The organism is Thermogemmatispora tikiterensis, from assembly GCF_003268475.1.
Classification (GTDB): domain Bacteria; phylum Chloroflexota; class Ktedonobacteria; order Ktedonobacterales; family Ktedonobacteraceae; genus Thermogemmatispora; species Thermogemmatispora tikiterensis.
Genome location: NZ_MCIF01000002.1, coordinates 4,033,744 through 4,090,741, shown reverse-complemented (window position 1 = coordinate 4,090,741; position 56,998 = coordinate 4,033,744). Strand labels below are relative to the sequence as shown.

General features: G+C 61.1%; 47 protein-coding genes, 1 tRNA gene and 1 riboswitch (1 of these 49 cut by a window edge). Of the genes, 29 read left to right on the top strand and 19 right to left on the bottom strand.

Features of this window, described 5'->3' with window-relative positions:
- Positions 1–281 carry the 5' portion of a PP2C family protein-serine/threonine phosphatase gene (locus A4R35_RS16375; RefSeq protein WP_112431212.1) on the bottom strand. 1,261 nt of this gene lie to the left of the window's left edge, so 281 of the gene's 1,542 nt are visible here — the first part of the coding sequence; the start codon lies at positions 279–281; its stop codon lies beyond the left edge, outside the window.
- Between the two features lie 332 nt (positions 282–613).
- On the opposite strand from A4R35_RS16375, the gene A4R35_RS16370 reads away from it, so the two are divergent.
- From A4R35_RS16370 to tatC, 13 genes are all read left to right on the top strand, one after another.
- Positions 614–704, top strand: a tRNA-Ser gene (locus A4R35_RS16370).
- A gap of 1,123 nt (positions 705–1,827) precedes the next feature.
- Complete coding sequence (gene coaD / locus A4R35_RS16365; protein WP_112431210.1) at positions 1,828–2,343, top strand: pantetheine-phosphate adenylyltransferase; 516 nt, start codon at positions 1,828–1,830, stop codon at positions 2,341–2,343.
- 348 nt (positions 2,344–2,691) lie between these two features.
- Positions 2,692–3,369 (top strand): ATP synthase subunit B family protein, encoded by a 678-nt coding sequence (locus A4R35_RS16360; RefSeq protein ID WP_112431208.1) that lies wholly within the window; start codon positions 2,692–2,694, stop codon positions 3,367–3,369.
- Between the two features lie 161 nt (positions 3,370–3,530).
- Positions 3,531–4,070 carry a YceD family protein gene (locus A4R35_RS16355; protein ID WP_112431206.1) on the top strand — a complete coding sequence of 180 codons (540 nt, stop codon included), beginning with the start codon at positions 3,531–3,533 and terminating at the stop codon, positions 4,068–4,070.
- Between the two features lie 80 nt (positions 4,071–4,150).
- Complete coding sequence (gene rpmF, locus A4R35_RS16350) at positions 4,151–4,342, top strand: 50S ribosomal protein L32 (RefSeq protein WP_112431204.1); 192 nt, start codon at positions 4,151–4,153, stop codon at positions 4,340–4,342.
- A gap of 209 nt (positions 4,343–4,551) precedes the next feature.
- The gene (fabD, locus tag A4R35_RS16345; protein WP_112431202.1) at positions 4,552–5,589 is read left to right on the top strand and encodes an ACP S-malonyltransferase; all 1,038 of its coding nucleotides are present in this window, start codon (positions 4,552–4,554) and stop codon (positions 5,587–5,589) included.
- A 105-nt stretch (positions 5,590–5,694) separates the two neighbouring features.
- Positions 5,695–6,027 (top strand): Asp23/Gls24 family envelope stress response protein, encoded by a 333-nt coding sequence (locus A4R35_RS16340; RefSeq protein WP_052890847.1) that lies wholly within the window; start codon positions 5,695–5,697, stop codon positions 6,025–6,027.
- A 218-nt stretch (positions 6,028–6,245) separates the two neighbouring features.
- Entirely contained in the window at positions 6,246–6,698 is a 453-nt protein-coding gene (gene nusB, locus A4R35_RS16335) for a transcription antitermination factor NusB (RefSeq protein ID WP_112431198.1), read from the top strand.
- On the top strand, positions 6,698–6,958 hold the full coding sequence (gene acpP / locus A4R35_RS16330; protein ID WP_069802715.1) for an acyl carrier protein: 261 nt from the start codon (positions 6,698–6,700) through the stop codon (positions 6,956–6,958). Before nusB ends, acpP begins: the two co-directional genes overlap by 1 nt.
- A 555-nt stretch (positions 6,959–7,513) precedes the next feature.
- On the top strand, positions 7,514–8,335 hold the full coding sequence (locus tag A4R35_RS16325) for an RNA polymerase sigma factor (RefSeq protein ID WP_112431196.1): 822 nt from the start codon (positions 7,514–7,516) through the stop codon (positions 8,333–8,335).
- Positions 8,313–8,615: a hypothetical protein gene (locus A4R35_RS16320; RefSeq protein ID WP_112431194.1), complete on the top strand. Its 303-nt coding sequence runs from the start codon at positions 8,313–8,315 to the stop codon at positions 8,613–8,615. The genes A4R35_RS16325 and A4R35_RS16320 overlap by 23 nt, the downstream gene beginning before the upstream one ends.
- Before the next feature lie 184 nt (positions 8,616–8,799).
- Positions 8,800–9,177, top strand: coding sequence for a twin-arginine translocase TatA/TatE family subunit (gene tatA / locus A4R35_RS25345; RefSeq protein WP_112431192.1), 378 nt, complete (start codon positions 8,800–8,802; stop codon positions 9,175–9,177).
- Positions 9,178–9,295: 118 nt separating this feature from the next.
- On the top strand, positions 9,296–10,132 hold the full coding sequence (gene tatC, locus A4R35_RS16310) for a twin-arginine translocase subunit TatC (protein ID WP_112431190.1): 837 nt from the start codon (positions 9,296–9,298) through the stop codon (positions 10,130–10,132).
- 212 nt (positions 10,133–10,344) lie between these two features.
- Here tatC and A4R35_RS16305 read toward each other — a convergent pair whose 3' ends face one another.
- Genes A4R35_RS16305 through A4R35_RS16290 form a run of 4 tightly spaced genes read right to left on the bottom strand, consistent with a single transcriptional unit; the run spans position 10,345 to position 12,895 of the window.
- Positions 10,345–11,247: an MFS transporter gene (locus A4R35_RS16305; RefSeq protein ID WP_112431188.1), complete on the bottom strand. Its 903-nt coding sequence runs from the start codon at positions 11,245–11,247 to the stop codon at positions 10,345–10,347.
- Positions 11,219–11,767, bottom strand: coding sequence for an MFS transporter (locus A4R35_RS16300; RefSeq protein WP_112431186.1), 549 nt, complete (start codon positions 11,765–11,767; stop codon positions 11,219–11,221). The genes A4R35_RS16305 and A4R35_RS16300 overlap by 29 nt, the downstream gene beginning before the upstream one ends.
- The gene (locus A4R35_RS16295; protein WP_112431184.1) at positions 11,751–12,410 is read right to left on the bottom strand and encodes a hypothetical protein; all 660 of its coding nucleotides are present in this window, start codon (positions 12,408–12,410) and stop codon (positions 11,751–11,753) included. The genes A4R35_RS16300 and A4R35_RS16295 overlap by 17 nt, the downstream gene beginning before the upstream one ends.
- A 2-nt stretch (positions 12,411–12,412) precedes the next feature.
- Positions 12,413–12,895 (bottom strand): hypothetical protein, encoded by a 483-nt coding sequence (locus A4R35_RS16290; RefSeq protein ID WP_112431182.1) that lies wholly within the window; start codon positions 12,893–12,895, stop codon positions 12,413–12,415.
- Positions 12,896–13,251: 356 nt separating this feature from the next.
- Here A4R35_RS16290 and A4R35_RS16285 point away from each other — a divergent pair, with 356 nt between their 5' ends.
- From A4R35_RS16285 to A4R35_RS16270, 3 genes are all read left to right on the top strand, one after another.
- Positions 13,252–13,635 carry a GlsB/YeaQ/YmgE family stress response membrane protein gene (locus A4R35_RS16285; protein ID WP_223258367.1) on the top strand — a complete coding sequence of 128 codons (384 nt, stop codon included), beginning with the start codon at positions 13,252–13,254 and terminating at the stop codon, positions 13,633–13,635.
- A gap of 196 nt (positions 13,636–13,831) precedes the next feature.
- Positions 13,832–14,467 carry a MarC family protein gene (locus tag A4R35_RS16280; RefSeq protein WP_112431180.1) on the top strand — a complete coding sequence of 212 codons (636 nt, stop codon included), beginning with the start codon at positions 13,832–13,834 and terminating at the stop codon, positions 14,465–14,467.
- Between the two features lie 692 nt (positions 14,468–15,159).
- On the top strand, positions 15,160–16,356 hold the full coding sequence (locus A4R35_RS16270) for a rhomboid family protein (RefSeq protein WP_112431176.1): 1,197 nt from the start codon (positions 15,160–15,162) through the stop codon (positions 16,354–16,356).
- 534 nt (positions 16,357–16,890) lie between these two features.
- Here the strand turns inward: A4R35_RS16270 and A4R35_RS16265 are convergent.
- The gene (locus tag A4R35_RS16265) at positions 16,891–18,309 is read right to left on the bottom strand and encodes a hypothetical protein (RefSeq protein WP_112431175.1); all 1,419 of its coding nucleotides are present in this window, start codon (positions 18,307–18,309) and stop codon (positions 16,891–16,893) included.
- A gap of 109 nt (positions 18,310–18,418) precedes the next feature.
- Positions 18,419–19,432 carry an alpha/beta hydrolase gene (locus A4R35_RS16260; RefSeq protein ID WP_112431173.1) on the bottom strand — a complete coding sequence of 338 codons (1,014 nt, stop codon included), beginning with the start codon at positions 19,430–19,432 and terminating at the stop codon, positions 18,419–18,421.
- A 322-nt stretch (positions 19,433–19,754) separates the two neighbouring features.
- Here A4R35_RS16260 and A4R35_RS16255 point away from each other — a divergent pair, with 322 nt between their 5' ends.
- The 7 genes from A4R35_RS16255 to A4R35_RS16225 all read left to right on the top strand — a co-directional run bounded on the left by A4R35_RS16255 (position 19,755) and on the right by A4R35_RS16225 (position 29,423).
- A complete protein-coding gene (locus tag A4R35_RS16255; RefSeq protein WP_399357707.1) occupies positions 19,755–20,894 on the top strand; it encodes a cystathionine gamma-synthase in 1,140 nt (379 codons plus the stop codon).
- Between the two features lie 447 nt (positions 20,895–21,341).
- Positions 21,342–22,856 carry a L,D-transpeptidase family protein gene (locus A4R35_RS16250; protein WP_189361926.1) on the top strand — a complete coding sequence of 505 codons (1,515 nt, stop codon included), beginning with the start codon at positions 21,342–21,344 and terminating at the stop codon, positions 22,854–22,856.
- A 719-nt stretch (positions 22,857–23,575) separates the two neighbouring features.
- A complete protein-coding gene (gene rpsT / locus A4R35_RS16245; RefSeq protein WP_112431167.1) occupies positions 23,576–23,869 on the top strand; it encodes a 30S ribosomal protein S20 in 294 nt (97 codons plus the stop codon).
- 390 nt (positions 23,870–24,259) lie between these two features.
- Positions 24,260–24,724, top strand: a complete 465-nt coding sequence (gene rplS, locus A4R35_RS16240; protein WP_112431165.1) for a 50S ribosomal protein L19 — start codon at positions 24,260–24,262, stop codon at positions 24,722–24,724.
- Between the two features lie 152 nt (positions 24,725–24,876).
- Positions 24,877–25,701, top strand: coding sequence for a ribonuclease HII (locus A4R35_RS16235; protein WP_223258366.1), 825 nt, complete (start codon positions 24,877–24,879; stop codon positions 25,699–25,701).
- A gap of 176 nt (positions 25,702–25,877) precedes the next feature.
- A complete protein-coding gene (gene rlmB, locus A4R35_RS16230; RefSeq protein WP_112431161.1) occupies positions 25,878–26,633 on the top strand; it encodes a 23S rRNA (guanosine(2251)-2'-O)-methyltransferase RlmB in 756 nt (251 codons plus the stop codon).
- 216 nt (positions 26,634–26,849) lie between these two features.
- A complete protein-coding gene (locus A4R35_RS16225) occupies positions 26,850–29,423 on the top strand; it encodes an ArnT family glycosyltransferase (protein ID WP_112431159.1) in 2,574 nt (857 codons plus the stop codon).
- Between the two features lie 12 nt (positions 29,424–29,435).
- Here the strand turns inward: A4R35_RS16225 and A4R35_RS16220 are convergent, their stop codons facing one another.
- Together A4R35_RS16220 and A4R35_RS16215 are read right to left on the bottom strand one after the other, a co-directional pair.
- The gene (locus tag A4R35_RS16220; RefSeq protein ID WP_112434255.1) at positions 29,436–30,173 is read right to left on the bottom strand and encodes an SDR family oxidoreductase; all 738 of its coding nucleotides are present in this window, start codon (positions 30,171–30,173) and stop codon (positions 29,436–29,438) included.
- Positions 30,174–30,181: 8 nt separating this feature from the next.
- Positions 30,182–31,543 carry an FAD-binding oxidoreductase gene (locus A4R35_RS16215; protein WP_112431157.1) on the bottom strand — a complete coding sequence of 454 codons (1,362 nt, stop codon included), beginning with the start codon at positions 31,541–31,543 and terminating at the stop codon, positions 30,182–30,184.
- A 387-nt stretch (positions 31,544–31,930) separates the two neighbouring features.
- Here A4R35_RS16215 and A4R35_RS16210 point away from each other — a divergent pair, with 387 nt between their 5' ends.
- A complete protein-coding gene (locus tag A4R35_RS16210) occupies positions 31,931–32,578 on the top strand; it encodes a thiamine diphosphokinase (RefSeq protein ID WP_189361924.1) in 648 nt (215 codons plus the stop codon).
- A gap of 67 nt (positions 32,579–32,645) precedes the next feature.
- Here A4R35_RS16210 and A4R35_RS16205 read toward each other — a convergent pair whose 3' ends face one another.
- From A4R35_RS16205 to A4R35_RS16190, 4 genes are all read right to left on the bottom strand, one after another.
- Positions 32,646–34,886 carry a WD40 repeat domain-containing serine/threonine protein kinase gene (locus A4R35_RS16205; RefSeq protein WP_112431154.1) on the bottom strand — a complete coding sequence of 747 codons (2,241 nt, stop codon included), beginning with the start codon at positions 34,884–34,886 and terminating at the stop codon, positions 32,646–32,648.
- 260 nt (positions 34,887–35,146) lie between these two features.
- Positions 35,147–36,214 (bottom strand): ABC transporter substrate-binding protein, encoded by a 1,068-nt coding sequence (locus A4R35_RS16200; protein WP_112431152.1) that lies wholly within the window; start codon positions 36,212–36,214, stop codon positions 35,147–35,149.
- A gap of 48 nt (positions 36,215–36,262) precedes the next feature.
- A complete protein-coding gene (locus A4R35_RS16195) occupies positions 36,263–37,054 on the bottom strand; it encodes an ABC transporter permease (protein ID WP_112431150.1) in 792 nt (263 codons plus the stop codon).
- On the bottom strand, positions 37,051–37,821 hold the full coding sequence (locus A4R35_RS16190; RefSeq protein WP_112431148.1) for an ABC transporter ATP-binding protein: 771 nt from the start codon (positions 37,819–37,821) through the stop codon (positions 37,051–37,053). Before A4R35_RS16190 ends, A4R35_RS16195 begins: the two co-directional genes overlap by 4 nt.
- 413 nt (positions 37,822–38,234) lie before the next feature.
- Positions 38,235–38,349, bottom strand: a riboswitch (TPP riboswitch).
- A 420-nt stretch (positions 38,350–38,769) separates the two neighbouring features.
- On the opposite strand from A4R35_RS16190, the gene A4R35_RS16185 reads away from it, so the two are divergent.
- The gene (locus A4R35_RS16185; protein WP_112431146.1) at positions 38,770–40,116 is read left to right on the top strand and encodes a hemolysin family protein; all 1,347 of its coding nucleotides are present in this window, start codon (positions 38,770–38,772) and stop codon (positions 40,114–40,116) included.
- A 144-nt stretch (positions 40,117–40,260) separates the two neighbouring features.
- On the opposite strand, the gene A4R35_RS16180 is transcribed toward A4R35_RS16185, so the two are convergent.
- A complete protein-coding gene (locus A4R35_RS16180; protein ID WP_112431144.1) occupies positions 40,261–41,238 on the bottom strand; it encodes an NAD(P)H-quinone oxidoreductase in 978 nt (325 codons plus the stop codon).
- 294 nt (positions 41,239–41,532) lie between these two features.
- Between A4R35_RS16180 and A4R35_RS16175 the strand changes: the two genes are divergently transcribed.
- The 3 genes from A4R35_RS16175 (at position 41,533) to A4R35_RS16165 (ending at position 45,384) form a co-directional block, all read left to right on the top strand.
- Entirely contained in the window at positions 41,533–43,002 is a 1,470-nt protein-coding gene (locus A4R35_RS16175; protein ID WP_112431142.1) for a UDP-N-acetylmuramoyl-tripeptide--D-alanyl-D-alanine ligase, read from the top strand.
- A 29-nt stretch (positions 43,003–43,031) separates the two neighbouring features.
- Positions 43,032–44,180 (top strand): D-alanine--D-alanine ligase family protein, encoded by a 1,149-nt coding sequence (locus A4R35_RS16170; RefSeq protein WP_112431140.1) that lies wholly within the window; start codon positions 43,032–43,034, stop codon positions 44,178–44,180.
- Positions 44,181–44,283: 103 nt separating this feature from the next.
- The gene (locus A4R35_RS16165; RefSeq protein WP_112431138.1) at positions 44,284–45,384 is read left to right on the top strand and encodes a dipeptide epimerase; all 1,101 of its coding nucleotides are present in this window, start codon (positions 44,284–44,286) and stop codon (positions 45,382–45,384) included.
- A 101-nt stretch (positions 45,385–45,485) separates the two neighbouring features.
- On the opposite strand, the gene A4R35_RS16160 is transcribed toward A4R35_RS16165, so the two are convergent.
- The 3 genes from A4R35_RS16160 to A4R35_RS16150 all read right to left on the bottom strand — a co-directional run bounded on the left by A4R35_RS16160 (position 45,486) and on the right by A4R35_RS16150 (position 50,464).
- Positions 45,486–47,387, bottom strand: coding sequence for an ABC transporter ATP-binding protein (locus A4R35_RS16160; protein WP_189361922.1), 1,902 nt, complete (start codon positions 47,385–47,387; stop codon positions 45,486–45,488).
- 7 nt (positions 47,388–47,394) lie between these two features.
- Complete coding sequence (locus A4R35_RS16155) at positions 47,395–49,455, bottom strand: GMC family oxidoreductase (RefSeq protein ID WP_112431134.1); 2,061 nt, start codon at positions 49,453–49,455, stop codon at positions 47,395–47,397.
- A 436-nt stretch (positions 49,456–49,891) separates the two neighbouring features.
- The gene (locus A4R35_RS16150; RefSeq protein WP_170293397.1) at positions 49,892–50,464 is read right to left on the bottom strand and encodes a DUF402 domain-containing protein; all 573 of its coding nucleotides are present in this window, start codon (positions 50,462–50,464) and stop codon (positions 49,892–49,894) included.
- Positions 50,465–50,764: 300 nt separating this feature from the next.
- On the opposite strand from A4R35_RS16150, the gene A4R35_RS16145 reads away from it, so the two are divergent.
- Positions 50,765–54,805 carry an adenylate/guanylate cyclase domain-containing protein gene (locus A4R35_RS16145; protein ID WP_112431130.1) on the top strand — a complete coding sequence of 1,347 codons (4,041 nt, stop codon included), beginning with the start codon at positions 50,765–50,767 and terminating at the stop codon, positions 54,803–54,805.
- 65 nt (positions 54,806–54,870) lie between these two features.
- Here the strand turns inward: A4R35_RS16145 and A4R35_RS16140 are convergent, their stop codons facing one another.
- Positions 54,871–55,761 (bottom strand): MBL fold metallo-hydrolase, encoded by an 891-nt coding sequence (locus A4R35_RS16140; protein ID WP_112431128.1) that lies wholly within the window; start codon positions 55,759–55,761, stop codon positions 54,871–54,873.
- A 107-nt stretch (positions 55,762–55,868) separates the two neighbouring features.
- Positions 55,869–56,726, bottom strand: a complete 858-nt coding sequence (locus tag A4R35_RS16135) for an amidohydrolase family protein (RefSeq protein ID WP_189361920.1) — start codon at positions 56,724–56,726, stop codon at positions 55,869–55,871.
- Positions 56,727–56,998 lie beyond the last annotated feature (272 nt).

Below are 56,998 nucleotides of genomic sequence, written 5' to 3'. Positions count from 1 at the left end.
GTCCGTAAGAGGCGCCAGCCAGCGAGCAACAGCCCTATCCAGGCCGCGGCCAGGAGCAGGGCCAGGATGACCAGTCCCAATACAGGGAGCAGAAGAGCGGGGCCGCGGGCCGCCCACAGCGCTGGAAGCTGTTGGAGCGACTGCCAGAGCAGCAGCCAGGCATGGGGAGGGAAGCCGCCCGAAACCCAGATCAGCACAGCCAGGGCACAGAACCATCCCAGCGCCCGCGCGGGCAGCGGAATCTGGCGGACCCCGTAGCCGATGTTGAATTGCCCCAGCATCGCTTCGCTATCCTCTCTTTACCAGTTCGCGCTGGGCACTCACAATCAGCTCAGCATCGTGCGTTTCTTGCAATTCTTGCCGACAATATTAAGTATACTCACCACTTCGTACAGTGTGCAGCATGACCATCCAAAATTCCTGGTACTTACGCCCGCAAACGCCAGAGAGCGGACGCCAGGGCCCCCTTGCCACCAACCCCAACGGGCGACTTGATTCTGGGCACGAGAGACGGGCAGGACAGCCCGCCTGGAGAGCCGAAGAGGGACTTGACAAGTCACAAGAAGTGGAGTATCCTTGTGATGACAATCGCAAAGGAGCCATGAACCAACAAGGAGAGGTCGCATAGAGGCCTAGTGCGGCGGTTTGCTAAACCGCTAGGGATCAAAAGTCCCTCGTGGGTTCGAATCCCACCCTCTCCGCCAGGCCACAGTTCTGTGGCCTGTGTACAGGGGTGTAGCTCAATCGGTAGAGCAGCGGTCTCCAAAGTGCGCCCCTGTGGTGCTTCTGTTCCTGTTGCGGTAGCGCAACATCACTGAAGCGGGTGTGATTAAAGCACGACCTCACCTGGCTCCCGAAAGGGGGCAGGGACAACAGCATGGTCGAAAAGTCCGGCGGTCCACTCCCCAGCTAGCGGATGGCTACACGCCGGGCAGCTAGGCCGGGCATGGTGAAGGCTGGATTGCTTGAACCTCAGTTGCCCGCTTCGCTGGATTGTCAGTCGTAATTTGGAGGGCTGGCAACCGCTTCTCCAGCGAGGCTCTCGCCAAGGGTACGGACAGCGCCCAGGCGAGCGCGGCGACGAACGAGGCACCTAAACCCGGAGCGGAGCAGAAGTGCAACTGGGGGATCGCCTAAACACCGTAAGGTGCATGGCGACGGAGCATCCATAGTACTCAAAGGCTCAGGGTAATGCCTGAGACACGGGGAAGGGATGCAGGAGGTCTGCCTCACGCGCGAGGCCAACTGGCGTCTAGCGCTTGGACTGGCTCCAGACCTCTGGAGAGCCGGATGCATCGAAAGGTGCACGTCCGGTTCGGGGAGACATCGCCAGCAGCCCGCTGCACACGGGTTGCGGTGGAGCAGCTCCACACCGCAGGTTGCGGGTTCAAGTCCTGCCGCCCCTGCTTGCAGACTACAGCGTCTGGGGTCGGTGCTCGTCACGAGCACCGACCTTTTTTATAGCCTCCGCTCGTTCCCTCAACCGCGCCCCGCTCCCTTACCTCAGCTCAGCCGGCCCTATCACCTGTCGCCCGCCTGCTTTACCTGTCAGTCACAGCCTCACGCATTGCCCCATCTCCAGCAGATATGGTATCATAGGCGACAGAGCAACATGCCAGACGGCAAGGAAGGGCAGCAGACAAGGCCGGCGTGCAAGCCAGGCCAGGCCAGAGCAGGCAGAGCCGCGCCGAACCGAACGCCGGTCCTGATTGGCTATCTGACTGCCTGCAGAGAGCGCTCCTGGTTCCGCTGGCAGGTACAGCAGCGGTCGGTCACTCAACAGAGAGATAGACAAGGGCCGCTTCAGCATCGTGAAGGGATGTTCGTGTGAGCAACGCAGAGAAACGTCAACGGATTGCCGTTTATCCGGGCAGCTTTGACCCGCTCACGCACGGCCACCTGGATATCGCGCGGCGCGGCGCCCGCCTTTTCGATATGCTGATCGTGGCAGTCTACGCTGTTCCCGATAAGAATCTGCTCTTCTCTGTCGACGAGCGGGTGCAGCTCTGGGAAGAGGTCATTGCCGCCGAGGGCCTTACCAATGTCCGCGTAGAAAAATTCTACGGCCTCGTCGTTGAGTTTGTGCGCTCAGTAGGAGGCTCAGTCATCATCAAGGGCCTGCGCTCCCCTAACGACTTCGAGGCCGAGTTTCAACAAGGGCTGATGAATCGCAAATTGGCCCCGGAAATCGAGACCGTCTGTCTGCTGACGAATTTACAGCATCTCTTTGTCAGCTCCTCCCTGCTCAAGGAAGTAGCCCGACTGGGAGGGAATGTCAGCGACATGTTGCCGCCAGTAGTCATTAAAGCCCTGCAGCGCAAATTTGGCCACAGCGCATCCTGAGCGCAACAGTTGAGCTGCCGGGCGCGAGGTCACAGGCAGAGCAAGCAAGCAAGCAAGAAAGGGCGCCGGTCACAGTTCATGGCCGGCATCCTGACCGAAGGCCAGAGGCCGGTCGGTGCAGGCAGGTAGGCAGATAGATAGGTAGGTAGGTAGATAGCGGCGGGCTGATCTGCACGCTGCGAGCAACAAGGCGGAGGACGCCAGGCAGGCGCTCTCTCCAACCACGGCCAGTTGGGACCGACCAGTTCAGCAGCGCAAGCGCATCGTGCACGCGCTTGCTCGCTCACTTGTTCGCCAGTTGTACAGTCAGCCAGCCGCAAGAGAGCACGAGGAAGAGGAAGGGTCAGTGTGGATATACTCTATCTGGTAGATCGCCTGGAAAACCTGATCGCCAGCAGCCGCAGGATGCCTCTCGTCAATCAGATCATGGTCAGGGAAGCTGAGATTCTGGCGATCCTTGATCAAATGCGCGCCGCGGTTCCTGAAGAGGTCAAGCAGGCCAGACGCCTCCTGCAGGAGAAGGAGCGTATCCTGGCTCAGGCCCAGGCAGAGGCGGCCAGCATCCTGGCAAAGGCCCGCGAGGAGTCCGAGCGTGTTATGGACCGTGAGGGGCTGCTGCGCCAGGCTGAGGAGCGCTCAGAGGAGTTAGTACGCCTGGCAGAGGAACAGGCCCAGCAGCTCAAGAGCGAGGCCAACGCCTACGTGGCGGAAACCTTGCGGTCCTTGCATGAGCACCTGACCGCCATCGAGACGGAGATCAGTCGCACCATTCTCAGTATCGAGAAGGGCCTGGAAAGCCTGGAGGCCTCCTCACCTTACGTCGAAGAAGAGAGCGAGGACCAGGCCGCCGAGGAGCTGCCGCTGCCAGAGGAGGACTATGCCCTCTACGCCGACGAGGAGGAGGCGGAGGACGCTCTCCCCCCCCATCCTTCCCCCCGCCGCTCTTCCCTGGCCGCCGATACCATGGGTGGCCCCATGCTGGGACGCCCAGGCGAGCCACCACGCCGCCCCGAGCCAAGGGCTTGACACACCTTCTCAGGGTCACCTATAATGAACCAGCGTACGTGAGAAGCTGAGTATCTTCCAGACTTGCGCCATCGACAGACAGCCTGACCTGTTCAGCTCTATTTGTAGCCCTTCTCCCGTTTAGTCGTCTACTCTGGGGCAAAAGTGAGGTTCCATTTCTTATGCAGTACAACGTGGCGCAACTCCTGAAGGCCTCCATCGGGACCGCCTTCCAGGCAGATATTCATGAAGAAGATGTTCAGCTAGATAGCGATCTTAAGATACTCGGCGCTATCAACGGCCACGTCCGCATGCGACGCACCGACTACGGGTTGCTGGTCGATGGCTGGGTGGATCTGACCCTCCCGATGGTCTGCGACCGCTGCTTGAAGCCCTTTGAGCAGCCCATGCATATCACCTTCGAGGAGCTGTTCTATCCTACCATCGATGTCACCAGCGGCGTGCCCGTTCCCCCACCCCTGGGTGAGGATGAGGGCTTTCCAATTGATGAGCATCATCAGCTCGACCTGAGCGAAGCCGTACGCCAGCACCTGCTGCTGGAGCTGCCGATGCGCGCGCTCTGCCGCGAGGATTGCCCAGGTCTCTGCCCGCAGTGCGGCCACGACCTGAGTCTGGGCCCCTGCCAGTGTCAACCAGAGATCGATCCGCGCTGGGGCGCGCTGGCCGAGCTGTTGCAACAGCGCTTGCCGTCGCAAGCTTAACGTGCTCGCTGGCCTCGCTGGCCATCCAGTCCGTTCCCGCCAGCCAGCCCGATTAGGAGATAGAGGAGGAGCTTTGTTCTATGGGCGCATTACCAAAACAGCGAGTTTCCCATGCGCGTAAGGGCGAGAGGCGCGCGCATTTCCACTTGAAGCTGCCTCAGCTGGTGCTCTGCCCCCAGTGCCGCTCGCCGCGGCTCGCCCACCATGCCTGCCCTAAGTGCGGCACCTACCGCGGTCGCCAGGTCTTCTGGCCCAAGGAGCGCAAGCGCTAGTGGCCTCCACCCCCACACCGCAGTGCGCTCTACCGCGCACGCACACCCCCACTGACTGGGACAGGCAACCGAGACTATGACGAGAAGAGGAGAGAGCGCGAGGCCACACCCGCGGTCGGGCGAGGCAGGACCAGGCCAGGTGCGATTAGCCAGCAGGCATCGCTTGTCTCGCTCGCGCCGCGTCTGCCCCTCGCGCGCAGTGTAACTCTATGGCAGCAAAAGGAATAGCTTTCCTCTTTCCTGGACAGGGCAGTCAGACAGTGGGCATGGGGGCCGATATTTATGAGCAGTCCCCCGCGGCCCGCCAGGTTTTCGAGCGGGCCGACCAGGCTCTGGGAATGGCTCTGAGCACCCTCTGCTTCCAGGGACCAGAAGAGCAACTTCGTGAGACGATTAATGCCCAACCCGCGATTGTCACCGTTAGCCTCGCCCTGTTGGCCGCTCTGCAGGAGCGGCTTGCTTCTCACTTTAGCTGGTCGTCCCCTTTGACCCCCACCTTCACCGCTGGTCACAGCGTTGGAGAATATGCGGCCCTCGTCGCTGCCGGCGCGCTCGATCTGGAGGACGCCGTGCGCCTGGTACGGGAGCGGGGACGTCTGATGCACCACGAAGGAAGCGTCTGCCCGGGCGGGATGGCGGCAGTCATCGGTCTGGATGAGGCAACGCTGCAGGAGATCTGCCAGGAAGCCAGCCAGGAGGCCACGCGGGAAGGAGCAGCAGCCCAGTCTCACCCAGATCATCCCGGCTGGGGCAAGGTGAGCGTGGCAAACTTGAATGCTCCAGGCCAGATCGTCATCTCCGGTGAGCAGCGCGCCCTCGCCTTGGCCATGGAGCGAGCTAAGGCGCGCGGCGCCAAGCGGGTTATCCCCTTAGCGGTCAGCGGCGCTTTCCATTCGCCGGTCATGGAGCCTGCTGCCGCGGGTTTAGCCCAGGCGCTGGCCACAACTCCACTGCGCCATGCGGCCATTCCCATCATTAGCAATATCGAGGCCCGCCCGCTGACCGAGGCGGAGGCCCTCCGCCAGGAGCTGGCGCGCCAGATCGTCGCCCCCGTGCAGTGGGTTCGCAGCGTCGAGTACCTGGCCACTGCTGGGGTCAGCGTCTACCTGGAGATCGGACCCGGCTCGGTGCTGACCGGCCTGGTCAAGCGCATCGCCCGCGATGCCACTACCTTGACAATCAGCAACGCGAACGAACTGGACAAAGCGGTGACCGCCTTGCGCGAGCAAGGTCTGCTCCAGCTCTGATGCGGTATAATAATCAAGGGTTCCTGCCCACCAGACCGGGGAAAGAGCGCAGAGAGCAACCGGCGTCCCGTCAGTATGCTGCACAGTAGAAGGGAAGCAAGACAGATGACCAATGAGCCTCCAGGCGTGGTGCGCGTCGCCCGCCAGGTTCTGACTACCATCGTCTCGAATGCCGCGCTAGGGGTGGCCGGCGTTGTCCGCCTGGCCCGTGGTAGCGAGCGCTGGCCAGCTTTCGCCGGTCGCGAGATCCCTCGCCAGGGTGTGGCTCTGACAGTCAAGGACAATACCGTGAGCGTCGACCTTTACCTGGTCGTGGCCTCCGGCGTCAATGTCGTCGAGGTCGCTACCGCTGTCCAGGAAGAGGTGGCCGCCGCCCTCGAGCATATGGTCGGGATGCAGGTGCGCGAAATCAATGTCTACATCCAGGATGTGGCTTAGCGCCTTGAGCAGAGGCAGGCAGGCAGGCAGGAAAGAAGGCGAGAGGCAAGGTCAGCCAGTAGGTCGTAGTAGGATAGGTAGGATAGGTAGGTAGTAGAGAGAGGAGATGTGGCATCCACGATGAGGCGTGTTCGAGAGAGACTAGCTTCCTGCTCGCGCGCAAGCGCACGCGGTCGGGCAAAGTCAGCAAGCTAGACCAGCGATTGGGTGAAGACGCTATGCCGGTAGGGATACGCAGACAGGCCCGAATGGTCGCGCTGCAGGCGCTCTACGAGTTTGATACGGTGCGGCACCCTCCAGTCGAGGTGGTGCGGCGCCATGCCCAGGAGCGCAATCTGCACCCCCGGGTGGTGGATTATGCCCTTGAGCTGGTTGAGGGCACCTGCGCCCACCTGGAGACGATCGATGCGCAGATCCAGAGCGCCGCACGCGAATGGCCGCTTTCACAAATGGCCCGCATCGATAAAAATATCCTCAGACTTGCAATCTATGAGATTCTGTTTAATAATACGGTACCAGCAAAGGCAGCCATTAATGAGGCGGTCGAACTGGCCAAGTTGTTTGGCAGCGACTCGTCGAGTCGCTTCGTCAATGGCGTCCTTGGCACAATATTTGCGCGGGCACAGCAACAGCAGCCCACTCCAACTGCGGAAAGTGAGGTGACATCCTAATGGCTTCTGGCTCTGGCTCCGGCTCCGGCTCCGTCGCCGAGCGCTTGAAGCGGATCATCGTCGAGCAGCTCGGCGTCGATGAGAGCGAGGTGGTCCCCAGCGCCTCTTTCGTCGAGGATCTAAACGCGGACTCCCTGGATCTGGTGGAGCTGATCATGTCCCTGGAGGAGGAGTTTAAGCTCCAGATCTCGGATGAGGACGCTGAGAAGATCACGACGGTGGGTGAGGCCCAGGAATATATCGAGGAACATCTGCGCTAAGTTCCTTTGCGCTGCTCTGATCTGATCCGACTTTATTCACTGACCTGACTCGATCTTCTTCTGCGGATACGAGAAGCAGGCGGGAGACAGGAGGCGGCGCGGTGGCCGCAGTTCTACGGTTCTATTTGTTCCCCCATCCACCTGTCTGGGGACCTCGGAACCAGGTTGGATCGCGCCGTAGATGCGCTCGTCGCGTCGGTTTGTCTGATACCAGACAGCCGGTCAAACCGCCTCTCTGCTTGTCCCCGCTACGTCTGCCTCTCCGCCTACCGCTCCAGTCGAGCAAGCGATCAGGTTGGTGGGTGGGCAAACGGTCGGTCAGGCGGTGCTGAGGACGACGCACTTCTTCAGCCAGATTCGAGGGCTTATGTGGCGTGGGATGGGTGGGGTGGTGGTCACCGCTCACCTCGTCTTCCCCCCTCACCTTTCCCTCTGTCACATTTCTTCTCCCCCAGGCATCTCCTTAAATTAAGTAAGGAGAGATTCCTTCCCCTGGCCGGCATCACCGGCTCCGGTTGACGTCGAGCAAGTGCGTGAGTGAGGATGTAGACAACAATGGGACCCGCGGCGCAGGCCGTTGAGGCGCTGATCCAGCAATACGGCAAGCTGGTCTTTCATACAATCTATGGCCTGACCGGCGATTGGGAGGAAAGCCAGGACCTCACTCAAGATACTTTTCAGCAGGCTCTGAAAAGTATCGAGGCCGCCCGCGCTTCCAGTGGCCCTCATTTTAATGCCCGTGCCTGGCTGCTGAAAATCGCTCTCAATACAGTCCGTATGCAGGAGCGCCGCAAGCGCCTCTTCCGCTTTGTGCCCTTCTCCTCACTCGGCAACCAGAGCCGACGCGCTCAGGAGCCGGAGAGCGAACGCTTGACGGAGAATCTTGCGGCCCAGGCGGCTCCTGTCCAGCCTCATGGCTACGGGGCAACGCCTGGCACCGATCCCAGCGAACTGATCGCCGAACGCGATGCCGTCCAGCGAACGTTACAGCGTCTGCCGGAGCCACTACGGGTCTGCCTCCTGCTTTCAGTGGTGGGTGACTTCTCCAGTGCGGAAATTGCTCAGATGCTGGACGTGAGCGAGCCGGCAGTCCGTCAGCGCCTGGTACGCGCTCGCCGCCAGTTCCAACAGCTTTACGCCCTGGAGCGCGGCGACGGACCGCGTCGCCAGCCCAGCCCTGCTTCTGCTGGCCAATCTGCTCCGGCGGGCAGAGAGCCAGCGCCCTCTCCGCGCGCAAGCAGAGAGCCAGCGCCACCGCTTCAGTCCGAGCAGACGTTTCAAACAGGAGACGCCGCCAGTGAGGAGAGACCTGAACGCCTGGTCTCTAATCCTCCCTGGTACAATGGGAGACACTATGCAGCCTTCGGACTCTGTTGAAGTCCTGCTCCTGCGCCACTACGGTGAGCAGGCCCCTACTCCACCCGATCTGGAGGCCCGCTTGCGGGCGGGCGTGACCAGAGAGGCAGCTTCTCTGGAAAGTGGTCAACGTATCGCTCGCTTACTGGGAGAACAACGCTTGAGCCGCCGCCGCGCCGCCGCTCTGGTGGCTCTCGGCGCCGCCGGGGCCGGTGTGCTGAGCCTCGGTCTGGAGTGTGTGCAGTCCCTGCTGGCCCCCCACCAGCAAGAGCTGTCTTCCTACCCCGCCTATTCTGGCTAGACGGGCCAGGCGCCCCGCTGGCTCTCCAGCCTCCAGCCCCCTGCAGGGCCGCGCTGGCAAGGGGGGCAAGTGTGAGATACAATAAGTAAAGTAAGAAGAAGAGTGTTGTCGCTTTCGGAATGCACAAAGGAAGGCGCCACGCCTCCATAAGGCAAGACAAGACAAGAAAAGAGAGGGTGCAACTATGTTCCCCGGATTCCACGGCCTCGATCTGGTTGTTATTCTGATCGTTGCCCTGCTGATCTTCGGTCCAAAGCGCCTGCCTGAAATGGGTTCGGCGATTGGAAAAAGCATTAAGGAGTTCCGTAAGGGCATGAGCGATCTCACCAGGGATAAAGAGGAGCATGATCCCCTGGATGAGCCTTTCTCCCCTTCTTATGCCGCACGGAACAATTTGAACCGCTTGAGCAGCGGGAGCGGTCTGCGACAGGATCCACTCTTTGAGCCTACTCCCGAGCTGGTTCACGAGACACAGCCTCAGTCGACTCAGAGCCAGGCTTCTCCTGCGAGCGTCAGCAAGACAGAACCGACCATCAGCGAGGGTGGGCAGAAGGCTGAATGAGACGCCGCTCTGTCGCAGTTGCAAGAAGGAAAAGGGAGCAAGATAGCAGCTATGCAGAGTAGACGCCTCCTATCGGTCCAGCCCGCTCTACACCGCCGGGAGTGAGCAGAGGAAGAGCATGGCTACAGGGAATTTACGACAACCTGACCTGATGCCCGACCTGGATGAGACCTTCCGCTTTCAGGAGGAAGAGGAAGACGGCGCCTCCATGACGCTCGTCGAGCATCTGGAGGAGCTGCGCTGGCGCATTTTTAAGTCCCTGATTGCGGTAGTTGTCGGGGCAGTCGTCGCTTTTATCTTCCGCGAGCCAATCCTGCATTTCCTGACCTTACCCCTGCCAACGCTGACGGCTGGTCAACGCCTCGACTCTCACGGAGAGCTGGCAGGCAGGGGTCTGATCACTATCGGCCTGGCCGAGGGCTTCACGGTCTTCCTCAAGGTCTCGATCGCTGTCGGCATCCTGCTGGCAATGCCGGTCATCCTGTACCAGGCCTGGGCTTTTATCGCCCCCGGTCTCTATCGCCACGAGAAAAGGGCCGCTCTGCCTTTCCTGATCCTGGGCAGCCTGCTCTTCGTGGCCGGTATTGGCCTGGGCTTCGTGGTCCTGCAGTATCCAGTTCAATGGCTAATCGCTTTCTCCTCCGGCGATTTCGTGGAGCTGGTTTCGGCAGACAGCTACTTTACGTTCGTGGCCTTCTTCTTGCTGGCCTTCGGAATCGTCTTCGAGATTCCTCTCGTGTTGACTTTCCTGGCTAAGCTCGGGATCGTAAGCGCGGAAACCTTGAAACGCCGCCGCGCCGCGTCTCATGTCGGGCTGTGGATCGCCTCGACCTTCTTGACCCCGGGGGCCGATTTCTATAGCCCCATTATCCTGGGGGTGACCATGTCCTGCCTGTATGAGCTGACGATCCTGCTCATCCGCTTTATGGTTCGTCCAAGCAAGGCAGGAGCGTGAGCGGGCCTGTACGAGTCCCAGAGACGAGACAAGACGAGACGGCAGGCAGCTACCTGGCTCCGCTCGACTCGTTAGGCTCGCCCACGCATTCGGGCCGGGTCAGCCCACCGCCGGAGGAGCGACAGCCTGCAGTGGTCAGGATAGATTGAGCAAGTAAGTCAGCAGGTTAGCTCGGGCAATGATCCGGGGTGAACGAGAGGGGAGTGACTCAGTCAGCGCAGCCGGGCCTCCGCTTCGGCGGCTCCGGGATCAGTCTGGTTCATCCCGGCCCCTCCTTGAGTTGCCTCTTGGGGATCACGTCCAAAGCCTCGCCAGAGCACGAGGATGGCGAGCGCATAGCTGATGGCCGCCAGCACAAAGACGGCAGAATAACCTTGCTGAACGATGATAATCCCACCAATGGGGGTCGACAGAGAGTAGGCGATCCAGTAGGCAGCCTGATAGCTGCTGTTGGCCAGGCCGCGCCATCGCCCCGGCACAACCTCCATTGAGAAGGCTTGTAGTACTCCCATTGTCATATCCATCGCCCCCTGACGCAGTGGATAGAGCAGGGCCGCCAGCAACAACGAAGGACTGAAGCCCAGTACGAGCATGAGCGGCAGACTGAGAGTTTGCGTTAAGACTACAGCCCGCGCCTTGCCCAGGCGCGCCGCCAACCAGGGGGCGAGAAGAGTCGTGCCGGCGGTGAGAGCAGTGGCTCCCCCATCGATGAGGCCAAATTGCCAGGAGCTGGCTCCCAGATGACGCACGAAAAAGAGGTTGAAGTAGGGAATAAAGAGGCCGGCCCCGAAGCCAATCAGCCCTTGCTCCAGGGTAAGCAACACCAGGGCGCTGCCCAGCCAGGGCCTCCAGACCTTCCAATCCAGCCAGCGCCGCCAGTCGGCCCTGACTCTGCGAGCAAGGCCGCCCACTCCCTCAGCAGTCAGGATACGTCTGGCCCCCCCACTCCTGCCATCGGCAGGCTTTGCCAGAGGCTGCGGATCAGGATCGAGCAGGAAGAGAGGGATAAGGCTGGGAACAGCCAGCAAGCCGGCCCCAATGAGAGCAAGCTGATAGGCGCGCGCCGCCGGCTGAGGAGCCAGCAGACTACTGAGCGGGAAGGGTAGCGTCCCCATCAGCCAGGTCAGCTGACGAAGCCAGACAGGCAGCGCCCCCCCCAAGCAGACGCCCAGCTACCGAGGTCACCAGCGTCACGACCAGATTAAGGCTGAAGAGATGGGAGCGCTCTGCCGGCAAGCTGTTCTGCGTCAGATAGGGAGCATTGACGACGAGGAGGGCCGCGCTGACTATCCCCGCCAGGAAAGCCGTCATTAGCAAGGGGAGAGCCTGTCGAAACAGGATCTGGCCAGCCCCAAGCAGGCCCATCAGGAGACTGGCCAGGATCAGGACCGTCTTGCCTCCTAAACGGTCCACACAGAGGCCAGCGGGAAAGATAGCCAGGCCCGCCCCGACAGTAGCCGCAAATTGGACAGCCCCAATGAAGTCAGCACGGTAACCCAGAGCATCGAGATAGAGATTATAGAGCAGCAGCAGAATGCCGAGCGAAACACCGCTGAGAGCGTTGCTGATCAGATAGAGGCGAGCATTCCGCTGCAAACGGGTGAACTGACGTACGTAGTCAATGAGGAGAGACATGGCGCATAGACTGCACCGCCTGTTGAGCAGGCGCCCCCTCTCTGGTGGAAAGCCCTCTCGCAGCGCCGACCCGGCCAGCCCCCTCGGCTTCGGAGGTAGCCGGCAGGTCCTCAGCAACGCTACGACCCGCCGTCGACGGCCTTGCTTCGCGTGAATCCTCCCGCAGCTCCGCGCCGGCCTCAGCCGCACGACGCAGCTCCTGTTGGCGCGCCTCGCGTCGCACTAATCCTGGCAAGAAGAAGGCTCTGGCCATCTCCTTGACCATCACTGTACGCGCGCGGAACTCGATCACGGCCTCCGCTACCCGATCGCTTCCTTGCTCGACGCGCCGATCGACCGCCCGCACCCGTTCCGGCAGGCTGACCACACCCTGGACCAGCGGATGCTCTAGCGCTCCTCCCTCGGTGGACCGCTCGGTGGGACTGGTCTCCAGGGCCTGATTGAGCTGATCGACCGCTGGGCGTAGACGCTTAATCAACTCGCTCTTCTCCTGGACCCAGGCAAAGGCAAAGAATAAGCCGATGGAAAGCCCCAGCGCTAATAAGACAAAGACAAGCAACTCGATCGCCAGCACGATCGCCGCAATCTGCCCCCAGGTCTCCAAGGGATCAGCAGCGAGAGCAGCCAGGACAGGGACGGACATAGCTACTTTCCTCCAACCTCATGAGCACGAATGGCACGCATCTGCTGGCGCCGACGCTCTTCGCTGCGACGGGCCCGGCCCTTGCCCAGGAAGATCCGCAACACCTGCTGCCCCGCCAGAACAGTGGCCACGGCGCGAATCCCTGGCGCCAGCGCGAAATCACGCGCCAGTTGGGCGGCGCTACCCACCGTGGTGACCGTATGGCCAGCAGTGCGCGCCGTCTCCTTGACCACACCAACCGTCTCCTGCACTGAGGCCAGGAGGGGACGCATCTCGTTACGCACCGTCGTAATCGCCCGTAGCAGGGCGAGAATAGCATAGATGAGAAGAGCAATAGCAATCAGCGTCGCTGCAGCCAGAACGATCAGAGCAATGTAGAGCACGGCCAGTAAAACATGGAAGAGAGCAGCCAGGATAAAGCCTACAATAAGCAACACCAATACCCCAACCCCGATCACCAGCAAATAGCGCTTTGCGCTTTGCATAAGAAAGAGACCTCCCGGCAAAGATTTAGAGAAGCCTGTACTACCTGATTATAACGCATGGCCTTAAACAGCGACCACCGACGCGGTAGCCAGCTACGTTCAGCCTCGCCAGTAACAAGGCCCTCATTAGCTGTATACGCTGCTGAGTCCTCTCAGGCGACAGACTGCCCACGGCAGGCCTTTTTCCCTTAGAAAGCTGAGCGTTAGCTGAGAAATTGCTGAAACTTTTATTGTTGACTTGCTCTCAGCCACGTTATACGTGTATTGTCAGAGCAAGAGATCAAGGATGAGGTGGCACGGGAGGAGGATCGGCCCGGGCCACAAGGCCCGTTTCGCAGAGAAGGAGGGAACTTCCTATGTTTGCTTCTGTGACATCTGCAGCCATCGCTGCTCTCACTTCGGATTCACCACTCTTTACGATCAACATCGGCGATTTTCACTGGACGGTGACCGTAGGCACAGTCATCTACCTGGCAATAGCCGCGATCGCCGGGCTATTGGCTGAGTTTATCGTCGGCTGGCGGCTGCCTGGGGGAATTATCGGTGCAGTTATTGCCGGACTGATTGGCATCTGGCTCTTTACTCATGTTTTTCCCTTCACTATCACTGGCGATCCGACAGTCTATGGTGTCCCCATTTTCAGAGCGCTCATCGGGGCTATCCTCTTAGTCTTCCTCTGGCACTTGATCACCTTTGGCGCCTGGCGCCACCGCCGCCCATACTACCGCCGAGGCGATTAGCTCGCTCTCTACCCCACCGCCTGCCTTGCCGGAGAGCCTGCTTTCTTTGCGGATCTGAGTGTCAGCCGCAGATCAGGCCCCGGCAATCCGCTTCCTTCCCCGACCTGACCCTGACACGAGCTACCACTGCAACATTGCCAGAGGGCGCTTTCTCCCGTATACTACAGCAAGCTAGTCGAGTGAGGGAGGCGTTGCAGTGGTCTTTACAACTCGTGCTTTCGTGACTTTTTTTACGATTATTGACCCCGTCGGATTGGCACCGGTCTTCATTGCGCTGACAGCTCACCTCAATGAGGCCCAGCGCCGCGCAGTGATTACACGCGCCATTTTGATCAGCGCAGCCATCATTGCTTTTTTTGCGCTTGTCGGGCGTTTCCTACTCGATCGACTGGGGATTACGCTCTATGCCTTCAATATGGCAGGGGGAGCTTTGCTTTTCCTGGTAGCTGTAGAGATGCTCTTCGGACGCTCATCGGGGACACGCCGCACCGCCGCAGAAGAGGAAGAAGCGATGACCCGCGAGGACATTAGCGTCTTTCCGCTCGCCATTCCGATGATCGCCGGCCCGGGAACGATCGCCACCACTATTCTCTACGTCGATCAGGCACTGCCCGATCCTTTCAAGCTCTTCTCTGTGGCAGCCGCTATTGCCATCTCACTGTTGGCAGCCTGGATCGTTATGCGCCACAGCATCTGGATTATGGAGCATATCGGGCGAACGGGGATTCTGGTCTTGTCGCGCATCCTTGGCATCCTGTTGGCAGCGCTTGCTATCCAGTTCATCCTGAACGGGACGCTGACCTTCATCCACACCAGCGGCCTGCTGAGATGAGAGCGGCGGCAGGGTCACCTGGGGCGTCTGGCACCTCGGCGCCCCCCCCTTCTCACCTTAAAGGCTGGCTATACTATAATGGCCTCAGCTGAGAGGAAGGTGCTCTGAGCCGGTCGGCTGTTGCTGAGAGCCTCCTGTGGCCGGCGCGATACCCTCCGAGGTAGGGCAGAGAGCCAGGAACCCCCCCAAGAAAGAGGAGAGAAGCGTCACCTTTTGCCAGACTATACGTAGTATTTTCTGAGTACAGAGAGTGTGAACAGCCTCAGCGACCCGGGGTTCAGGGCGGGCTGCGAGCAGCCCGCCGCCCCATGAGAGAGAGAGGACAGTCATCCGCTGCCTTCTGCTCCTGGCCGAGAGGGAGAGAAACGACTGGCGCCACATCCTCCGGCCAGGGTCAGTCATCAGTCTGGCCAGCCAGAGAGAAGGCAGCTCCCTTCCCTGGGGTCACCCAGAGGCCCCTGGCAGCACGTCTCTATGGTATCATGTAGGATGTGGTGCCCAGAACACCAGCGAAGCAGTCAGACGCTCAGGTCCCGGTGGCCTTTACTGGCTGTCTTACGCCTTAGTGAAGGAAGCGGCAACGCGACAAGGAAGGAGTCCTTACCTTGACGCGACAGACCACAGCCAGCCCAGTCAAGAGCAGGAGCATTGACGGTATAGTGCGGCACTACGCCTGAGTGGAGGAGACACATTTGGAAGCACAGACCGAGATTCAATCTTACCTGGAGCGGGGCAAACAAGCCCTCGCCGAGGGACAACCCCGAGAGGCAGCCATCGCTTTTGCCCACGCCGCCCAGATCGATCCAGAGAATCCCAAAGTGCACCTGGGCCTGGCGGAGGCTAACCTGGGCCTGGGAGACTACCGGGTGGTGACTCTGGCTTGCCAGAAAGTCGAGGAGCTACAGCCGGAAGGCGGTCTGGAGAGTTTGCTGGCCCGAGCCTTGCTGACGCTGTTGGAGAAGCGCTACGATCAGGCTCTGAGCTACGTCGACCAGTACATTGCTCAGGACCCGGCAAATGCCTACGCCCACGCTTTGCGCTCCTATCTGCTGCAGGCATTGGGCCAGTACTACGATGCCGGCCTGGCACGGTCACGTGCGGCGCGCCTCTCCTACGGCGGGCGCTTCGAGCGGGCTTTTCCTCCGCTGGAAGAGAGCTTCGGCTTCGGCTATCGGGGTGTTCCCCCTTCACCTTCACCCCACGCCCCTACCAGCCCAAGCCAGCCCCTGCCACAGGAGCAGACTCCCTGGCCCCAGCGCAGTCAGCTCCAACGCCAGGTCACACGCGGACGCTTTATCCTGAGCCGCTATCCACGCCTGGTAACAAATACCCTGATCTTTATCAACATCGCCGTCTTTCTGGTCGAGGTTTTCCTGAGTCAGAACCTGTTCATTGACGAGAACGTGCTCTATCAGATGGGGGGAGAGGTCAGCCAGGCCGGCGACTACTGGCGCATTTTCACGGCGATGTTCTTACACGCGAACATCCTGCATATCTTCTTAAATATGCTCTCTCTATTCTTGATCGGGAGCGCTACCGAGCTGTTCTATGGCAAGCTACGCTACCTGATCATCTACCTCGCCTCGGGGATTGTCGGCGGCCTGGCTACCTACTTTCTGATGCCCGCCACGGTGCTGAGCGTGGGCGCCTCGGGAGCGATCTTCGGCGTGTTCGGCGCGCTTGGCGCCTTCTACATTATGAACAGGCGAGCGCTGGGACCCTTCGGCCAGGGGGCAATTATCAACTGGCTCTTCTGGCTGGGTCTTAATCTGGCCTTGGGATTCGCCCCCGGCAGCAATATCGCCGTTTCTGACCACATCGGTGGTCTCATCACGGGCCTCGTGCTGGGCTTCCTGCTTGGCCGCCCACTAGAGCGGCGCGTCCTCTAGCCCTCCCTCCCGTTCAGCTCTGGCCCGCCCCAGGCTCCTGGCCCGGGCAAGCCAGAGCCAGATCGCGGGGAAAGACCCAGACCAGATACCGGCGAGGAGTCGCCCAATGGGAGCACCCCCCAGCCGGTCGAAGCGACATGGCAGCCCGAACACCGGGGCTGTCGATGATCGGATCGGTCTGCAGGGGGGTCTTTTTGCTTTTCAGCCAGGGGCTTTCTTTGGCTCAACGTAGCCCCTTTCTCTTCTCAGGCCTGCCTTGCGCCTGCTGCTTTCCCTACCACGCCACTTCCTCAGCCTGCGCACCGCCACAGAAGAGCTGGCCGGGAAAAGAGCCTCCGCTCGCCCACTGCCTGTTGGTAGACAGAGTAAACTAAATATAAGGAGCTGAGCCTGCAATCTCGCTGTGACCCGGCTGAGTCACATGATCCTATCCATGCCCTTTACCCCCCCGCTCAGCTCCCTTCTTTCTTGAGAAGAGCAATAGAGGAGAAACAGCTATCCTTCGCCTTTCCTCCTCACTCACTCACCAAGCTCTTAGATGCGACCCGTACCCACAACAGCGATGGCCCGCACGTAGGTCCTTGCCTGTACCAGAGTCGCAATAGCTCCACTGCTGAGATCGAGAGCAAAGATGTTACCATCGGCATAGAAGGTCAGTGTGTGCCCATTGAGCCAGGTCCCTAGCTCAACCAGGGCCGCGGTGGTGGTAGCCAGGAGCACGGGCTTGGCCACGCGCAGGTGACCATTGCCATCGCTAACCTGCACCGTGTAGAGGGCACTATGGCGCTCATAGGGCGGCTGGTCGTCGCTCGAAAACTCCACATAGACCAGGGAGCGCTCATCGGGAGTAAAAAGCGGCGTAGTTACCCAGTGATAATCGGCAATGCTGCGCAATGCCCTCTGCGCAGGCAGCACTATCTGGGCCTTTCCCAGAGCCGGCGGTGAGCCTCCCAATGAGGCCAGGCTGAGACTGTTGGCATAGGAGAGAGCCGCGATGTCCGCCGGGACGCTATTATCAGTGGGATAAGGGACCTGCCCCTCGTTGGGCGAATAGAGAAGGAAGCGATCAGAGGGCGAGAGGAGCAGCGGCCCTTGCTGCGGATCTTCGTCAAGAATCTCCTGCGGCTGTTGCTGCTCTTGCCCGGCTGTGGCGGTAATTGGAAGCACCCAGAGGCCATTTTGAATCGCCTCATGACTGCCACGGCTGTCCGTGAGCAAGAGATAAGCCAGCACTTGCTTGCTGCTGGACGGGAGCACAGCAAAAACCCGGAAACAGGGACAGTCGGCGGTCGATTGCTGATAGACGAGGTGGGTGCTGGCCAGAGGCCCGGCGTAGATCTTGATGGTGCCCCGTCCATTGGAGGGCTCACTACTCCAGGCAAGCCAGTGCCCGTCACTGCTGAGAGCCATCGAGGTCACAACCTCGTCGGCGTCGATGGTAGCGATTTGTGTGGCTTGACCGCTAAAGATGTCGAGCAGCCAGAGGCCATCACCACTATAGAGCAGCTGCCCAGAGGGCGTGAGCATAGGCCGCACCGCCTGGTTGTAAATGTAGCCAGGCGCATTGAGGACCTCCGGCTGACCGCCCAAAGGCGCCAGAAAGAGATTCCCTTGCTGACTATTGGGGTTCTGGCTATTTTTGGGATTACTGGGGAAATTAGGATTGTATGGCTGTTCATAGAGCAGATAGCGGTCTTCTGGCAATTGGAGTACAGCGTTAGGGACACTGTTGTTGGGCCAGAAAATCGGTGGGTTGGGTGTTGGCGTTGCCGAGGGATTGGGGGTCGGGGTTGGCGTTAATACAATTGGAGAAGCAACACGGGTTTCAAGAGCACTCACAGTCGCCGTCGCCGAGCGTGCAGCTGCTTGCTGAGCCTGGGGAGTCAGACCATAGATGAGCAGGCCATTGAAGCAGGCCAGGAGCAGCCCGATCAGGCTCAGCATGGTCAGCATGCCAATTCTCGATAGGTGCAGGTAGCGGCTCTGCGACCCGGGGGCAGAGCCAGCTGGAGCACGCGGTGGATCACTCACCTGATGAGCCAATGCTAGTTGTCGCCTCACATCATGGCTTCAATTTCTTCGCCGTCTGAGTATACACGAGAGCAGCCCAGGATGTGAAGCACTGGGCGAACTGGGCCGTGCGCATACTCGTGAGCTGCCACTGTTGCTGACACCAGCGCCAGCAGCGCGTCTGTAGCCCTGGCACCGGTGGAGGCTCAAACGGGGTGCCAGCCTGCTGCCAGGCTCGTTGATGATTCTCACCCTGGATGACCACCCCACGCTTGTGCGCTTGCTCAGTGAGAAAGGCCGCTGTCTTCTCAAAGACCTCCTCGCGGTCGTAGTCTTTGGTAATCAGGTGATAGGAGCGATGAAAGGTGATCAAATACTTTTCGGGCGAGCTGATCTGATGATAGATGGCCCGGCCATCGCGTGGAGGAACGACGTGATCATGGCGTGCGACCATGATGAGAGCCGGCGCGGTCACCGCAGGCAGAGCCTGCCGCAAATGGGGGAGAAACTCCAGCAGATTCTCGATGGCAGCCAGCACACGCCATTGATGGCTCTGCTTGAAGCGCTGACGACTGTAGGCATAGCGCGCCGCCGGATCGCGAATGTCTTCCCAGGCCCAGCGGATGCGGGGCATCAGCCGGCGGGCCAGCCGAATGAAAGGCAAGGTCCAGGAATAGAGGTGAAGTGGTGCACACATGGCCACGACCCCATCCACCGCCTCCTGTGCGGCCACATAGAGCACCAAGGCCCCGCCTAGCGAGTGTCCTACCAGAAATACCGCGGCACAACGATGTTTGAGCGCCTGCAGCTCCGAACGCACCGCCTCCACCCAGTCTCTCCAGCCCACCTCGACCAGGCGTGTGACATCTTCTTCTCCATGCCCGGGCAGGAGCAAATTCACTACCTGCAAACCCCGCGCGCGTAGATAGACTTCCAGCTCCTGCATATCATACCGGCTGCCGTTGAGGCCATGCACTAGCACGACTCCCGCCTCTTCTTTGCGCCGCGTCTCCTCAGTGCCTTTTCCTTCGGGCAAGTCAGCGCTGGTTGAGAACAGGAACGCCATCAGAGAGACCTCCTTACTATTGCCTGAGCGTGTCGTGCAACATTCGCGGGAGCGGACCGTAGCGAATTGTGCAGAGCGCAGCCTCAGACCAGCTCTACTCGTGGAGAGAGTTCGGCCTGACAGGTAGGAATGCACACCACAGGCTGGCCTAAGCCCGCTTCCTTTCTCTGCCTCCTGTTGTATGGTAACGCGCCAGAACCACACAGGTCAATGGCTGCTCCGGCGGAGAAAGGGCTGGTCAAGTCATGGGGGAAGAGAGTACCATGATGAACAATCCTCGAACCCTCTGAGAGGAGCAACTATCAGCACAAGGAGCACTACGATGAAGTTTGCAACACGGGCTATTCACGCTGGTCAGGAGCCTGATCCCTCCACCGGTGCGATTATGCCACCAATCTTTCAGACCTCGACCTATGCTCAGCAGGGACTGGGTGGCCATAAAGGCTTTGAGTATTCGCGTACCGGTAATCCAACAAGGCAGGCCCTGGAGACCTGCCTGGCAGCCCTGGAAGAGGGAAGCTACGGCCTGGCTTTCGCCTCGGGCATGGCCGCCGAGAGCGCTGTCCTGAGCCTGCTGAGCGCAGGCGACCATCTGATCGCCTGCGATGATCTCTATGGCGGCACCTATCGCCTCTTTGAACGGATCTTACGCCGCTATCAGATTAGCTGCGATTATGTGCCTCTGGGAAGCACGCCTGAGAGCTACGCCCACCTCATTCGCCCAACGACGCGGCTGATCTGGCTGGAGAGTCCCACGAATCCCTTGCTGCGGCTTGTCGATATTGCTGCCGTGGCTGAGGTGGCCCACGCCCACGGCTTGCTCCTGGTGGTTGACAATACCTTTGCCACCCCCTACTTGCAGCAGCCGCTGCAGCTGGGGGCCGATATCGTGGTTCATAGCACCACGAAATACCTCAATGGCCATAGCGACGTCATCGGGGGAGCAGTGATCACCAGCAACGAAGAGGTCTATCAGCAGATCAAATTCTATCAGAACGCCGCCGGCGGCGTTCCTTCCCCGTTCGACTGCTGGCTGACTCTGCGCGGACTGAAAACCCTGGCCGTGCGTATGCAGCAGCATCAGGCCAATGCCTTGCGCCTCGCCCACTTTCTGATAGAGCACCCGCGCGTTGAGCGTGTCTACTATCCCGGACTGAATCAACACCCCGACTACGCTCTGGCTCAGCGCCAGATGCGCGGCCCCGGCGGCATGGTCTCCTTCCAGCTCAAAGGAACGCGCGAGGACGTTGATCGCCTGGTGCGCCGCTTCCAGGTCTTCACGCTGGCTGAAAGCCTGGGAGGCATCGAGTCCCTGGTCTGCCACCCCGCCAGCATGACCCACGGTTCCATTCCTCGCGAGGTGCGCGAGGCACGCGGCATCACCGATACGCTGCTTCGCCTCTCGGTCGGCATCGAGGACAGCGACGACCTGCTCGCCGATCTGGAACAGGCCCTGGTTTGAGCAGGTCCTTTCCGCCAGGAAAGACTATCTGAAAACAATAAGGGAATACACGGGAATCCATGGGGGAAGGCGAGCCATCCAGGCAGATGCTTTGCCCGGACTCTACCCGATCGCTAGCTGATCGCTCCCCGGTCTCGCCCTTTCTCCCCTGTTACTTTTTGGGAGAGTGAGCCATCCGGGAGCGAAAAAGCGTTATCTTTAGGTAAGGAAAAGATCTATTCCTATCCATTGATCCTTTTCTCTTCCTAAAAGGCAGGAGGCTGCTCTGAAATGAAGCCCTCAGAGAGGAAAGCGCGGCAGCGCTTCTGGCAAAGCTCGATTTTGCTTAGTCTTTTTCTTTTTCTTTTACTTCTGACACTAAATGCATGTACAGGGAATCTTCCGCAGCAGCAAGCTGCAAGCCAGGCCAAGGCTGAGCTGGACAGCCTCATTGCGCAGGCGCGCAGCGTGGGCGTTCCTCAGACATTGCTCAGTCCTATCCAGGATCAGGAGACGCAGCTGAGCAGTAGTCGGGCCCCCGTGAGCTTTTTCAGCGATCAGCCCCTGGTCCAATACTATGAGAATCTCACTCAGCGTTATCAGCAACTCTGCACCCAGGTGGAGGGGTTAACTGCTCAAGTCACCGACGAATTTGACTATCAGGCCTGGCAGGATCTGCAGGACTACGCCAGCGTGCTCTCCGAGCGCCAGGCCCAGGGCTTTGCCGAGGCCCAGCCTTTCCAGAACCGCCTGACACAGTTGCAGACGTCCTTTAATCGGGCCAAACTGCCACGAGACTACCAGCAGATTAGCAACCAGGCCCGCCAGGATACCCAGGCCCTGCGCCTGATGGCGACCGCCTCTAGCCAAATGCAAGCCCTTGACCAGGTGATCGCCCAGCTCCAGGCCTCGCACCTGGACACGACGCCACTTAAGCAGTTGCGCCAGGCCGATCAGCAGCGCTTTCAAACGGCCCAGACCCCCGCAGATTTCCAGGGGCTGATCAGCACGATCAACGCCCAGTTCACCCAGGCTGTGGTCCTGTCCACGCAGGCCATCCCCTACGTTGGCGCGGCCAAGCTGAAGCAGTTTAGCGATTATATCACTCAGGCTCAGCAGTACGGCCAGGACGTGAGCACGTTCCAGCAGCGGCTGACCGCCGATCAGCACGCGCTTGATCAGGCTCAGAGCATCGGCGATTATTTGCAGGTCTCTTCGCAGATCGACAACGATATCGCCGCCATCCAGCTCACAGTCTACCGTGGCAAGGCCAACTATCTGCTCCAGCAGTTCCATACGGAGGTCAAAAACTGGGGCGCCACGCATAAGTACCACGGCTACGAGCTGGATTTCGAATATATGGATCAGGGAATCGGCTCGGATGCCGATTATCTGGTGCAGACGGCCCAGTCCGTCGATGACTACCAGGCGGCCATTGATTTCATCAATCGCAGCATGACGCTGCTGCAGGCGATGGAGGCCGATTACAACGATCAGACACCCTACAACCAGGCCCATAACACCGACCTGCAGCTGATGGAGCGCTATGGTTTTATGCAGGGCGAGGTTATGGTGGTTTCACTGGTGGAGCAGGTGCTGCGCCTCTACAATAATGGACAGCTCGTGCGTGCCTTCTATGTGACCACCGGGCAGTATATGCGACCTTCTCCCCCAGGCATCTACCATATCTTCGATCGGGAGTCACCAACCATCTTTAAGTCGAGTGAGCCGAAAGGCTCGGCCTTCTGGTACCCCGATACCAAGATTAACTATGCGATGGCCTATCGCCAAGACGGCTACTTCATCCACGATAGCTGGTGGCGCGCCGACTATGGGCCGGGTACAGAGTTCCCGCATTACGATAGCGGCGGCGATGAGGAGTTCGCCGGCAATGGTAGCCACGGCTGCGTTAATATGCAGGAGGACCAGGCCGGCTGGCTCTATAACCATACAACCTATGGGACACCGCTGATCATCTACTAGCCATACTGTCAGCTTCTGGCTTGTTTGTTACAGACGCAACCACCTCGATCTCTCTTCCGACGAGAGCAAGGGAGATCTGGCCAGATCTCCCTTGCTCTGCTTTCTTGCGTGACCCACCCGGCTTCTTGGTTGAGCTTCTCCCCTACGCGGCGCCAACGCCAGGTAGCACACAGCCAGCCAGCTAGCCAGGAGCAGGACGATCAGGGACAAAGAGCGTTTGACAACCGGCGCCGGCTATGTTACAATCCTTGAGCACTCACCCTATCCGGCGCCCAATGCGCCGGTCTTATCTTGCTTGCACGAATCAGGCAATCAAGTCAGTAGCCAGCCAGTTGATCCATAGACAGCAAGCAGACACCAGAGAGGCGCCGCCTGGCAAGGAGCGCAACACAGTACAAGACCACCAACCAGGCCACGCTGGCAAAGGCTCGACCTCCATCGAGCCAGTGGGCCAGGTCGCTGGCGCCTCAACGGGGCGGCTGCGCTGTGCGTGATGCAACGTGACGTGACGTGACCTGACGTGACGCGCCGCGCCGCGACGCACCGCCCGCGCTGGACCCCACCGCCGAGGAGCACTCTTCAAGGAGAGCCGAGAGTCAGGCTATAACGGGCGAGCTGCTCCGGTCAGCAGCGAGAGCCTCGTCGTGTGAGTGAAAGGCGTCAACAAGTAGCTGTCGTGTGATTATCGCTAAGGAAGCGGGGAGGTTCGATAAGCTTCTATGCCCAACACGAAGTCAGCGGAGAAACGCCTGCGTCAGGAGCGCAAGCGGCGTTTGTATAACCGCAGCGTGAAGTCGTCGGTCAAGACGGCGATTAAAAAGGCTCGCCTGGCGATTGCAAGCGGCCTTGATGCTGAGGCGGCGGTGCGCAACGCTATCAGTACGCTGGATCGCGCTGTGAAGAAAGGTGTGCTGCATCCCAACAATGCCGCGCGCCGCAAGTCGCGTTTGATGAAACTCTTCAATAGCGCGAAAGCCGCCAGCTCTCCGCAGCAGGCCCATGTCGGTAGCTAGTAGCCAGGTGAGAGTCGAGCCAGTGGCCGATCAGCTGCTACAGGTAGGGCTTCTGAGTGTCGGCCCGAAGTAGGCGCAAGGGCCTTCTGGCCTTTCTTCAGCAAAGACAGTCTTCACAACGATAGAGAGCAGCGCAAGAGGCCGGTTCGTAGCAAGCCGGCTCATTGCCGCCTGCTTTGGTGTTGTCTCAATCCGTCTATCCAGGCGCTACCAGAATCAGAGCCAGCCGGATCGCACGGCCTGGTTGCTGTCTGCTTGTCTCCAGTACGGCGGCAGTGAGCCAGTGAGCCAGTAAGAGAGGTCTCCCGTCCAGAGAGGCGAAAAGAGTGGGCCTCGTCGCGGTCGCCTGCCCTGGTAGCGTAATGGAGCGGAGTGGAGGTTTCTGGGAATATGGCCGAGAAACAGGAGATTCCAAAGCCCGCCGGACACGCACTGCTGGAGGCAGTAGAGCGCTCGCAGATGCGTAAGGATGTGCCGGAGATTAAGTCCGGTGATACGGTCCGTCTGCTTGTGCGCATCGGTGAGGGTAAAGATGAGCGCGTTCAGCCCTTCGAGGGGGTCGTGATTCGCTTACACGGCGGCGGCGTCAATCGAACCTTTACCGTACGCCGCATCGCTGCACATGGGATTGGTGTCGAGCGTACTTTTCTGCTCCATTCACCCCGCCTTGAGAAGATTGAGGTGCTCCGTCACGCGCGGGTGCGCCGTAAGCAGCTGTATTATCTGCGCGAGCGTTCCGGCAAGTCGGCCCGTCTGAAGGAGATCCGCCCGATGCGCAAGGCCGAGATTGCCGCCAGGGAGGCTGCCGCGGCAGCTCGCGAGGCGTCGGTCGAGGAGCGCGGGGGCGAGGAGTAGTTGCCCCTCGCGGGCAGCCTTCTCTATGCTCTGTTGAGACGCTCTGTTGTTTCTCCTTTGCTCGCTCGCTATCTCTTCATCGCTCTCCCGGCGGCTGGTGAGGCTGGTAGTCCTGTCACCGATCAGGTAATGGCAGAGCCTGCTTCCAGCTGGTGCGGGAAAGGAGAAGCGCGAGCGCGAAACCGAGGCAGCAGAGAGGGGACATGGAGCCAACCTTAGAGGAAGAGCTGGCGCTGCTTGCTCAGGGCTACCGTTTCATCGCCGGGCTGGATGAGGCTGGCCGTGGTTGCCTGGCCGGTCCAGTGGTGGCCGCTGCTGTGATTCTTCCTGTCGAGCAACTGGCCCGGCTGACACCGGCGGCTGAGACGCCTGAAGCCGAGTCCGATCAGGATTCGGCTGCGCTATTTTTACGTACGAAGCTGCGCGATTCGAAACAGATGACTCCCGCGCAGCGCGAGCGAATGTATGCGGTGATTCAGCAGCGGGCGCTCGCCGTGGGCGTGGGCATAGCCCCAGTGGAGTTGATCGACGCGCGCAACATCCTCGAAGCCACACGGTGGGCTATGCGCGAGGCCCTGGCTCAGCTAGAGGTTCGACCAGAGGCCCTGCTGCTGGATGCGCTGACGCTGCCTGGCGTCCCTCTGCCCCAGCGCCCTCTGATCAAGGGTGATGCGCGTTGCCTCTCTATTGCCGCAGCTTCTGTGATTGCGAAGGTGACGCGCGATCACCTGATGGAGCGTCTCCACGAGGAGTTTCCTGTCTATGGTTTCGACCGCCATAAGGGCTATGGGACGGAGGCCCACCTTGCCGCCCTGCGCCGCTATGGCGTGAGTCCGCATCATCGTCGAAGCTTTGCCCCAGTACGCGAGCTGGTCGCTGGCCTCTTCAGCGCCCTGCCCGAGTCTGAAGCCGCTGAGACACCTCTGCCGACCATGCCGCTGGAATCCGTGGAGCAGGAGGAAGATGCCCGATTCTAGAGGACAGCCTGGCTTTTCCCCTTTATCTTGACTCTTGACAGGCTGTCCCTTCTTTCCCTGATGGCCTGGCACCTGGCCCGACGCCATCAGCCCGGGTCGGTCTCAGGAGTGCTATGGCTGCCTTGCTTTATCAAAACAGGTCTGCTCCGTTAACCTTCGTCCGCTGAGGGAGTGCTATGCCCGATTACGTCTGGGGCCGCAATCCGGTGTTGGAGACCCTGCGCTCATCGCGCCGGGTCAAACGCCTGCTTCTGGCCGAGGGATTGCGCGAGGCGCCGGCTCTCCGGGCCATCGTCGAGGAGGCGCAACGACGTTCGATCCCGATCGAGAGCGTGCCTCGTCCGCGCCTCGATCAGTTAAGCAGCGGCGCCGTCCACCAGGGCTGTATTGCAGTGGTGGAGTCGCGCCGTTACGCCAGCCTCGATGAGATCCTGGCTTGCGCTGCTGAGCGCCAGGAAGACCCCTTTGTGCTGATTCTGGATGCGTTGCAGGACGTTACGAATCTGGGCTCCTTGCTCCGTAGTGCTGAGGCCGCCGGAGTGCACGGGGTCGTTATTCCAGAGCATCGCGCCGCGGAAATTACTCCCGCAGTGGTCAAGACCTCCGCCGGCGCCACCGAGCATCTGCTGATCGCCCGTGAGACCAATTTGACACGCTGCATCGAGTTTTTGAAGCAGCAGAATATTTGGGTGATCGGCCTGGACGCCAGTGCCCGCCAGCACTATACCGAGGTCGATCTGACAGGACCGCTGGCTTTGGTGGTGGGCAGCGAGGCCAGGGGGTTACATCGTCTGGTACGCGAACATTGTGATCTGCTGGTAAGCATTCCAATGCGGGGGCGTATCCAGTCGCTGAATGCGGCGGTCGCCGGGAGCATTGTGCTTTATGAAGCCCTGCGCCAGCAGGAGCAGCGCAGGCGCCTCAAACCATGAGTGAACACGCCTCCGGCCCTGGCTGGCCTGCTATCTATGGGCGCCAGTCGGGAGCGCATCCCGCTACCCTACTGTCCTGCTGCCTCGTGCACAGTACGAAAAGGAGCAGGGGGCGCCAGCGGTGGCTGGGACGAGCCGCTTTGTGAAGAGCAGGCGTGCTTTATGGCACTTTCGAATGCGCTCCGGTCTGTATGCAGATGAGGTGGAAGGATAGGCATGGCCAGCAGTGCAGAAGCCCCTCCCCACACTGGGCCGACGCGAGAGCGACGTCGGGCAATCCCCTGGCTCTGGCGCTGCGCATTGCTCGGCGGCCTGTTGCTGCTCTTGTTGGGGGCCGATGCCTGGTGCTATCAGGCCGCCCTGCCGGTGGAGGTGGTGAGCCAGCCGGGGATGACGTCGTTGCTTGTGGGAGGCCAGCGCCTTACCTTAGGTCATCTGGCGCCTCTAATTGGACTGCGCCTACCAGCCCAGGACCCCGCTCTTCAGGAGTACCAGATCGACGGCAGCGATAGCACCAATAACTTCACGCTCGATCTCTCGTATATTCATAGTATTTCCTCTTCGTGGTACTACCGCTTTCAAAGCTGGATGCGCGACTTAGAGGGGTGCAGTCGCTGGCGCAATCTGCAGGTTTGGAGTGGCAATCGTCTGCTACAGACCGTCACCTGGCCTGCGCCTCCGACAACAGTGAGCTTGCCAGGCAGCAGGATGCTGCGCCTACACCTGGAGCTACAGCGGCCAGAGACGCCTCGCTCGCTCATCCTGGAAACCGCAGCCGGCGGCATGCTAGAGATTACGCTGGATCGCAACGATCGCAGCATTAGCCTGACCTGGCTCTCTCCTGAGCCGTCCTCTCAGCGGGGCGCAGACTCAGCACCGCTCACAAGTACTTTCTTTTTCCCGCTCGCTGCTGCCCCGTTCGGCGCCGAAGTCCTCGATATCATCGTGCGCTCGCTGCTCTGGTCCACAGCCTTGTTGCTTCTGTTGACGCTGATCACCAGCGCCTTGACCAGTATCGGCTCGTTGGTGGGTCTGCGGCTGGTTGCTGCCCGACGTCTAGCCACCTCTCGCGCCGACCAGGAGCGCGCAGGCTGCGCTCGCGCTCGGCAGCGGTCCTGGTGGACTGCCAGCGGCCAACGAGTGCCTGATTTGCTCACAGGCTGGTGGCAGCGCCTGACAACGGCGTTGCACCCACTGGCCTTGCTGGCCCTGATCGCCTCTTTGGGCTATACGCTCTGGATTGCGCGGGTCGAGTACAATGGCCAGCCTCATATCTATGATGCTGCCGCTTACGTCTTCGCCGCCAAAATGTACGCCCAGGGGCGGCTGGCTGTGCCCCTTCCACCCACGCCCGACCTCTTTCCCGGTCCCTTCATGGTTCAGTTTGACGGTCGCTGGTTCGCTCAATATCCACCCGGCACCGCCCTTACGCTGGTGCCGGGCTTCTGGCTCGGTCTGCCCTACGCCGTCGAGCCGATCCTTGGGACATTAGCTCTGCTGGGCATCGGCCTCATTGCTGCTCGTCTTTACGACCGCACGGTCGCTACGCTGACCGTGTTGCTGGGGGTGCTCTCACCGTTCTATAGCTATCTGGCGGCCTCCTACCTCAGTCACACTATTACACTCTTCTATCTCGTCTGGGGCCTCTGGGCGCTGCTTCGCTTTCAGCAAGAGGGCAAGCTTTGGGGGCCACCCCTGGCGGCGCTCTGCTTCGGGCTGGCCTATCTGACGCGCGAGCAGGTGGCGCTGCTTTATATTGTCATGCTGAGCGGCGCCACCCTCTCTGCTGCCTGGCGGCGCTGGCGTCCCTGGCCGAATGCCTGGCTACGGGCCTTGATCGCCTCCAGTCTGATCCTTTTGCTCTTCTTCATCCTCTACCTACTGTACAACCTGGCCCTGACGGGCAACCCGTTGATTACTCCGCGCGAGCTGTTCTTCGCTGGCGACCGCTGGGGCTTCGGCCAGGGTATCGGCTTCTACGGCGCCCACACTCTGGCGGCCGGTCTGGTCAACCTCGACGAGCAGCTCACGATTCTGGCAATCGATCTCTTCGGCTGGCCCTTCTATCTCACGCTGGCCCTGCCGCTGCTGCCCTTCGTGAGCGGCCAGAGCCGGATCACAGACTGGCTGTTGTTAGCGGGGACAGCGACCATCGCGCTGGCTTTCGTGGGCTACTTTTACCACGGCATCTATCTGGGGCCGCGCTACCTCTACGAGACGCTACCCTTTCTACTCATGCTGAGTGCCCGTGGTCTGGTGGCCCTGGCCCGCCACGAGCAGGCCATTGCCCGGGGCATTGGGCAGGCTTTGAGAAGCCGCTCAGTCAGCCGGACGGGCCTGCCTCAGCAGGAGACCAGCGCGCTCCTTCAGACGACCGCAGAGCAAGAGCCAGGCGTCGGGCGCTCCGTGGTGGGTCTGCTGGCACAGGGCAGCCCGCTGACGGCCTTACTCTTCATTGGACTCCTGGCCTGTAACCTTCTCTACTACACCCCGCGACAGATCAGCCTCTATCAGAACTACAGCGGGCTGCCAGCCGGAACGCAGGTCAATCTGCAGGCCATCTACCAGCCGCCGGTGCACCACGCCATTGTCGTCACCACCGACCTGACCCTCTACGATTTCGTCCTCTTCCCCCTCAATAACCCCCTCTTAGGGCAGGGAGATATCATCTATGCCAGGGCCAGCGAGCCAGAGGAGTTTGAGCGCCTGCGCCGCGCCTTCCCGGGCCGCCCTCTCTACTTCCTGGAGGTTGGACCCAACGGCCAGGTCACCTACCTGCCTCTGCCTTGAGCCAGCAGCAGGCTAGAGCGAGAGGCGCTGAAAGACACGCTCAGGAATCAGACGAATAATGAGCATCACCAGGCGCCAATAGCCGGGCAAATAGACCACCGGGCGGCCCTGCTGCATGGCCCGGTAGACGCCACGACCAACGCGGCGCGCGCTGGAGAAGAGCAGTCCCTTGCGCAAGTGGGCCGTCATTGGCGTATCGACCAGCCCTGGCTTAATGGTCACGACGGCCACGCCGTGCCTGGCAAGGCGAGCACGCAGGCCCTGTAAGAAGAGGGAGACCGCCCCTTTGGCTGCACCATAGACATAGTTGCTGGGGCGACCGCGATCGCCTGCCACTGAAGAGAGCACTGCAATGCAGCCGCGCCCACGCTGTTCAAAATAGTTCGCGGCCAGCGTCAGCAGCGCGATGACACTGAGGGCATTGGTCTGGAACTCGCGCAGCGTCTCCTCAACGCTCAACTCGCACTTATGCTGATCGCCAAGGGTACCGTGCGCGATCAGCAAGCCATCCAGCCAGCCGAAGGCGGCCACGGCGGCGTCGAGCATCTCCTGATGGCGCGCTACATCGTTAACATCCAGGACAAAGGTTTCGACGCGCTGAGCCCCACGCACCTGCAGATCGGCGGCCACCGTCTCCAGCTTTTCCGGGTTGCGCCCAACCAGAAACAACTCGGCCCCCTGGGCCGCCATGCACTTTGCCGCTTCACAGGCAATAGCCGAGGTCGCGCCAACAATCACAACTTTCTGCAACACCATAGTCAAACCTCTACCGTGGCAGACTGTTCCCACGAGGGCACGAGGGCCATCCGCCGCCAGAAACTGGATGAGAACTTCGGATCAACATAGCGCATAAACTCCTGCCAGCGTGGGAAGAAGCGCTTGAAATCCTCGCCGTGCATGCGGGCATCCTTGGCCGGGTAAAGCGCCCCGCCGCTCTCGCGCACCAGCGCGTCCAGCTCTTCGAAGAGGCGTAGGGTCTTCGGCCCCTGGTTGGCGAAATCCAGCGCCAGGGTCAGGCCCGGGCGAGGGAAGGAGAGTAGACCAGGCGAGCGTACGTCTCCAAACTTCTTCAGGACCGCCAGGAACGAACCCTGACCGGAGCGACTGATGCGCTGCAGGATCTCCTTCATCACATCGTAACCCTGATCGTAGGGCACCACACACTGATACTGGAAGAACCCGCGTGGTCCATACATGCGGTTCCAGTCATGAATAGAGTCTAGAGGATAGAAGAAAGGTTCATAAGGAACTACTTTAGAAACGCGCTTCTGAAGCTGAGAGTGATCATAGAGTGTGTTGAAGATTTTCAGCGTTAGCGTGTTCAAGGTAAAGGAAGGCAGATCGACGGGCACAGCCAGCGGCAGCTTGCGTGGCAGCGGCTTGCGAGCATAGTCGGGAGACCGATTATGATTGCCGCGCATAAAGATGCCTCGTCCGAGCTTGCTTCCGCTGGCCAGGCAGTCGACCCAGGCCACCGTATACTCATACTGCTCGTCGGATTCAGCGCACAGCTCCATAAACTCTTCGAGCGAATCGTAGCGGATACGCTCCATATCGATATAGGGATTGTGAATGCGCTTCAAGCGAAATTCGGCCCAGAGGATCAAGCCCGTTAGGCCGAGTCCGCCGATGGTTGCCTCAAACAGCTCGCGATTCTCCGTCGGCGAGCAGATCAGGCGCTTGCCATTCGAGCGCAGCAACTCGAAGCGCGTGACGTGGCAGCCGAAGGTCCCCGCCTTATGATGGTTCTTGCCATGAATATCGTTGGCGATCGCCCCACCCACCGATACAAATTTCGTGCCAGGAGAGACCGGCAGGAACCAGCCCCGAGGCACAATCAGATCCAGAACCTCGGCCAGCGAGACGCCGGCCTCACAGCGCAACAGCCCTTGCTCTTCATCAAAAGACAGAAAACGCCGCAGGTGACTGGCCAGCAGCACTGTTCCATTTTCGTTAAGACAGCTATCGCCATAGCTGCGGCCATAGCCGTAGGCCAGCAGCGGTCCCGGCAGGGCCTGCAGATCAGGCAGTTGATCGCGCCAGTAGATCGGTACGACGCGCGCCGGCTTGACGCGCGGATAACGCCCCCATGATTGCGGTATCGCTTGCGTGGAAAGCATTGCTTGTTTCCCCCACGTGGCGAAGTGAAGACTTCCACCTGTAGAACGGATAATTCTCCAAGAGAGCTACGCGCTGGCCAGTTGGCAAGCTGGCAAATCAGCAGCAGGAGATCGCTCAGCGACCCTCAGCGACTGGTAGCGACGACAGAGAAGCAGCAGACAGCCAGAAGCCTTCCAGCCAACCAGGGCCATTGTACGTCATTATTCGCCGCTTTGCACGTCTCTGCCCCTTTCTGGCCCTCGTTTGCTATGCTGGCGAGATGGTACAATGCTCTCCAGTCGAGATCTGCCCGCCCTGACCCGCCCGAGCAGAGCCAACCAATCAATCAATCAACCAACGGCGGAGCGGCGGCAACACAATGGAAAGAAAGGAGTCCAAGCGCTGAGATGCAGGCGGTGATCTTCGCCGGTGGCACGCTGCGCCCGAGCCTTCTGGTTGAGGAGGCTCTCCGCCAGGCAGACCTGATTCTGGCGGCAGATGGTGGGGCTGAGAGCGCTCTTCGCCTGGGCCGGCAACCAGAGGTCGTACTGGGAGACCTGGATTCGCTCGCTCCTTCCCTGGCTGCCCGGCTTGAGGCCGCCGGCTGTCGTTTTGTGCAAACGCCTGTCGAGAAGAACGAGACCGATAGCGAGCTGGCGCTCCAGTATGCCATTGAGCAGGGTGCAACGGCTGTGACCATCCTGGGAGCCTGGGGAGGAGCCCGCTGCGACCACGCGCTGGCCAACGTACTGCTGCTGGCAGCCTACGATCAGGTAGCAGTACGCCTTATCGATGGACCATCAATCTGCTGGCTACTACGCGGCCCCGGTGTCGCGCAGATCCGTGGTCAGATCGGCGATCTGGTCTCGCTGCTGCCTCTGGCGGGCGATGCTCAGGGTGTCGCTACTCAGGGGCTGTACTATCCGCTGCACGGGGAGACGCTCGTCTTTGGTCGGCCCCGCGGTGTCAGCAACCAGCTAATCCAGCCGGAGGCCAGCGTCACTCTGGTCAGCGGGCAGCTCCTGATCATCCATACGCGCAGCGACCTCCTCTGATCTGCCCCATTGCGGCGTTGGCAGCCAGCGGCTCACCTCTCGCTCTCCAGCTCCCCTGCCGCGGGCACTAGCCGCTGCTGCTCACACTCCAGACACGCACGCTGTTCCCTCCTGTGGAGGCCAGCAGTCCGCCATTGAGGGCCCAATCCACTGCCGCCACGTTCCCTTCCTGCTCTTCATAGGTATAGAGCGGACTGTAAGCGGTCATGCTGGCCAGCCAAATGGTGGCCTGATTGCCGCTGCCGGTCAGCAGCAGGCGACTATCGGGTGACCAGGCCAGAGTGGTACAGGGGAGCGACGAGACGGCCTGGCCGCCGAGAAAGGCGCTGCCCTGCAGACTGATCAAGACTACCTGGCCATCGGCGCCGGCACCAGCGAGCTGTGAGCCATCGGGCGACCAGGCGAGCGCCAGTAGCGCGACAGGCTGCCCACTGACGGCATCGAGGATGCTCTGGCGCGCGCTCAGCGCTGCACTGCGTGTGTCCCATAGCAGCACATTGCCCCCCTCATCGGCACTGGCCAGGGTAGTAGTCGCGGGCGACCAGCTCAGAGCATTGATCGGCAGATGCCGCCCATCCAGGAGCAGCCAGCGGCGGGTCCCAGTGCTGGCCTCCCAAACCTGCACACTGCCATCGACGCCACCCGAGGCGAACAAACCCACTGCGCTTCCCCTGACAGCTCGCACTGCTCCTCGATGGCCACGATAGATCAGCAGGCGCTGCTGCTGAGCTACATCCCAGACCTGCACCGTACCATCTTCGCTGCTGGAAGCCAGCACACTGGTGCCAGGCAGCCAGGCAAGGGAGGTAATAGCCGCGCGATGATCGTCATAGTGCAGCAGCAACTCGCCAGAGAGCGGCTCCCAGACGTGAACCACATGAGCCAGGTCGCCAGAGGCCAGATACTGCCCGTCGCTGGAGAAGGCCACGGCGCGAACCGGAGCCTGATGGCCGCTGTAGCTCAGGGCCAGGCGCACGCTCACGCGCGGGAGTGAGAGCAGATTGGCCGCCGGCGTGCGCGCGAAGACGGTAGGCGTTTGGAGTCTGGCCGAGGCTGAGATCAGCGGCAGGCCCAGCTCGTGCGCTCCCAAAAGGCCTACCACAGTCCCCAGGAGAAAAGGGCCGGCAAAGAGCAGCAAACGGCGCGGCAGCGTCGGAGCCGGTGACGCGGCTGCCGCCGATGGCGCCGCGGTTGAGAGCTGGGCCACCTGGCGTCGGCGTTTCCCCCGCGTCGGGGGCGGCTGCTGACCCGGCCTGCGGCTGCTGGTCCGCTGGTCCTGTGGAAGCTGGAGACGGATCAAATCAAGCTGGCGTCGCACTTCTGCGGCACTGGCTGGCCGTTTTTGGGGGGAGATCTCCACCATGCGCGCCACCAGCTCATCCAGCTCTGGAGGGAGCGAAGGATCAAAGGAGCGTAGCGAGGCGAAGCGCAGCGGGGCCTCCGAAGGGTCAACGCCTGTCAGCATCTGGTGGAGCGTGGCCCCCAGCCCATAGATATCGGCCTGCGGCGTACTCTGTGCCCTGCCATACTGCTCGGGGGCCGCATAGCCAGGCGAACCCAGCGCCAGCGTATCGCGGCTCTGACCTGGCTTGAAACGTCGCGCGATCCCAAAGTCAATCAGGCAGACCCGCCCGGCGACACTATCAAGCATGATATTGGCCGGTTTCAGGTCACGGAAGATGATCGGCACAGGACGCGAATGCAAGTACTCCAGAACGGTGCAGAGTTGAATGGCAATCTCCAGGGCCTCCGCCAGAGGAAGGCGACCATCCTGGCTGCGCTGCAAGCGTTCCTCCAGCGTCTCGCCCTGAATGAATTCCATGACCAGATAGCAGCAATCCTGTTCGGTAAAATACTCGTAAACTTCCGGCAAGCTGGGATGACGCAGGGTCGCCAGTAGCGAGGCCTCACTGTAGAAGGCGGCCATTGTCTCAGCAGCCACGCGCGGCTCCAAATGAAAGGCCACGATCTCTTTGATGGCCACACGGCGCTCGCCTTCGTGCAGATCGCTGGCCTCATAGACAGCCCCCGAACCGCCGCGTCCCAAAATACGCAAAATATGATAGCGCTCTCGCAAGACCATACCGGGCCAGAGCGGCACGAGCGAACGGCTGTCTACCGGTTCTTCCTCCGCTTCAGGCCCCAGCCTGATCACAGCCGGCCTTTCCCGAGCCGGCGAAGAGTCGGCAATGGCGGCAGACTCGGCAGCAGGCAAGAGGGAGGCCTGGCAGTATTGGCAGATCTGGGTTCCCTGGCTGTTGGCAGCCCCGCACGTCGGGCAAAAGATAGACTGGTCAGATGTCTGCATAATGGTGGTTCTTCGCACCAAGGCTAGAGCAGCTTATCGAGCAGATAGATCCAGCATGGCCGGATATCCATCTATTAGATGAAACGAAGAGAGTGCGCTGAGGTATCGGCTTTCTCCCGCCTTGCCTGCCCAGCTGCTCTAGCCAGGGACGACACTCTAGAGCCACCCAAAAGCACAGCGGCCAACGGAAGAGCTAACTGGCCACTCTCTCTTCCGTTGGCCGCCATTCGCTCCAGCGCAGGCCTGCGCCAGACGAGCAATCAGTGAGGCAGGAAGGCATTGGTATAGAGCGAGTCAAAGTTGAGCGAGCGCACAACCTGACCGGCACTATTCTTAATCTGGCCTGTATCCAGGATGAACTGAGGATAACCATGCCAGGGGGCAGAGTCCTGCCAGCCCCACTGGCGGCCTGGGTCAGCGTAGCGCGGACTCAAGAATGCCTGGCTAGCGTAGACCAGGCCGGGATCGGGGAAAGTGCCCTTGGGAGCCATATTGAGCAGCATCTGCGCCGCCTCACGCGGATGCTGGCGCGCATACTCATAGCCGCGCGCCGTCGCCGCCATGAAGCGACGCAGTACATCCGGCTCCTCCTTGATCTGGCGCGGCCCCGTAATCAAGGTTGGGGTATAGTAATCGGGAATACCATAGCTGGTCACCGGGAAGACATTCAGCTGCACCCCCTGGCGCTGAGCCTGAATAACCTCCCAGCCCTCAAAGACCCAGACGAAGTCGACGCGGCCCGTCTCCAGAGCCTGCATACTATCGACATCCAGGGTGACGCTGCGAAAGACCCCCTTGCCACCGTCGTGCTTGATAATGGCGCTCACCACCGCTGTCTCATAAGGCGCACCGAAAGCTGCATAGACCTTGCCATCGAGATCGCGCGGACGCTTCAGGCCAGACTTGGCCAGCGTCACCAGCGCCGAAGTATTGTGCTGAATAATAGCTGCGATCGAGACCACAGGCTGGCCGAGGGCCGCGTCGGTGACCACGCCCTCGGTCGAGCTAATGCCCACATCGGCCTTGCCACTACTGACCAGCACGTCGGGCGAGACATTCGAAGAAAAGGGGAGGATCTCCAGTCTGATCCCCTCCTGGGCGTACCAGCCCTGGGCCAGGGCCACATAAATACCTGTGTGATTGGTATTGGGCGTCCAGTCGAGGGCCAGCTTGACCGTCGTCAGGGGCCGCGCTGTGCCAGTGCCGGCTGGGCCGGTGCTGGTACCAGAGCTGGCACCATGCTGCTGCCAGAGAAAGGCCCCAACGACTACCACAATGACCAGCAGCGGGATCACAATACTCAATGTCAAACGTGTTCTGTTGTTCATGGGCGACCTATCCTTTCAAGTCAAGCCACAGAGCTGAGGCACGAGGGTTCAGCGCCGCATGCGTGCCTGGGTAAAATACCAGGGAAGGGCCAGACGCTCGCAGAGGGCCACCAGGCCAAAGAGCAGGATGGTCAAGACGACAGTAATCAGGACCGCCGCCAACACATTGGCCATCGCAAAGGAGTTGGCCGAGGTCTCCATATAGAGGCCCAGGCCCTTCTCGGCACCGACGTACTCGCCGACAATGGCCCCCGTAACGCTGTAGGTGACGGCAATGCGCAAGCCGGAGAAGAAGGCCGGTAAGGCCCCCGGCAGACGCACCAACCAGAGAATCTGCCAGCGCGAGGCGCGCATGCTCCGCAGGACTTTGATCAGCTCCGGCTCGACGCTGAGCAGACCATCAGCACAGGCCACGGCGATGGGGAAAAAGCAGTAGAGAATCACCAGCAAGACCTTGGGCAGCAGGCCATAGCCGAACCAGACCAGCAGTAACGGCGCCAGCGCCACCATCGGAATGGTCTGCGAGGTCAAGAGCAGCGGGTAGAGCGCGCGCCGCACCCAGGGAGAGAGATCGAGCAGCACGGCGATGAGCAGGCCCAGAACCACCGAGATAGCCAGGCCGATCAGAGTCTCAACCAGCGTCTGCAAGGTGTGCTCGTAGAGCAGGCCCCAGTTCGCCACCAGAGCCTGCAACATGGCCGTCGGCGCCGGCAGAATAAAAGGACTCACCTGGGCCAGGCGCACATAGCTTTCCCAGAGCACAAGAAGAAGGGTGGCGAGAATGATGGCCGGTCCATAGCTGGCCAGCTTGCGCAGAGTATCGGAGGCACCGCCGTTCATGCTCTCTGCTCCTTCAGCAGTAAGCTGATCAACTCCTGTTCGAGGCTGGCAGCCGCGGGCGTGGCCAGCTGCTCAGGACGCCGCGGGCGCGGCAGCTCTACCCTGACGACGCGCAGCACCCGGGCCGGGCGAGCGCTGAAAATGTAGATGCGGTCGGAGAGCAGGATGGCCTCACGAACATCATGCGTAATAAAGAGAATGCTCGATTGAAGGCTCTGCCACAGCTCCTGCAACCACATCTGTAAGGAGAGGCGGGTCAAAGCATCGAGCGCCCCGAATGGCTCATCTAACAGGAGAAAAGAGGGATGAAAGAGTACGGTACGCAGCAAGGCCACACGCTGGCTCATCCCGCCGGAGAGCGAGGCCGGGTAGTGGTCGGCGAACTCGCTCAGGCCGAAGCGCTTGAGCAGCTCGTGAGCCTGTTCGCGCGCGAGCCTGCGCGGAACCCGGCGAATGTCCAGGCCCAACATCACATTCTCCTCGACAGTGCGCCAGGGCAGGAGCAGCGGCTGTTGCGGCATGTAGCCCGTCTTGCCAGTGCGCTCGCCATTGACCTCGCCATCCAGCATAATGGTGCCGCCAGTCGGTTCCTCGACCCCGGCGATGATGTTGAACAGGGTACTTTTGCCGCAGCCACTGGGGCCAATGATGGTTACAAACTCGCCCGCGTTGACCGTCAGATCGATGCCAGCCAGCGCCTCCACACTCTGTCTTCCAGCGCGGTAGCGGTATGTGACCCCCTCAAGCAGCAATTTGGGCGAATGCATCGCTGTTGCTCCACTATCGCTAACAAGGCTGAGTCTGCGCAGCTAGCAGGCGCGCAGAGTGGAGCGCTGAAGGGGGCCGAGACAGCCAGTGGCAGGAGAGGAACCCAAAGCAGAGGCATGGAGCCCAGAACAGAGCAGAGCAGAGCGGATCTGGCGGCAATGACTCGCTCTTCCACCCCCAGCTCAGCCCAGAGCTGGTAGCGAGCCGGGCAATCAACAGAGCAGGGGAAGAGACAGCCACGCACGACAAACCAATCTTCAGCTGTAGCAACACTCACCGTGCGCCGCCGCGGCCTTGATTCGCACAGCGGCGATCAAGTTTGGTGCGTGGCAATGAGGCAGACTGCTCACATGCATCCCCCTCGCTGGGCTGGCTCGCTCAGGACCGGAGCATCTCACGCGAGCGCCGAGGGCGGATGCGCTCGCCGCTTCCCTCCGCTGGTATTACCCAGATCAGGTTTTCAGGGTCGGCAAGCCATCTGTCGATGGCCGCCCTCTCAGCCTGGAACGGCTCCCCTAGCAGCGCCATTAGATACAGGACAGTACTGAAAATGCTGCGCTTGACGCTTCCCAAGAATCTGCAGGTGCCGCGCCGCCCGCCCGGTTTGACCGTCTGCTCGCCAGCCCTGCATCGCTATTATAGCCCATAAGCGCGACCGCTGTGAAGTGAGGGCACCCCGGGCCGTGGGGAAGGGCAGCGCTGCTGGCGCCAGGCAGCGCTCGCCAGACACTCACCCTGGAGAGACGGACATGCTAGAATAGAGACTACTCCTGCCGGGTACTGTCCGGAGGTGCGAGCCTGACACAGCATCGTGCTGCCAGGCGAGCAGCTACCCAGGACACGCTATCAGCTCCATCACGCCCTACTCGCTACGCAGCCAGGCTGCTGGCACAGTGCCCGGGAGATCACGATACAGAGAAGAGGACAGAAGAGAGGAGAGCGGAGGCATGTCCGGTAGACTCGGCATCGAATTGCTCATTATTTTTCTATTAATGGTCGCCAATGGCTTCTTCGCAGCTTCAGAAATTGCCACCGTTTCGGCGCGACGTGGCAGGCTACAGCAGCAGGCGGAGGCTGGGAAGAAACGGGCCCGGCAGGCCCTGGAGCTGGCCGAGGAACCGGACCGCTTTCTCGCGACCGTCCAGGTAGGTATTACGCTGATCAGCACCCTGGCTGCAGCCTTCAGCGGCGCCAGCCTGAGCGGTCCCCTGGCGGACTGGCTGCGCACGCTACCCATCGTCGGCACTTACGCTGATAGCCTGGCGCTGGCCATCGATGTCCTGCTGATCACCTACTTCACCCTGGTGATCGGCGAGCTGGCCCCCAAACGTCTGGCCTTGCAGCATGCCGAAAGCGTGGCCAGTGCCGCCGCTCCCGTCATGAGTCTGCTATCGCGCCTCGCCCGCCCCATCGTGGCGCTGCTCACGCTCTCCACCAATCTCCTGCTGCGCCTGCTCGGCCAGCGTACAGACACTCAGCCCGAGGTCACCGAGGAAGACATCGTCTACCTGACCCATGAAGGCTTCACCAGTGGAGCAGTCGAGCGCGAAGAGGAGGAGTTTATCCGTCGCGCTCTCCACTTTGCAGACCGCACCGTGCGCGAGGTAATGCGCCCACGCAGCGAAATCGTAGCCATCGAGGCCAGCGCCTCCCTCGAAGAGGTGGCGCGCGTCTTTCGCGAGAGTGGCTACAGCCGCCTGCTGATCTACCGCGACACGATCGACAATGTTCTGGGTATCCTGCACGCCAAAGACCTGCTCTATATGCTGACTGGCAGCAACAGCCGCGATTACCTGCGTCTGCTGCGCACACCGATTTTTGCTCTGGAACAGCAGCACCTGGACGACTTGCTGCGCCGCTTCAAGCGCGAGCGGGCCCAGCTCGCCATTGTCATCGACGAATACAGTCAGGTGAGCGGCCTGGTCACAATGGAGGATCTGCTAGAGGAATTGGTGGGCGAGATCCAGGATGAGTACGATGTGGACGAGGAGCGCAGCATCGTGCAGCGGGAAGATGGCTCGTGGCTGGTCGACGGCCTGGAGAGCTACGAAACAGTCCGCGAACAGATCGGGCTGCCACCCATTCCCGAGGAAGAGCGCGGCCAGTACAGTAGCATTGCCGGCCTGGTGCAGGCCCATCTTGATCGCATTCCCCACGAAGGAGACCGGATCACCCTGGGCACCTTTGAGCTGGAAGTCGTTGACATGGATGGCCGGCGCGTCGATAAAGTGCTGATCCGCCAGCGGCAGGCAGGAGAGCAGGCGCGCGAAGACGAGCAAGAGACCTCAGCCTGAAGCAGGCCCCCTGACTGACCTCGCGACCGCGCTCCGCGCCGGCGAGCAGCTGCTCTCGGATTGCCAGCCACTGCCGCTAGCCGCCATCGGCTCGCCGGCGCCTGGCTTGAGCGAACTGGTCAGTGTACAAAAACGCGAAGCCAACTACGTGAGGGAGAGCACCAGTTTCCCGAAGTTACGATTCTCACCCATATGACGATGGGCCTCGGCGACCTCTTCCAGGGGATAGACACGCTCGATGACCGGCTTGACTCTGCCGCTCGCCAACAAAGGCAGCACCGAGGTGGCAAAGCGACGCGTGACAGCCAGCTTCTCCTCCAGGCTGCGCGCACGCAAGGTTGAGCCGCGAATCTGCAGGCGTTTGGCCATCAGTAGCCCAAGATTGATCTCAGCCTGGGCCCCGCCCATCGTGGCCAGGATGACCATGCGGCCCCAGGGAGCGAGGGCCTCCATATTCTGAGCCAGATAGGCAGAGCCAACGAAGTCGAGCACCACCTGTACGCCCTGTCCTCCTGTCAAGCGCTGGACCTCAGCGGCGAAATCCTGAGCAGAGAGAGCATGGTCCAGCCCCAGCTCACGGGCTTGCTCCAGCTTGGCCGCTGTGCGCGCCGTGCCAAACGTAATAGCCCCGGCAGCATGGGCCAGCTGGATGGCTGCCGTGCCCACGCCACTGCCGGCAGCATGGATCAGCACGCGCTCGCCCATCTGCAGGCCCGCCTGGGTAAAGAGGGCGTCGTGAGCGGTCATGAAGACCTCGGGAATACTCGCTGCCTGTACGAAGTCGAGGCGGTCGGGGATTTCCACCAGCAACCCTTCATGAATGACGATGTACTCGGCCTGTGCTCCCCCACCGGCCAGACCCATCACGCGCTGACCCGGTCGCCAACGGCGCGCCAGTGGCCCCACCGCATCGACGGTTCCCGCAAACTCCAGCCCGGGAATATCAGGGGGCACATCGGGCGGCGCAGGATAGCCACCCGCACGCTGCAGCAAATCGGCGCGATTGAGACCGGCGGCGTGGACACGCACACGAACCTGATCACCCTGGGGTTCCGGCATCGGCACCTCACGAATAGCCAGGACCTCGGGGCCTCCGGGACGAGTGATCACGACTGCTCGCATCGAAACTGTTCCTCCATTCCATCAGATTCCATGTCGGACGGCAGGCTGCTTGCAGTCCGTGCGCTCCTCCTTTAACCTTATCACATTTCCCCCCGAGCCGCGGCCTCAAGCTGGGCGCGGCCTGCCCCGGTTGCCGGGAACGTATGCGAGCGGTAGAGGCTATGGTATAATGGCCCCAAGAATCCGTAGTTCGCAAGCCCGCACATCGGTCCTGACCAGAGAGAGGCAGATCACCCGATAGGGGTAGTAAAGTAGCAGATACTGGCAGAGGAGAGAGGAGAGGACGCAGCTTCTATGTTCACCCTTAGCGACATTCGGCAGGCCTGCGGCGACAGCGCTCGCTTCTACGGTCTGGCCTCCGAGGAAACGGAGCGCCTTTTCCCAGCAGCCCACCACGATAGCCGCCAGATCGAACCCGGAGATCTGTTCATCGCCCTCAAAGGCCAGCATGCCGATGGCCATCACTTCATTCCCAATGCTGCACACCAGGGGGCTGGCGGCGCCCTCTGCAGTCAACCCGCCGAGGACGTCCCCCCGTCCTTCTTGCAGATTGTCGTCCCCGATGTCCTTCAGGCCCTACACGCCATCGCACGCCAGCGTGCCCAGCGCCAGCAAGGCACTATCTTCATTGGTATTACTGGCAGCAACGGGAAAACCAGCACGAAAGAGGCTATCGCTACTGTTCTCAGTAGGCAGGCACCAACTCTCAAAACCTTCGCCTCTTACAACAACGAGATCGGTTATCCCTTGACGCTGCTGCGTCTAGAGCCGCAGCACCGCTACGCCGTGCTCGAAATGGGGGCCCAGTGGGTAGGAGAGCTGGCCTGGCTCTGCCGCACCATCGCCCGTCCACACTGGTCGGTCATTACCAACGTCGGCAGCGCTCACCTTGAATTCTTCAAATCGGTCGAAGGCATCGTCCAGGCCAAAGGCGAGCTTGTCGAGGCCCTGCCTCCCGATGGCCTCGCTTTCCTCAACTATGATGATCCGCGCGTACGCGGCATGGCGGCCCGCACACAGGCGCGTGTCGTCTACTATGGAACAGCCGAGCAGGCCGAGGTGAGAGCCATTCCCGACGGCGGCGACCCGCTGCGCGGACGGCACTTTCTCCTGAGCTATCATGGCGAACAGTGCCCGGTTCAGTTGCATATTCCCGGTGACCACGGTATCTACATCGCCCTCGCCGCGGCGGCGGTTGGCTGTGCCGCGGGCCTGCCCCTGGCCGAGATTCGCGCCGCCCTGGAGTCGCTGGCGCCGGTCAAAGGACGCGGCGAAATCAAGCCAGGGCCAAACGGCAGCACCCTTATCGACGACAGCTACAACGCCAGCGCCGAATCGATTATTGCCATCGCGCGTGCCATGCAGGCCACCCCAGTCGAGCGAGGAGGGAGACGCTGGGCCGTGCTGGGTGACATCTTCGAGCTTGGCCCTCATGCTGAGCGCGAGCATCGTCGCGCCGGCGAGGCCCTTGGTGATCTCGTTGATTATGTAGTGGCCGTTGGCGACCAGGCCCGCTACTATGTCGAGGGGGCCAGAGCAGCCGGCCTGCCCTTGGAGCGCACCCACTATTTCCCCGCTGACCCGCATGACCGTGGCGCCCTGGAAGAGGCCAAGCGCGCCGCGGCGGCCCTGCTGGTGGCAGAGGTCCAGCCCGCTGACCTGGTCCTGCTCAAAGGCTCGCGCGGCATGGCGATGGAAACCATGCTCAGCCTGTGGTCAGCCGAACCTGGGGCCACAACCAGACGGACAACCAGCCCAGAATAAGCGGGAAGAGAGGAAGGAGAGAGCAGAGCATGCAGCACTCCCAACCAAAGACGCGCAAGCTGCGCGTTGGTGTCATTTTCGGTGGCCGCTCGGGCGAACACGAAGTCTCCATCGCCTCTGCCACTTCCATCATCGAGCACCTCGACCCCAACAAATACGAGGTCGTACCCATTGCCATCACGCAGGAAGGGCGCTGGCTGCTCGGAGCTGATCCACAGCGCCTGCTGGCTGCCGAAACAGGTCAAGAGGGGACAGTCCTCAGCGAGAGCCTGGCGGTCGCCCTGCCTGGAGATCCCACTGTGGGGCATCTGGTGCCGCTGAACCAGCCCGAGAACGTTGGGCAGGCCCTTGAAGCAGGCCGGGTCGACGTCATCTTTCCAGTGCTGCACGGCACCTACGGCGAAGATGGCACCCTGCAGGGGCTGCTAGAGATGGCCGGCGTGCCCTACGTTGGCTGCGGCGTCCTGGGATCCGCCCTGGGCATGGACAAAGAAAAAATGAAAATGATCTTCCAGGCCGTTGGCCTTCCCATCGTCGACTACCTGGTCTACCGTCGCCATGACTGGGAGCGCGATCCCGCCCCCATCATCGAAGCTGTGGAAGCCCGGCTTGGCTATCCCTGCTTTGTCAAGCCGGTCAACCTCGGCTCCAGCGTCGGCGTCAGTAAAGCCCACAAGCGCGAAGAACTGGAGCAGGCCATCACCTTCGCCGCCGAATACGATCGCAAAATCATCGTCGAGCGCGGCATCGACTGCCGCGAGCTGGAGTGCGCCGTTTTGGGGAACGACGAGCCGCTGGCCTCGGTCGTTGGCGAAATCATCCCCAGCAACGAATTCTACGACTACCGTGCCAAGTACATCGACAACCGCTCGCAGACCGTCATCCCTGCCGACCTGCCGCAGGAGACCGCTGAGCTGGTGCGTCACTACGCCGTCCAGGCTTTTCTCGCCCTTGACCTGAGCGGCCTGGCACGTGTCGACTTCTTCCTGGAGAAGACCAGCGGGCAGCTCTACATTAACGAAGTCAACACCATGCCGGGCTTCACCACTATCAGCATGTACCCGAAGCTCTGGCAGGCCAGCGGCCTTCCCTACGAGCAACTGCTCGATCGTCTGATCGAGCTAGCCCTGGAGCGCCACACTGATCAGCAGCGCAATCGCACCCGGCTCCAGCTCTAGTCAGTCAGCGCGCCTCCGGTCGCCAGCAGCCGGCGAGGCGGCCCCAGTCCAGCCAGCATACATAACGCAGCCAAGAAGAGAACCAGGAGACAGAGAGATCACTATGGCCCACATTCAGCACAGACGTACCACAGGCACCACCATCGCCGCCATCAGCGTTGAGCCGCTCAACATCCCCTTGCTGGAGCCGTTCACCATCGCCACCGGCAGCACCAGCGAGGCGCGTAACGTGCTCATTACCATCACCCTGGAAGACGGCAGTGTTGGCTACGGCGAGGCCGCTCCCTTCCTGCCCAGCCTGGGCGAGGATCAGAACACGGCCCTGGCCGCCGCCCAGAGCTGCGCCGCCCTGCTGCAGGGCAAAGACGCCGCCCACTGGCGCAGCCTGGCCCGTCTCTTGCGCAGCCTCTATTTCAGCCAGTCTTCCGTCTGCGCCGGTTTCGAAATGGCCCTCCTCGATGCCCTGACACGCTCCTACGGCTTACCCCTTTACGCCTTCTTTGGCGGAGCCGGTAACGCCGTCGAGACCGACATCAGCATTCCTCTCGTCGAACCTGAGCACGCCTACGAGCTGGCGCGAGCCGCTGTCGAACGCGGCATTCGCACCATCAAGATCAAGGTCGGCAGCGACGTCCGCGAAGATGTGGCCCGCGTCGAGGCGGTGCGCGAGGGCGCGCCCAACGTGGGCCTGACCCTGGACGCCAACCAGGGCTACACACCAGCCGAAGCCCTGCTCTGCCTGGAAGCGCTCGACGAGCGCGACATCCGTCCGCTGCTGCTCGAACAGCCAGTTCCCAAAGACGATTACGAGGGCCTGCGCTATGTCACCCAGCATAGCCGCGTCCCGGTCGCCGCGGACGAAAGCGCCTACAGCGCTGCCAACGTCGCCCACCTGATCGCGATGGGGGCCGTTAACGTTGTCAACATCAAGCTCATGAAAAGCGGCATCGTCGAAGCCCTGGACATCGCCGCCGTCTGTCGCGCCACCCACACTCAGCTCATGATCGGCGCCATGATGGAGTCGCGCCTGGCTATCAGCGCTGCCGCCCACTTCGTCGCCGGTCTGGGCGGCTTCCGCTTCATCGACCTCGACACTCCGATGCTGCTGGCTGCCGACCCCTTCATCGGTGGCTACGAGCAGCGGGGCGGCCTTTACGATCTCTCGGGTGTCGAGAGTGGTCTGGGCATCAGCCGGCGCCAGTGAAGTGAGCCAACGGGGGGGGGCCGGTCTCCATCCCTCTGGCGCCGGCTGGTGAAGAGCAGGCAGGCGAGCAAGGGCAGAAACCATTCCCGACCAGGGGACAGCTAGCGATAGGAGGACGCCTGCAGATTGAAGAGTTCGGCATAGCGCCCTCCGCGCGCCATCAGCTCTTCATGGCTACCCTGCTCAATCACCTCGCCCCGCTCCAGGACCAGAATAAGGTCGGCCACACGTACCGTCGAAAATCGGTGCGAGATAAAGATGGCAATGCGCCCGCGAGTCAATTCACGCATGCGGGCAAATAGCTCGTGCTCGGCCTGGGCATCGAGCGCCGAGGTCGGCTCATCGAGAATGAGGATCTGGGCCTCACGCATAAAGCCGCGGGCCAGGGCCATCTTCTGCCACTCGCCGCCTGAGAGATGGTGGCCCTCCTCGAACCAGCGTCCCAGCATTGTCTCGTAGCCCTGCGGCAGACGGGCGATCACCTCATCGGCCCCGCTCTTCTGGGCCGCCGTCGTGATCCGTGCTCGATCCTCAATGAAGTCAACCTGGCCGATGCCGATGTTCTCGCGAGCCAGCAGCTGGTACTGCACAAAGTCCTGGAAAATGATACCGATCTCGCGGCGCAGCTCGTCAGGATCGTATTCACGAATATCGTGACCATTGACCAGGATCTGGCCTTCCTGGGGATCGTAGAGGCGCGCCAGTAACTTGACCAGGGTGGTCTTGCCAGCCCCATTGCGCCCGACGATGGCCAGGGTCTGGCCAGCCTCCAGCTTAAAGCTCACATTGCGCAGCGCCGGCTCCTGCCGTCCCTCATAATAAAAGGTCACATTGCGGAACTCGATGCCGCGCGTAAATGGGCGCTCCAGCGGTACAGGATTGGCCGGACGCGGCATCTCGGGGCGCAGGGCCAGCACCTCAAAGAGCGTGCTCAGGTACAAATTATGCTCATACATCGATGAGAAGCCACTCAGAATATTTTGAAAGTTATTCTGCACCGAGTTAGCGGCCTGGGTATAGAGCGTCAAGTCGCCGATAGAGACGCGCCCAGAGACGGCCTGGACAGCCACATAGAGAAAGGTGCCGCTGCTCACCAGTGTCGTCAGTGTCCCCCAGCCGAAACCGGCAAGGTAGCGTCGTACCACCAGACGGCGCTCTTCGCTGAGGAAGCGCTCGGCGAACTGCTTAAAGCGTTCGATAAAGAAAGGTCCCAGGTTGAAGATCTTGATCTCCTTCTGATAGGAGTCGGTGGTCAGCAGGTTGACCAGATAGGCTTGCATGCGTCGCTCCTGGGACTGGCGCCGTCTGAGCTGAAAGCCGCGCCAGCCGTAGCGCGCGTCGGCGATAAAGGCGGGCACCGGCGCCACGAGAGCGATAACGGCCAGCCACCACTCCAGCCGCACCAGCAAGACGATCATCGAGCCAAAGGTGAGAGCGTTGCGCAGCAGGGAAAAGGTACCGGCGATCATCATCACCGGGCGCAGCATGGCCTCTTGCTGCACCTGCTGCAGCTTATCGTAGAATTCGGAGCGCTCGAAAAAGGCCATATCGAGAGTATGAGCGTGCTCGATCAGCAGGTACTGTACGCGGCTGGCCGTTTCATCCTGCAGGATCTGCTGAAACGTATTGCTCAGCGTATTTAGCAGGCTCATCACGAGGTTGAGCAACAGCTGCAGCCCGGCCAGGATGGCGATCAGGCGCAGATAGTAGTCGGCGCGGGCGCTCTCCCTGATGGCCATGACGACAGCATCCAGCAGGAGCTTATTGAGATAGATAGTCGAGGCTGGCACGAAGGCCAGCAGCAGCGTGGTTAGACCCAGGCCCAGGGTCAGCCAGGGGTTGGTCTCCCAGACCAGGCGCAGAGAGCGTGCCAGGCCGGCGAGGGCCCCTGGCACGCTCCGCACAAAGCGGACGAGACGCTCCCGCCATGAGAGGTCTTCGTCCTCCTCGCTCTGCTGCCTGAACGGTGAGGGTCGGCGCATCATGTGCGTATGATAGAGCATATTCCCCTTACAGCGTTGATTTGATGTATTGCGCTGCCCTATGGGACAGCGCCATGATCGAGAGCATCGGATTGACACCGGAAGGCGAGGGGAAGACGCTACCATCGCAGACAAAGAGGCCGCGCACACCATGCACCTCATGATTGCCATCGACGACGGCCTGCCGCGGGTCGCTACCCATACGACAGGTGCCCATCTGGTGAGCCGTGAAGACCATGAGGCGATTGGGAGCCATGCCGTGGCGCTCAAGCTGGCGCTCGAACTCGCGGAATTGCCGTTCATCGAGCGTGCCATCGGCGGCGCGATCCAGGCGTGTACGCCGCGTATGCAGCGAGAGCACAGAACGAGCGCCGGCAGCGAAATGCACGCGCGCCGCCTGCGCTATGCCGTGCAGCAAGTGGCGGCGATCGTAGACCGAGACCACGTAATCGATGACTGGCTCGCCATCCTTGGCGACAGTGACGCGGCCCTCTCCGCGATCGCGGGTCAGGACGATGAAGGCCGCCACGTAGGGCGCCTGCAGCAGCTCGCGGCGGTAGTCGCGCGCCGACCACCAGGGCAGGGCCACGCCCAGCATCCCCGGATGCACGGGAGCGGTCTCCAGCTTGTAGCCATAGGTACCGTCCAGATGGCCAAACTGGTTGCTGTAGGCCGACTGCAGGACCCCTTTCCAGGGGTAAATCTTGTCAGGATAGAGGCCGGCCACCACCGCCGTCGGGTGCAGATAGAGATGGCGCCCAATGTGAGGATTGCTCAAGCCGGAGCGTAGCAAGAGAGCCGGCGAGTGAATAGAACCCGCCGCGACAATGACGGCCCGGGCCCGCACGGTCAGGCGACTCAGACGTCCACTCTGAGGATCACGCACGCTCGCTACGACCCCAACAGCGCGCCCCCGCTCGATCAGCACGCGATCAGCGCTGCAGTTCACAACGATGCGGGCGCCCGCCTCAAAAGCGTCCTGTAAATAGGTTGCGAGCGTCGAGCGCTTGCAGCCGTAGCGACAGCCAAAACAACAGGAGCCGCAGCGCTGGTTACAGCCAACGGCATTACGACGCAGGACGCCAGCATGGTAACCCAGGGCAGTGCAGCCATCGGCCAGGACCTGATTCTGCCGATTGTGAGCGCTGTTCTCCAGGTTGACACTGATGCGCTCCTCGACGGCAGCGAAACTGTCCTGCAGGCTCTTGCCCGTCAGCTCGCTCACGCCTGATTGCCTTGCCCACTCGTCCAGGACGTCCTCGGGGGTTCTGAAGGAGGTCATCCAGTTGACAACCGTGCCCCCGCCAAGCGTACTACCTGCGAGGACGGTGATGCCGAGGTCGCGCGAGGTCAAGAGGCCACGTTGCAGGTAGAGTTCGGTCATCCCTCGCCCTTCCTCAACCGGAAAGGTCTCTTCATTATAATACCCCCCTTTTTCAAGGACCACCACGCTCTTGCCAGCGCGAGCCAGCTCGCCGGCTACCACGCCTCCACCGGCCCCGGAACCGATGACAACGGCGTCGGCCTCCAGAGTGGTGTCGCCTTCAATGGGGAAAGGCTGCAGGGAACGCGTCACGGTCGCTGGCGGGTCCCGGGGCGGGGTGTAGTCAAGCACTTCCCAGTTGGGATTGCAGCCCCGCTCGTCGAGAGCTGCGAAGAAAACGAAGCCGGCCAGACGCTTCATGGCCTGGAAGCCCTGGCGCAGCAGGCCGAGTGGACTGTTGGCCAGGGCCAGGAGATAGCGCTCGCGCAGTTCCTGGGGCAGGCGCGCGAACGGCTGAGGTCTGCCAACCAGGAGCAGGGAAGTGAGCGAACTGCTGAGAAGAGTAAGAAGCTGGTGAATCTGCCTTTTGCGCTCTTCACCCTCCAGGGCCAGCATCTCGGCCATGCGCTGGGCCACCTGGAGGTCGGCAGCTCGCCGTCGATAATAGGCGGCTTCTTCGGCACTCACTCCGGGGGGTGGTTCCAGCGAAGGGAGCAGGGTATCACAGATGGCTTCGAGAATGGCGAACTCGGCAGGCGAGAGCCACGCCGCTCCCTGACTCTGACGCTGCACGATGGGTGATAGCACAGTGGAGGAGATGGTCATTGAGCGTACCTCCTTCCTTTCGCTCAATACACTGGATCATGCCGACGTCGCATGATGCCGGGCAAAGCAATACAGCCACAGTGAAGAGCTGACATATCTCTATAGTGTAGGTAAGTATAGCATAATCTGACCTGCCCTTCAGGCCCTTCTATGGCGGCCCGCGCCGCTCCTCAAGCGCTTTCAGGGCCTCTTGACAAATCTGACTGACAGTCAGTCAAGATCTTGCGACCAGAGATGAGGGCAGGAGAAGCAGGGCAGAAAGGGGGTGCTGGCCGGGATCATAGGAGAGAGGTATTGCCAGCACCAGGCAGGTAGGCGGTGGAGCAAGGGGAGTGGTCCGGGTAGCCAACGGTGTAGCCAATGCTGAGTGGAGCCTCCCGCCGTGGCTACGCTGGCATGGCGGGAGAGCAGCAATCTGGAGGTGGTGACCGGCCACTCAGCTCAGGCCATGCTGCGACAGGCAGTCATCCCGATGAAAATCGGTCTGGAGGAGGCGCTGAGGGATCAGGCGAAAGAGGCCCGTTCCGATTTGGGCTGCATTCGTCAGGGTTCGCAGGGCCATCAAGGCCCCGATGCGCGTCTCCTCGCTATAGTCGAGCAGTTCAACCATATGATCGAACTCGGCCTGTGTCAGCACCTCATAGGAGAGATCTGGGCGCACCAGCATGGTCAAGTCGAGATCGACGTAGCGCACACTCGCCACCTCGATAGTCGGTGGCAAGATAATGGTCGCATAAGTATAGAGCAGGTCGCAGCCATTGTAGAAGGCGCTCAACATATACCAGCGCTCCGGCCAGAAGAACTGGAGACAATGATGGCGCAGTGGGCGTGTGCCAGTGGTCCACTCCATCAGTGTTCCGGCAGGTAGCCAGAGGCGCAGGCAGTCAGTTCCTGGCGAAGCGGTTGGCGGATCGCTTAGCTGTACCTCCGGTGAGAGGCGATAGGAGCGCCAGGTGCCACGCAGCACTCCATCATAGCTGCGGCTCTCGACACGAAAATCCGGTTGCATACGCATACTTCTCCCTTCCATCCGCCTCATAGTACGCAAATCTGCCCGGTTCGTCAAGCTGGACCGGGTGGAGCATGAATGAGGGCGCAGGTTCACCTACTGCTTTTGCCGATCCGCGGCTCCTCGCAGGCCGGTTCCAGCGCTCAACAGCTGCTATCTCCCAGCCAGCGAAATATAGTAGAATAACAGCTAGAGATTTGCCTTACGCCGTCGTCAGAGCAAGCCCAAGAGCGAGCGAAAAAGGGTTTCTCCTGCGCCAGCACGAGCAGCGGGCAGGAGTTGAGAAAGAGTATAGAGATCATGCTGCGCTGTCCACGCTGTCAGACGCAGAATCCGTCGCATGCCAAATTCTGCTTTGCCTGCGGCCTTCGCTTCCTGATCTGTCCATACTGCGGTACGGCCAACCCTCCGGTCGCCCGTTTCTGCATTGAATGCGGACGGGTCCAGGGGCAGAAGGAACGTGGATGGGAGTCGGTGGAGACCTCGCCCTCGCCGATACTTGCTGTCCGCGGTGGAGAGGAAGGGGAGTCGGGGCCAGCATCACTGCCCCAGCTGCCAGCGCCAGTGCTGGCGCTGGAGCCGGCTTCGGAGGAGGCACCAGCACCGCTGTCAGCTTTGAGCACGCCCGAAGAGCGACGGGTGGTGACGGTGATGTTCGCCGACATCATTGGCTCGACGCCCCTGGCCGACCGCCTTGATCCCGAGGATCTGCGGGCCATCCTCGCTGGCTACTTCAACTTGATGACAGAGCAGATTCGTCGCCACGGCGGTACTGTAGAGAAATACATCGGTGATGCCGTCATGGCTGTCTTTGGCCTGCCGCTGGCGCACGAGGATGATCCCGATCGGGCCATTCGAGCCGCCCTCGACATGCAAGCCGCGCTGATACGCTTCAATCAGGAACGTCTTCAGCGTGATCCAGAGGCAGTGCTTCTCCAGATGCGCATCGGGATCAACACCGGCGAAGTGGCCACACCCGGGCCTGATGGCAGCCTCAACAGTCGCCGGGATTTTCTGGTGACGGGCGAGGCGGTCAATCTCGCCGCGCGTCTGCAGCAGGTGGCCAGTCCCGACACAATCCTGGTAGGGGAGCGCACCTACCTGGCCACGCGCGAGATCTTCCGCTTTCGCCCGCTGGCGCCCTTGCAGCTCAAGGGAAAGGAGGAGCCGATCCGCGCCTGGGTTGTGCTGGGCCTGGCGGACGAGCAGCCCGCCAGTTCACTGGTAGCGCGTGCTCGACGCGGTCTGCTGGCCCCGTTGATCGGGCGCTCGCTGGAACTGACTCTGATGCACGCGACCTATGCTCGTGTGCTGGCCGAGCGGCAGCCTCATTTGATCACTCTGCTAGGTCCCTCGGGCATTGGCAAGTCGCGCCTGGTGTACGAGTTTATCGAACGCGAGCAGGAGAAAGCCCGCAGTACGACTGGTCCAGACGAGCAGCCAGTACCGCTGGTCATGCGCGGACGCTGCCCGCCCTACGGCGAGGGCATCACGTACTGGCCGCTGATCGAGATCCTGCGGGCCTTGCTCCAGGTTCAATATAACGAGAGCGATGAGGATATCCATCGGCGCTTCACAGCCTTCGTCAGCGAAGTATTGGAGAGGGCCGGGCACAAAGAAGAGGCCGAGGATGTGGCTGAGGCCATCCTGTTGAGCATTGGGCGCCACCTTGGGAGGTCGGTAGCTTTGCCGTCGGGTGGCGAGCGTCGCGAGCGGCAGCGCATGGCCCATGCGCGTAATCTTGAGCAAAACGGCGCTCAGATGACCTTACTACGCTCCTGGCGTATCTTCCTGGCGGCGCTGGCTCAGCAGCAGCCCCTCATTCTTGTGATCGACGATCTCCAATGGGCTGATGAGGCCCTGCTCGATCTGCTGGAGCACCTGATGGAGCGCTTGAGCAATGTTCCGATTCTCCTGCTTTGTCCGGCGCGGCCCGAGTTCCTGGAGCGGCGCCAGGACTGGGGTGGGGGTCAGCGCAACTTTACCACTATTGTGCTGGAGGCTCTTTCCGCCGAGGAGAGCAAGGAGTTGGTACGCGCCTTGCTGAAAAGCACCGAGCTGCCCGAAGCTCTCTGTCACACGATCCTTTCCCGGGCTGAGGGCAATCCTTTCTTTGTGGAAGAGCTGATCCGCATGTTCATCGACCAGGGACTTCTGGTCTATGAGCAGGATAGCTGGCGCGTGGCCCATGAGAAGGAGCACCTTCTCAGCGAGCTAGCCAGCCCGGCAGGGCCTCCCGACGATGCCCTGCTCGATCTCCATTATACGCTGCCTTTGCCGCGGGTTCCCGATACGATCCAGGGTGTTCTGGCGGCGCGCGTCGATTTGCTCAGTCCTGTCGAGAGGCATGTCTTACAAAGGGCGGCGATCATCGGACGCACATTCTGGCTCTCGGGCTTGCGTGAGCTGACGGCTGATCTGGATGAGGAGACGCTCTTGCAAACCCTGGAGTTGCTGATCACGCGCGATTTTATCGCTGAATCGGAGCGACGCGATCGCAGCCCTGTCGAGAACGATCGGGTCTTTAGCTTCAAGCATATTCTAACGCGAGATGTCGTCTATCACACGCTTTCGCGGGCCCACCGCGCTCTAAGCCATGCCCGTCTGGCACGCTGGCTGGAAGAGCAAGTCAACGGGCGCACTGATCGCTTCGTTGAGTTGCTGGCCTATCATTACCAGCAGGCAGCGGCCAACTGGACGCCTAGTTTGCTTGTCGGTCTGGCCGAGCAAGTAGAGCCAGAGCTGACGCTGCAGGAGCTGAGGCAGCGAGCTACGGCCTATTTGACGAGCGCGGGCGATCAGGCGCTGCGCAGCTACTATACGATTCGGGCCATCCAGGCTTACAGCGATGCATTGGAGCTGTTGAACGAGAGCGGAGCAGAGCGGAGCGCCCTGGCCCGCATGCATGAGAAGCTGGGTGACGCTTTCACGCAGCGCGCCAATCTCAAGGAAGCCTGGCTGGCCTACCGGCAGGCGCTGCGGCTGCTGGAAGCTGAGGAGGAGCCGCCTGCGGCTGATCTCCTCTATCTTTACGATAGTCTGGCCGAGCTGGCAACGCGCTGGGGACCGTGGCACGATGCCCCTCCCGATATGGACGAGGTACGCTCATATATCGATGCCGGACTGGCTCTCGCTGAGGATCAGGGAGACCGCTCTGTCTTTCTGACCTATCTGGCTCTGTGGCATATGCGCCCGCGGGAGGATGATCCTAACGACGTTAACGAGCGAGCCAGACAGGCAGAGCAGGCGCTCAAGAGCGCCCGTGAGGCGCGGCGCCTGGCCGAGGAGGCCCAGGATGTGGAAGCGCTCTGGCTGGCTCTCGACGCTCTCGGCGGTATTTATATGAGGCTCTGCGACTATGCAGAAGCCCATCGCACTCAGCATCAGCGTCAGCAGCTCCAGGCCCAGATTACTCGTCAGCAGGGGCGTCAAGATCGGCAGGAGTTGCACGATCTCTACTATTCCCTGGGATGGGTACACTTTTTTATCTGTGAGTATCCAACGGCAGCGCGCTGGTTTGGTGAGTCGTGGCAGGTGGCCCAGACGATGGAAAGTCCGCCTTTGCTCCTGCTCAGTATGCTGGGACGTATCCATGTCTGGTACGAATGGGAGCGTTGGGATGATGCGCGTGAGGCAGCGCAGAAAGCTTTGCAGCTGATCGAGCAATATCAGCTCGAAGAGATGTGGGAGATCGATGCCCTGAAGCATCTGGTAATGATTGCTTATCAGACGGGTGACTATGAGCATGGGGAACGCTATCTGCGCCGTCTCAGGCTTCTCGGAGAGCAGGCAACCTCTCGTCTGTTGCGCCTGGATCTGGAGCTAGTCTTGCAGCTTGCGCGCCAGGACTGGGACGGGGCAGTTGAGACGCTCAAGGAAGAGATTCGCCGTCACGAGCCATTCGCCCGACCGGAGCAGCAGGCGCTGCTGGCCGAACTTCTGGTTCAGACCGGAGCCTCTGCTGAGGAGCAGGCCGCGTGGTGTCAGCGGGCGCTGGCGGCGGCACGCCGGTCGGAGGCACTGAAGGCTGAGGGGCGGGCCTGGCGGGCGCAAGGCCGCATGGCTCTGGCTCTGCAGCGCTGGGAGGAGGCACGGACCTGTCTGCAGCAAGCCCTGGCACTTTTCGAACGCCTTGACCTCCCGTGGGAGCGGGGCCAGACCCTCTACTGCCTTGGTGAGCTGCATCAGAGGCAGGCTGTCAGTGCTCAGCTGCCTGATGCGGTGGAGTTGTGGCGTGAGCTGGCTCGCCGTTACTTTACTCAGGCACTGGGCTTCTTTACAGCCTTACGGGCCGCACGCGATATCGAGCGGGCCAACCGTGCTCTGCAAGAGCTGTCATAGCAAGCAAATTGCACGTGATAGCAGGGAGAGCCTGATCTACCGTGAGCGGGTGGGAGGTGAAGCAGCTATCTCTCTATCAGAGTTTCATAGCGCCACCAGTGTTCATCGTGCCAGAGGCGTGTCGAATCCCAGGCTGGTCCCATTGTGCGGGGCAATGTCGCCAGGTGGACCTGCTGCAAGGCGGCGCCAGCCTCCACCAGGTGGCGCTGGACGCTACGTAAAGCCAGCTGCGGCGTATTGTTGACCTGGCTCAGATGAGCCAGCCAGATCCAGCGCAGGCCATCAGTGCGCCAGGTCTGCAAAATTGCCTGTGCTGCCTGCTCGTTAGAAAGATGGCCCGTGGGGCTGAGAATGCGCATCTTGAGAGCATAGGTGTAGGGGCCATGCAGGAGCCGGTCGCGATCGTGATTGGCCTCCAAGACCAGCAGGTCGGCTTGACGCATCGCCTCTAGCATGATCGGGGTGACCGAGCCGCTATCTACTACGACGCAGACACGACACCCTCCGGCGCTAAGCAGGTAGCCGCAAGGAGCAGCAGCATCGTGAGGAACTGGAAAGGAAACGATCTCGATGTCGCCGAGCAGGCAGGAGCTACCAGCAGGCAAGGCCAGTGTCCGTCTCAGGGGCAGCAAGGCTGTCAGCCTTTTCCCGCAAGTTGTCGCGTGGGATTCCTGCCGCGAGTCATCCACCAGGGTCGCCAGGGTAGCCGGGTCAGAGATTACAAGAGGATCGTAGCGTTTCAGCAGCGTGGGAAGGGCCAGCGTATGGTCATTATGTTCGTGAGTGAGGAGAACAGCGAGGATCTGGGCAGGGGAGACATCGGCGAGATGGAGACGATTAATCAACGTGCGGCAGGGCAGGCCAGCGTCGACCAGGAGTCTGGTTCGTCCGTTGGGGCCGGCTTCAATGAGCAAAGCGTTGCCGCTGCTGCCACTTCCCAGAGAAATCACGCGCATAGACTCTCTACCCGGGCCTGTTCTGACACTACCAGTTTTCGCTCTGCCATGTCCTTGTCCCTGTTGTCGGCGTGACAGGAAGCCTGGCCTGGCCTTTCCTCATGCCATCAGCGCGTAGATTGCTCAGGCAGGCCAAGCAGGAGGCGCGCGTTCTCGCCCAGGATTTTGGTCAGCTCATCGGTGCTGAGGCCGGCCTGCTGAATATGCTCGATGACGCGGCGCTGGCGCAGCAAGCCATAGTCGCTGGCGAACAGAATGCGCTCAGCGCCTACCAGCCTTGCCACCGTTGGGAAGATGGCTGGACGGTAGAGGAAGACCGTGGCAGCAGTATCATACCACACCAGGGAACAGGCCTGCTGCACCTCTGGCATCAAAGTATAAAAAGGCAGGCCCCCGCCCCAATGGGCAGCGACGAAGCGCACATCGGGGAAAGCCGTCAAGAAGGCGACAACATCGGCCACAGAGACATCGCCTTTGCCAGGATAGAGGTGGCCTACAGGCTCGCTGCAATGGGAGAGGACGAGCAAGCGATAGTGGCGCACTACCTCGATGAGGGGGGCCAGCAAACGGGTGTCGCTCAGGCGGTAGCCCTGGCCGTGGGGCATAAGTTCGCCCATGCCGATCATGCCAGCCTGCGCACAGCGCTCCAGTTCGCGCACCGCGCGTCTGCCGGCTGTAGGTAAGATTACTGCCATGCCATAGATGCGGCCCGGATAACGACGCATGGCATCCAGGACGTAGCTGTTACCCTCTTCGATGAGGCCCGGGTCAGTCCAGCCGAAGGAGAAGGCTACCGAAGCATCAACGCCCGCAGCATCCATTTCCGTGATCAGATCCTCGGCAGTGGCCAGCTTGCTGCGGGGATTGGCATAGAGGGTCCGAAACCAGGGATCACGCTCGCAATAGCGCTCACGCTGCTGACAAATAGAGGGTGGAAAGAGATGGGTGTGGAAGTCAATGATCATGCTCTGCTTCGCTTCCAGAAGGGTGCTCCAGGCTATAAAAAAAGGGCGTTGCTCACCGGCACGCCCCTTTTCCTGCTTCCTTACTGCGCCTCTTAGACATTCTTTTTTTGAAGAAAAAGCAACAGCGAAACAGGGAGAACCTTCCAACTGAAAGGTGTCTTGCCTCAATTTTGCTGAGGGAGAAGTCCGTCGCGACAGCGGGGGAAGCGCCGCGCGTTCCATCCTGGACAATAGCAGGCGTTCAGCGATCTTTTGCAGTATCGTAAGGAAGG

What these genes read in the sequence shown, in the direction of transcription:
- A4R35_RS16185 (WP_112431146.1), top strand. Translation starts at nt 38,770, where the DNA reads ATGTCCGGTAGACTCGGCATCGAATTGCTCATTATTTTTCTATTAATG.
- A4R35_RS16210 (WP_189361924.1), top strand. Translation starts at nt 31,931, where the DNA reads ATGCAGGCGGTGATCTTCGCCGGTGGCACGCTGCGCCCGAGCCTTCTG.
- A4R35_RS16190 (WP_112431148.1), bottom strand. Translation starts at nt 37,821, where the DNA reads ATGCATTCGCCCAAATTGCTGCTTGAGGGGGTCACATACCGCTACCGC.
- A4R35_RS16320 (WP_112431194.1), top strand. Translation starts at nt 8,313, where the DNA reads ATGCAGCCTTCGGACTCTGTTGAAGTCCTGCTCCTGCGCCACTACGGT.
- A4R35_RS16255 (WP_399357707.1), top strand. Translation starts at nt 19,755, where the DNA reads ATGAAGTTTGCAACACGGGCTATTCACGCTGGTCAGGAGCCTGATCCC.
- tatC (WP_112431190.1), top strand. Translation starts at nt 9,296, where the DNA reads ATGGCTACAGGGAATTTACGACAACCTGACCTGATGCCCGACCTGGAT.
- rpmF (WP_112431204.1), top strand. Translation starts at nt 4,151, where the DNA reads ATGGGCGCATTACCAAAACAGCGAGTTTCCCATGCGCGTAAGGGCGAG.
- A4R35_RS16225 (WP_112431159.1), top strand. Translation starts at nt 26,850, where the DNA reads ATGGCCAGCAGTGCAGAAGCCCCTCCCCACACTGGGCCGACGCGAGAG.
- A4R35_RS16340 (WP_052890847.1), top strand. Translation starts at nt 5,695, where the DNA reads ATGACCAATGAGCCTCCAGGCGTGGTGCGCGTCGCCCGCCAGGTTCTG.
- A4R35_RS16295 (WP_112431184.1), bottom strand. Translation starts at nt 12,410, where the DNA reads ATGTCCGTCCCTGTCCTGGCTGCTCTCGCTGCTGATCCCTTGGAGACC.
- A4R35_RS16145 (WP_112431130.1), top strand. Translation starts at nt 50,765, where the DNA reads ATGCTGCGCTGTCCACGCTGTCAGACGCAGAATCCGTCGCATGCCAAA.
- A4R35_RS16180 (WP_112431144.1), bottom strand. Translation starts at nt 41,238, where the DNA reads ATGCGAGCAGTCGTGATCACTCGTCCCGGAGGCCCCGAGGTCCTGGCT.
- nusB (WP_112431198.1), top strand. Translation starts at nt 6,246, where the DNA reads ATGCCGGTAGGGATACGCAGACAGGCCCGAATGGTCGCGCTGCAGGCG.
- A4R35_RS16260 (WP_112431173.1), bottom strand. Translation starts at nt 19,432, where the DNA reads ATGGCGTTCCTGTTCTCAACCAGCGCTGACTTGCCCGAAGGAAAAGGC.
- A4R35_RS16135 (WP_189361920.1), bottom strand. Translation starts at nt 56,726, where the DNA reads ATGATCATTGACTTCCACACCCATCTCTTTCCACCCTCTATTTGTCAG.
- fabD (WP_112431202.1), top strand. Translation starts at nt 4,552, where the DNA reads ATGGCAGCAAAAGGAATAGCTTTCCTCTTTCCTGGACAGGGCAGTCAG.
- A4R35_RS16150 (WP_170293397.1), bottom strand. Translation starts at nt 50,464, where the DNA reads ATGCAACCGGATTTTCGTGTCGAGAGCCGCAGCTATGATGGAGTGCTG.
- A4R35_RS16290 (WP_112431182.1), bottom strand. Translation starts at nt 12,895, where the DNA reads ATGCAAAGCGCAAAGCGCTATTTGCTGGTGATCGGGGTTGGGGTATTG.
- A4R35_RS16285 (WP_223258367.1), top strand. Translation starts at nt 13,252, where the DNA reads ATGTTTGCTTCTGTGACATCTGCAGCCATCGCTGCTCTCACTTCGGAT.
- A4R35_RS16200 (WP_112431152.1), bottom strand. Translation starts at nt 36,214, where the DNA reads ATGAACAACAGAACACGTTTGACATTGAGTATTGTGATCCCGCTGCTG.
- A4R35_RS16160 (WP_189361922.1), bottom strand. Translation starts at nt 47,387, where the DNA reads ATGCTCTATCATACGCACATGATGCGCCGACCCTCACCGTTCAGGCAG.
- A4R35_RS16215 (WP_112431157.1), bottom strand. Translation starts at nt 31,543, where the DNA reads ATGCTTTCCACGCAAGCGATACCGCAATCATGGGGGCGTTATCCGCGC.
- A4R35_RS16265 (WP_112431175.1), bottom strand. Translation starts at nt 18,309, where the DNA reads ATGCTGACCATGCTGAGCCTGATCGGGCTGCTCCTGGCCTGCTTCAAT.
- rplS (WP_112431165.1), top strand. Translation starts at nt 24,260, where the DNA reads ATGGCCGAGAAACAGGAGATTCCAAAGCCCGCCGGACACGCACTGCTG.
- A4R35_RS16205 (WP_112431154.1), bottom strand. Translation starts at nt 34,886, where the DNA reads ATGCAGACATCTGACCAGTCTATCTTTTGCCCGACGTGCGGGGCTGCC.
- rpsT (WP_112431167.1), top strand. Translation starts at nt 23,576, where the DNA reads ATGCCCAACACGAAGTCAGCGGAGAAACGCCTGCGTCAGGAGCGCAAG.
- acpP (WP_069802715.1), top strand. Translation starts at nt 6,698, where the DNA reads ATGGCTTCTGGCTCTGGCTCCGGCTCCGGCTCCGTCGCCGAGCGCTTG.
- A4R35_RS16195 (WP_112431150.1), bottom strand. Translation starts at nt 37,054, where the DNA reads ATGAACGGCGGTGCCTCCGATACTCTGCGCAAGCTGGCCAGCTATGGA.
- A4R35_RS16175 (WP_112431142.1), top strand. Translation starts at nt 41,533, where the DNA reads ATGTTCACCCTTAGCGACATTCGGCAGGCCTGCGGCGACAGCGCTCGC.
- A4R35_RS16355 (WP_112431206.1), top strand. Translation starts at nt 3,531, where the DNA reads ATGCAGTACAACGTGGCGCAACTCCTGAAGGCCTCCATCGGGACCGCC.
- A4R35_RS16170 (WP_112431140.1), top strand. Translation starts at nt 43,032, where the DNA reads ATGCAGCACTCCCAACCAAAGACGCGCAAGCTGCGCGTTGGTGTCATT.
- A4R35_RS16325 (WP_112431196.1), top strand. Translation starts at nt 7,514, where the DNA reads ATGGGACCCGCGGCGCAGGCCGTTGAGGCGCTGATCCAGCAATACGGC.
- A4R35_RS16155 (WP_112431134.1), bottom strand. Translation starts at nt 49,455, where the DNA reads ATGACCATCTCCTCCACTGTGCTATCACCCATCGTGCAGCGTCAGAGT.
- A4R35_RS16165 (WP_112431138.1), top strand. Translation starts at nt 44,284, where the DNA reads ATGGCCCACATTCAGCACAGACGTACCACAGGCACCACCATCGCCGCC.
- rlmB (WP_112431161.1), top strand. Translation starts at nt 25,878, where the DNA reads ATGCCCGATTACGTCTGGGGCCGCAATCCGGTGTTGGAGACCCTGCGC.
- A4R35_RS16140 (WP_112431128.1), bottom strand. Translation starts at nt 55,761, where the DNA reads ATGCGCGTGATTTCTCTGGGAAGTGGCAGCAGCGGCAACGCTTTGCTC.
- A4R35_RS16300 (WP_112431186.1), bottom strand. Translation starts at nt 11,767, where the DNA reads ATGTCTCTCCTCATTGACTACGTACGTCAGTTCACCCGTTTGCAGCGG.
- tatA (WP_112431192.1), top strand. Translation starts at nt 8,800, where the DNA reads ATGTTCCCCGGATTCCACGGCCTCGATCTGGTTGTTATTCTGATCGTT.
- A4R35_RS16305 (WP_112431188.1), bottom strand. Translation starts at nt 11,247, where the DNA reads ATGGGGACGCTACCCTTCCCGCTCAGTAGTCTGCTGGCTCCTCAGCCG.